The sequence below is a fragment of the Actinomadura rudentiformis genome (assembly GCF_008923185.1).
Lineage (GTDB): Bacteria > Actinomycetota > Actinomycetes > Streptosporangiales > Streptosporangiaceae > Spirillospora > Spirillospora rudentiformis.
The window spans coordinates 1-57,433 of record NZ_WBMT01000017.1 but is presented as its reverse complement, the minus strand read 5'-3'; the positions used below and the strand labels follow the sequence as shown (position 1 = coordinate 57,433).

Annotated in this window: 49 protein-coding genes and 1 pseudogene (1 of these 50 cut by a window edge); 31 read left to right on the top strand and 19 right to left on the bottom strand. The window is 69.0% G+C overall.

The genetic code is table 11. The features are described from left to right. From F8566_RS32015 to F8566_RS50235, 4 genes are all read left to right on the top strand, one after another. On the top strand, positions 1–922 hold the 3' portion of the coding sequence (locus F8566_RS32015) for a PhoH family protein (RefSeq protein ID WP_151565600.1). 428 nt of this gene lie to the left of the window's left edge; only the last 922 of its 1,350 coding nucleotides appear in the window; its start codon lies off the left edge, out of view; it ends in the stop codon at positions 920–922. 469 nt (positions 923–1,391) lie between these two features. Further along, on the top strand, positions 1,392–2,378 hold the full coding sequence (locus tag F8566_RS32010; protein ID WP_225993703.1) for an aggregation-promoting factor C-terminal-like domain-containing protein: 987 nt from the start codon (positions 1,392–1,394) through the stop codon (positions 2,376–2,378). A 373-nt stretch (positions 2,379–2,751) separates the two neighbouring features. Continuing rightward, positions 2,752–3,216 (top strand): aggregation-promoting factor C-terminal-like domain-containing protein, encoded by a 465-nt coding sequence (locus tag F8566_RS52705; RefSeq protein ID WP_192809962.1) that lies wholly within the window; start codon positions 2,752–2,754, stop codon positions 3,214–3,216. A 214-nt stretch (positions 3,217–3,430) separates the two neighbouring features. Beyond that, on the top strand, positions 3,431–3,907 hold the full coding sequence (locus tag F8566_RS50235; protein ID WP_192809961.1) for an aggregation-promoting factor C-terminal-like domain-containing protein: 477 nt from the start codon (positions 3,431–3,433) through the stop codon (positions 3,905–3,907). A 42-nt stretch (positions 3,908–3,949) separates the two neighbouring features. Here F8566_RS50235 and F8566_RS31995 read toward each other — a convergent pair whose 3' ends face one another. From F8566_RS31995 to F8566_RS31980, 4 genes are all read right to left on the bottom strand, one after another. Beyond that, positions 3,950–5,347, bottom strand: a complete 1,398-nt coding sequence (locus F8566_RS31995) for a class II fumarate hydratase (RefSeq protein ID WP_151565599.1) — start codon at positions 5,345–5,347, stop codon at positions 3,950–3,952. Positions 5,348–5,453: 106 nt separating this feature from the next. Then, positions 5,454–6,731 carry a serine/threonine-protein kinase gene (locus F8566_RS31990; RefSeq protein WP_151565598.1) on the bottom strand — a complete coding sequence of 426 codons (1,278 nt, stop codon included), beginning with the start codon at positions 6,729–6,731 and terminating at the stop codon, positions 5,454–5,456. A gap of 272 nt (positions 6,732–7,003) precedes the next feature. Next, positions 7,004–8,644 (bottom strand): fumarate hydratase, encoded by a 1,641-nt coding sequence (locus F8566_RS31985; protein WP_151565597.1) that lies wholly within the window; start codon positions 8,642–8,644, stop codon positions 7,004–7,006. 161 nt (positions 8,645–8,805) lie between these two features. Next, on the bottom strand, positions 8,806–9,762 hold the full coding sequence (locus F8566_RS31980) for a DMT family transporter (RefSeq protein ID WP_151565596.1): 957 nt from the start codon (positions 9,760–9,762) through the stop codon (positions 8,806–8,808). A gap of 115 nt (positions 9,763–9,877) precedes the next feature. Between F8566_RS31980 and pdxR the strand changes: the two genes are divergently transcribed. Together pdxR and F8566_RS31970 are read left to right on the top strand one after the other, a co-directional pair. Continuing rightward, complete coding sequence (gene pdxR / locus F8566_RS31975; RefSeq protein WP_151565595.1) at positions 9,878–11,314, top strand: MocR-like pyridoxine biosynthesis transcription factor PdxR; 1,437 nt, start codon at positions 9,878–9,880, stop codon at positions 11,312–11,314. A 29-nt stretch (positions 11,315–11,343) separates the two neighbouring features. Further along, a complete protein-coding gene (locus tag F8566_RS31970) occupies positions 11,344–11,574 on the top strand; it encodes a hypothetical protein (protein WP_151565594.1) in 231 nt (76 codons plus the stop codon). A gap of 64 nt (positions 11,575–11,638) precedes the next feature. Here F8566_RS31970 and F8566_RS31965 read toward each other — a convergent pair whose 3' ends face one another. The 3 genes from F8566_RS31965 to F8566_RS31955 all read right to left on the bottom strand — a co-directional run bounded on the left by F8566_RS31965 (position 11,639) and on the right by F8566_RS31955 (position 14,833). Then, complete coding sequence (locus F8566_RS31965) at positions 11,639–12,895, bottom strand: MFS transporter (protein WP_151565593.1); 1,257 nt, start codon at positions 12,893–12,895, stop codon at positions 11,639–11,641. A gap of 172 nt (positions 12,896–13,067) precedes the next feature. Continuing rightward, complete coding sequence (locus F8566_RS31960) at positions 13,068–13,880, bottom strand: ABC transporter permease (protein WP_151565592.1); 813 nt, start codon at positions 13,878–13,880, stop codon at positions 13,068–13,070. Then, positions 13,877–14,833 (bottom strand): ABC transporter ATP-binding protein, encoded by a 957-nt coding sequence (locus F8566_RS31955; protein WP_151565591.1) that lies wholly within the window; start codon positions 14,831–14,833, stop codon positions 13,877–13,879. Before F8566_RS31955 ends, F8566_RS31960 begins: the two co-directional genes overlap by 4 nt. Positions 14,834–14,931: 98 nt before the next feature. Between F8566_RS31955 and F8566_RS31950 the strand changes: the two genes are divergently transcribed. After that, on the top strand, positions 14,932–15,546 hold the full coding sequence (locus tag F8566_RS31950) for a DUF1707 SHOCT-like domain-containing protein (RefSeq protein WP_151565590.1): 615 nt from the start codon (positions 14,932–14,934) through the stop codon (positions 15,544–15,546). Between the two features lie 128 nt (positions 15,547–15,674). Here F8566_RS31950 and glpX read toward each other — a convergent pair whose 3' ends face one another. Further along, positions 15,675–16,709 (bottom strand): class II fructose-bisphosphatase, encoded by a 1,035-nt coding sequence (gene glpX / locus F8566_RS31940; protein WP_151565589.1) that lies wholly within the window; start codon positions 16,707–16,709, stop codon positions 15,675–15,677. Between the two features lie 172 nt (positions 16,710–16,881). On the opposite strand from glpX, the gene F8566_RS31935 reads away from it, so the two are divergent. The 4 genes from F8566_RS31935 (at position 16,882) to F8566_RS31920 (ending at position 20,415) form a co-directional block, all read left to right on the top strand. After that, positions 16,882–17,535, top strand: a complete 654-nt coding sequence (locus F8566_RS31935) for a TetR/AcrR family transcriptional regulator (RefSeq protein ID WP_151565588.1) — start codon at positions 16,882–16,884, stop codon at positions 17,533–17,535. Positions 17,536–17,555: 20 nt separating this feature from the next. Beyond that, on the top strand, positions 17,556–18,257 hold the full coding sequence (locus tag F8566_RS31930) for a DUF4245 domain-containing protein (protein WP_225993702.1): 702 nt from the start codon (positions 17,556–17,558) through the stop codon (positions 18,255–18,257). 175 nt (positions 18,258–18,432) lie between these two features. Beyond that, entirely contained in the window at positions 18,433–19,404 is a 972-nt protein-coding gene (locus F8566_RS31925; RefSeq protein ID WP_192809960.1) for a M23 family metallopeptidase, read from the top strand. A gap of 72 nt (positions 19,405–19,476) precedes the next feature. Continuing rightward, positions 19,477–20,415 (top strand): M23 family metallopeptidase, encoded by a 939-nt coding sequence (locus tag F8566_RS31920; protein ID WP_151565585.1) that lies wholly within the window; start codon positions 19,477–19,479, stop codon positions 20,413–20,415. 75 nt (positions 20,416–20,490) lie between these two features. Here the strand turns inward: F8566_RS31920 and F8566_RS31915 are convergent, their stop codons facing one another. Both F8566_RS31915 and xseA read right to left on the bottom strand, forming a co-directional pair. After that, positions 20,491–20,724 (bottom strand): exodeoxyribonuclease VII small subunit, encoded by a 234-nt coding sequence (locus F8566_RS31915; RefSeq protein ID WP_151565584.1) that lies wholly within the window; start codon positions 20,722–20,724, stop codon positions 20,491–20,493. 5 nt (positions 20,725–20,729) lie between these two features. Continuing rightward, positions 20,730–21,944, bottom strand: coding sequence for an exodeoxyribonuclease VII large subunit (gene xseA / locus F8566_RS31910; protein WP_192809959.1), 1,215 nt, complete (start codon positions 21,942–21,944; stop codon positions 20,730–20,732). A 152-nt stretch (positions 21,945–22,096) separates the two neighbouring features. Here xseA and F8566_RS31905 point away from each other — a divergent pair, with 152 nt between their 5' ends. From F8566_RS31905 to F8566_RS31880, 6 genes are read left to right on the top strand one after another with little or no spacing between them, the layout of a single operon-like run. Beyond that, positions 22,097–23,248: a branched-chain amino acid ABC transporter substrate-binding protein gene (locus F8566_RS31905; protein ID WP_151565583.1), complete on the top strand. Its 1,152-nt coding sequence runs from the start codon at positions 22,097–22,099 to the stop codon at positions 23,246–23,248. Further along, entirely contained in the window at positions 23,248–24,141 is an 894-nt protein-coding gene (locus F8566_RS31900; RefSeq protein WP_151565582.1) for a branched-chain amino acid ABC transporter permease, read from the top strand. Before F8566_RS31905 ends, F8566_RS31900 begins: the two co-directional genes overlap by 1 nt. Continuing rightward, positions 24,138–25,241 carry a branched-chain amino acid ABC transporter permease gene (locus F8566_RS31895; RefSeq protein WP_225993700.1) on the top strand — a complete coding sequence of 368 codons (1,104 nt, stop codon included), beginning with the start codon at positions 24,138–24,140 and terminating at the stop codon, positions 25,239–25,241. Before F8566_RS31900 ends, F8566_RS31895 begins: the two co-directional genes overlap by 4 nt. Before the next feature lie 59 nt (positions 25,242–25,300). Next, positions 25,301–26,134: an ABC transporter ATP-binding protein gene (locus F8566_RS31890; RefSeq protein WP_151565581.1), complete on the top strand. Its 834-nt coding sequence runs from the start codon at positions 25,301–25,303 to the stop codon at positions 26,132–26,134. Then, positions 26,121–26,894 carry an ABC transporter ATP-binding protein gene (locus F8566_RS31885; protein WP_264159477.1) on the top strand — a complete coding sequence of 258 codons (774 nt, stop codon included), beginning with the start codon at positions 26,121–26,123 and terminating at the stop codon, positions 26,892–26,894. Before F8566_RS31890 ends, F8566_RS31885 begins: the two co-directional genes overlap by 14 nt. Before the next feature lie 47 nt (positions 26,895–26,941). Beyond that, on the top strand, positions 26,942–27,628 hold the full coding sequence (locus tag F8566_RS31880) for a GntR family transcriptional regulator (protein WP_151565580.1): 687 nt from the start codon (positions 26,942–26,944) through the stop codon (positions 27,626–27,628). A 148-nt stretch (positions 27,629–27,776) separates the two neighbouring features. On the opposite strand, the gene F8566_RS31875 is transcribed toward F8566_RS31880, so the two are convergent. After that, positions 27,777–28,571 carry a hypothetical protein gene (locus F8566_RS31875; protein ID WP_151565579.1) on the bottom strand — a complete coding sequence of 265 codons (795 nt, stop codon included), beginning with the start codon at positions 28,569–28,571 and terminating at the stop codon, positions 27,777–27,779. A 244-nt stretch (positions 28,572–28,815) separates the two neighbouring features. Between F8566_RS31875 and F8566_RS31870 the strand changes: the two genes are divergently transcribed. Beyond that, positions 28,816–29,775 (top strand): 4-hydroxy-3-methylbut-2-enyl diphosphate reductase, encoded by a 960-nt coding sequence (locus F8566_RS31870; RefSeq protein ID WP_151565578.1) that lies wholly within the window; start codon positions 28,816–28,818, stop codon positions 29,773–29,775. A 102-nt stretch (positions 29,776–29,877) separates the two neighbouring features. On the opposite strand, the gene F8566_RS31865 is transcribed toward F8566_RS31870, so the two are convergent. Together F8566_RS31865 and F8566_RS31860 are read right to left on the bottom strand one after the other, a co-directional pair. Beyond that, on the bottom strand, positions 29,878–30,441 hold the full coding sequence (locus tag F8566_RS31865) for a DUF6542 domain-containing protein (RefSeq protein WP_192809958.1): 564 nt from the start codon (positions 30,439–30,441) through the stop codon (positions 29,878–29,880). A gap of 53 nt (positions 30,442–30,494) precedes the next feature. Then, entirely contained in the window at positions 30,495–31,919 is a 1,425-nt protein-coding gene (locus F8566_RS31860) for a DNA recombination protein RmuC (protein WP_225993699.1), read from the bottom strand. Between the two features lie 274 nt (positions 31,920–32,193). Between F8566_RS31860 and ychF the strand changes: the two genes are divergently transcribed. The 4 genes and pseudogenes from ychF to F8566_RS53100 all read left to right on the top strand — a co-directional run. Beyond that, a complete protein-coding gene (gene ychF / locus F8566_RS31855; RefSeq protein ID WP_151565577.1) occupies positions 32,194–33,279 on the top strand; it encodes a redox-regulated ATPase YchF in 1,086 nt (361 codons plus the stop codon). 1,583 nt (positions 33,280–34,862) lie between these two features. Further along, complete coding sequence (locus tag F8566_RS31850) at positions 34,863–35,843, top strand: conjugal transfer protein (protein WP_151565576.1); 981 nt, start codon at positions 34,863–34,865, stop codon at positions 35,841–35,843. Positions 35,844–35,917: 74 nt separating this feature from the next. Then, entirely contained in the window at positions 35,918–36,202 is a 285-nt protein-coding gene (locus tag F8566_RS31845) for a hypothetical protein (protein WP_151565575.1), read from the top strand. Positions 36,203–36,291: 89 nt separating this feature from the next. Then, positions 36,292–36,537: pseudogene (locus F8566_RS53100) on the top strand (conjugal transfer protein); the annotation flags it as partial. Here the strand turns inward: F8566_RS53100 and F8566_RS52420 are convergent. After that, positions 36,474–36,758: a hypothetical protein gene (locus tag F8566_RS52420; protein ID WP_264159476.1), complete on the bottom strand. Its 285-nt coding sequence runs from the start codon at positions 36,756–36,758 to the stop codon at positions 36,474–36,476. The pseudogene F8566_RS53100 and the gene F8566_RS52420 sit on opposite strands and share 64 nt — an antisense overlap. Before the next feature lie 1,486 nt (positions 36,759–38,244). After that, on the bottom strand, positions 38,245–38,709 hold the full coding sequence (locus F8566_RS51665; RefSeq protein WP_225993728.1) for a hypothetical protein: 465 nt from the start codon (positions 38,707–38,709) through the stop codon (positions 38,245–38,247). 519 nt (positions 38,710–39,228) lie between these two features. Here F8566_RS51665 and F8566_RS51660 point away from each other — a divergent pair. The 5 genes from F8566_RS51660 to F8566_RS31820 all read left to right on the top strand — a co-directional run bounded on the left by F8566_RS51660 (position 39,229) and on the right by F8566_RS31820 (position 46,918). Further along, positions 39,229–40,107 carry a MinD/ParA family ATP-binding protein gene (locus tag F8566_RS51660; RefSeq protein ID WP_225993727.1) on the top strand — a complete coding sequence of 293 codons (879 nt, stop codon included), beginning with the start codon at positions 39,229–39,231 and terminating at the stop codon, positions 40,105–40,107. 85 nt (positions 40,108–40,192) lie between these two features. Then, complete coding sequence (locus F8566_RS31835; protein ID WP_151565573.1) at positions 40,193–42,697, top strand: ATP-binding protein; 2,505 nt, start codon at positions 40,193–40,195, stop codon at positions 42,695–42,697. 176 nt (positions 42,698–42,873) lie between these two features. Beyond that, a complete protein-coding gene (locus tag F8566_RS52415) occupies positions 42,874–45,201 on the top strand; it encodes a type IV secretion system protein (protein ID WP_151565572.1) in 2,328 nt (775 codons plus the stop codon). Further along, a complete protein-coding gene (locus F8566_RS31825; RefSeq protein WP_151565571.1) occupies positions 45,201–45,848 on the top strand; it encodes a hypothetical protein in 648 nt (215 codons plus the stop codon). The genes F8566_RS52415 and F8566_RS31825 overlap by 1 nt, the downstream gene beginning before the upstream one ends. Continuing rightward, positions 45,845–46,918, top strand: coding sequence for a C40 family peptidase (locus tag F8566_RS31820; RefSeq protein ID WP_151565570.1), 1,074 nt, complete (start codon positions 45,845–45,847; stop codon positions 46,916–46,918). Before F8566_RS31825 ends, F8566_RS31820 begins: the two co-directional genes overlap by 4 nt. A 416-nt stretch (positions 46,919–47,334) precedes the next feature. On the opposite strand, the gene F8566_RS31815 is transcribed toward F8566_RS31820, so the two are convergent. From F8566_RS31815 to F8566_RS31800, 4 genes are all read right to left on the bottom strand, one after another. After that, entirely contained in the window at positions 47,335–47,859 is a 525-nt protein-coding gene (locus tag F8566_RS31815; protein ID WP_151565569.1) for a hypothetical protein, read from the bottom strand. A gap of 205 nt (positions 47,860–48,064) precedes the next feature. Next, a complete protein-coding gene (locus tag F8566_RS31810; RefSeq protein WP_151565568.1) occupies positions 48,065–48,655 on the bottom strand; it encodes a hypothetical protein in 591 nt (196 codons plus the stop codon). 89 nt (positions 48,656–48,744) lie between these two features. Further along, entirely contained in the window at positions 48,745–49,053 is a 309-nt protein-coding gene (locus F8566_RS31805) for a YrhB domain-containing protein (protein ID WP_151565567.1), read from the bottom strand. A 14-nt stretch (positions 49,054–49,067) separates the two neighbouring features. After that, a complete protein-coding gene (locus F8566_RS31800) occupies positions 49,068–50,726 on the bottom strand; it encodes a toxin glutamine deamidase domain-containing protein (protein WP_151565566.1) in 1,659 nt (552 codons plus the stop codon). Positions 50,727–51,198: 472 nt separating this feature from the next. Here F8566_RS31800 and F8566_RS31795 point away from each other — a divergent pair, with 472 nt between their 5' ends. From F8566_RS31795 to F8566_RS31780, 4 genes are all read left to right on the top strand, one after another. Beyond that, positions 51,199–51,501 carry a DUF4282 domain-containing protein gene (locus F8566_RS31795; RefSeq protein ID WP_151565565.1) on the top strand — a complete coding sequence of 101 codons (303 nt, stop codon included), beginning with the start codon at positions 51,199–51,201 and terminating at the stop codon, positions 51,499–51,501. 173 nt (positions 51,502–51,674) lie between these two features. Next, positions 51,675–53,948: a serine/threonine-protein kinase gene (locus tag F8566_RS31790; RefSeq protein ID WP_225993698.1), complete on the top strand. Its 2,274-nt coding sequence runs from the start codon at positions 51,675–51,677 to the stop codon at positions 53,946–53,948. Positions 53,949–54,018: 70 nt separating this feature from the next. Then, positions 54,019–55,335 carry a response regulator receiver protein gene (locus F8566_RS50230; protein WP_192809957.1) on the top strand — a complete coding sequence of 439 codons (1,317 nt, stop codon included), beginning with the start codon at positions 54,019–54,021 and terminating at the stop codon, positions 55,333–55,335. Beyond that, complete coding sequence (locus F8566_RS31780) at positions 55,335–57,248, top strand: AAA family ATPase (RefSeq protein WP_151565564.1); 1,914 nt, start codon at positions 55,335–55,337, stop codon at positions 57,246–57,248. Before F8566_RS50230 ends, F8566_RS31780 begins: the two co-directional genes overlap by 1 nt. The last annotated feature ends 185 nt before the right edge of the window (positions 57,249–57,433 follow it).

The following is a 57,433-nucleotide window of genomic DNA, read 5'->3' as shown; positions in this document are numbered from 1 at the left end:
GGACCTGCCGATGCGGGTCAAGGCCTCGGCCGTCGGCCTCACCGCGGAGGAATACCGCGCCGAGCTCGCCGTGGTGGAGTCCGGCTGGACCGGGATGCGCGAGCTGGAGGTGCCGGCGGGGCAGATAGAGGAGCTGTACGAGTCGGGACGGGCCGATCTGGACGAGACGCGCGATCTGCCCGCCCACACCGGCCTGCGGCTGTTGTCCGAGCGCGGCTCCGCGCTGGCCCGGGTGCAGGCCGACAAGTCCGTGCGGCTCGTCCGCGGCGACCGGGAGGTGTTCGGGCTGCGCGGCCGGTCCGCCGAGCAGCGGATCGCGCTGGACCTGCTCCTGGACGACGAGGTGGGCATCGTCTCGCTCGGTGGCCGGGCGGGCACCGGCAAGTCGGCGCTGGCTCTGTGCGCGGGGCTGGAGGCTGTCCTGGAACGCCGCCAGCACCGCAAGGTGGTGGTCTTCCGGCCGTTGTACGCGGTCGGCGGGCAGGATCTGGGCTACCTGCCCGGGTCGGAGAACGAGAAGATGTCGCCGTGGGCCCAGGCGGTCTACGACACGCTCTCGGCGGTGACCACCCCGGAGGTCATCGAGGAGGTTTTGGACCGTGGCATGTTGGAGGTCCTGCCGCTGACCCACATCCGCGGCCGGTCGCTGCACGACGCGTTCGTGATCGTGGACGAGGCGCAGTCGCTCGAACGCGGGGTGCTGCTGACCGTCCTGTCGCGGATCGGGGCGGGCTCGCGCGTGGTGCTCACCCACGACGTCGCCCAGCGCGACAACCTGCGGGTGGGGCGGCATGACGGCGTCGCGGCGGTGGTGGAGCGCCTCAAGGGGCATCCGCTGTTCGCGCACGTGACCCTGACGCGTTCGGAACGGTCCCCGATCGCGGCCCTGGTGACCGACATGCTCGGCGACGTCGGCGCCTGACCCGGCGCCTGGTCGGCGGGACCGGGACCCGGCTGACCAGCATGTTCGCAGAAGAGCGCCCCGGCGACGATCCGACGTCGCCGGGGCGCCTTCGCGTGGACGGATTTCCTCACCCTGGGTGATGATCGATCATCTCTCGGTCAGCTTGTGATGAAGGTCACACGAACTAACTGGAAGGTAAGGATGCCCAGGTCTACACGCTGTTTTGGGAATCTTTGCAGCGAGTTGACAAACGCCCCACTCAAAGCTTCTGTCTCGTTTTGGTTGCGGAGCACTCCTCGACCTCGGGCATTGTGTCTCCTCGTAAGCACCCCCCGAGCGGTGCAGGCGCGCGTGGCAACCCCCTGACAGGCCATGCGGGCGAAGCTCCGCTCCGGGTCCGGGCCGCCTTCACGGGCGAGAGGCCGGGCCGGGGGTGGACGCACCTCGTACGCGTGTCCATGCGCGTGCGACCGTCGGAAGGACCGCCTTGAACGGAGACCACCCCAGGTCCCCTAGGCGAGACGATCGACAGAGCTTTGACCCCCCGGGCCACGAGGACGACATCAAGGTCGCAGGTGGCTCGTCCGGCACCCCCGCTCCCGGTCACTCCCCGGCCTCCGCCGGCGACACCATGGGCATGATGGCGGTGCCCGGTGAGCAGGCGTACGACGAGCCCGCCGACCCGGCGTCGACGCGCGTCGACGCGTTCCCCGCCGCACCGCTGACCGTCAGCCCGAACGGCCCGCATGACCCGAACGGCCGTGACCAGGACGGCCGGGACCAGATCGGCAGCGACCGCTCGCCGCGCCGCGCGACCCTCCCGTCGGGTATCGGACTCAAGATCGTTGCGGTGGCGGCCGGCGTGGCCGTGCTGGTCGGCGGCGGCGCCGTCGCGGCGTTCGCGCTGACCGGGGACTCCGGAGACGGCAAGCCGGCAGACAAGGGCACGGTCTCCCCGGCGCCGTCCCAGCTCGCCGCGGATGCGCCCCAGGTGGACCCCAAGGCGCTGGAGGCCCAGCGCCGCAAGCAGGCCCTGGAGCGCGCCTCGCGCGCGGTCCGCACCAAGCCCAGCAAGGCCCCGGCCCTGCGCCCCAAGGGCTCCCCGCTCCCCACCAAGAAGCCGGGCGACGACGGCGGTGACCCGCCGATCGGTGGCGACCCGGTACCGGCGGGCAAGGCGCAGGCGATCGCCAAGTCGATGCTGCCCAGCTACGGCTTCACCGGGAAGGGCGAGTTCGGCTGCCTGGTCAAGCTGTGGAACAAGGAGAGCGGCTGGAACACCTACGCCCGCAACCCGAGTTCGGGCGCGTACGGCATCGCGCAGGCTCTGCCCGGCTCCAAGATGGCCAGCGCCGGGTCCGACTGGCGTACCAACCCCCGCACCCAGATCAAATGGGGCCTCGGCTACATCAAGAGCCGCTACAAGACCCCCTGCGGCGCCTGGGGCGCCTTCCTCAGCAAGGGCTGGTACTAGCGCCCAGCCCGCCACGAACCCCGGGCGGCCTTCATCGCGGCCGCCCGGCGAGGGCATGGGAGCCCTCTGAGCGCGGGACACCGATTCCGCGACGCACGATGCCGCGCTGATGCGGCCGGCCCTCGACGGGCCCACAACACGGCGGCGGCGTGAACGACGCGCCGTACGCCCACATCTCAGGCGGAGACGCACCCTGGCGTCCCGCTGTCACCTCGGAAACCGTGCACGGCCACCCGTTCGGCGGGTGCTGCCCGCACGTGCCCGCGTCCCCCCGGACGCTCCGGTGCCCGGTCGCCTCACTCCATGCGAGGCCGCACCAACGAGGTGAAGACCGCCGGGCCGACCGGTCGCCCGGCACGACGAAAGGTTCGTTTTGGTTCGCAGGTCTCTCCACCGTTCCGCGACTCTGGCGCTCGCCGCCACGCTGACGTTCGGCGTCGTAGCGGAAACGGTCCCCGCCCAGGCCTCCGCCCCCACTTCGGCCACCTCGGCCACTGTGGTCGCGGCCAAGGCCCAGGCGAAGAAGAAGACCCGTGCTCAGCGGAACAAGGCCATCGCCAAGGCCATGGTCAAGAAGCGCGGCTGGTCCAACCGGCAGTACAAGTGCCTGGTGAAGCTCTGGCATCGTGAGAGCGGCTGGAACCACAAGGCCCGCAACCCCTCCTCCGGCGCGTACGGCATCGCGCAGGCCCTGCCCGGACGGAAGATGCGCAGCGCCGGCAAGGACTGGCGGACCAACCCCAAGACCCAGATCAAGTGGGGTCTCCGCTACATCAAGGGACGCTACGGCACCCCCTGCCGCGCGCTGAGCCACTCCAACTCGCGTGGCTGGTACTGATCTGCCTGGTTCATACCTGATCGGCCGGGGGCGTCGAGCCCCGGCGGCACACTGAGGGGCGGGCTCCGGCCCGCCCCTTTTGTCCTACCCGACGGCCGAGGCCGGGCAATGGGTCGGCAAAGCCATGGCACAGATGACCGGATCTGCTGATTATCAGCGGCTGATCAGCAGCACGCTACGGGACGTGTCACCTCACATACGTAACCGCTTCCAAGTGATCGCTCTTGGGATGGCCGCCGCGGTGGTCGGTGGCCCCATGGTCATGGAACCCGCGCAGGGTGCCGTGACGAAGGCCCAGCGCACCGTCATGGTGGCCGCCCAGAAGAGGATCCACGAGAAGCGGGCATTGAAGCGGATCCATGTCAAGCAACGCAAGCACGGCCGGATGCAGGCGAACAAGCTGATCGCCAAGGCCATGATGGCCCGGCACGGCTGGCGCCAGTCGACGCAGTTCCGGTGCCTGGAGCAGCTGTGGACGCGGGAGAGCGGCTGGAACGAGCACTCTCACAACGCCTCGTCCGGCGCCCACGGCATCCCGCAGGCGCTGCCCGGCTCCAAGATGGCCAGTGCGGGCCCGAACTGGCGCTCGAACCCGCGCACGCAGATCAAGTGGGGCCTGCGGTACGTGAAGCACCGCTACGGGAGCCCGTGCGGCGCCTGGGGCCACTTCCAGGCGACCGGCTGGTATTAGGGCGTTTCTCGCCCTAGGGCCTCCGAAGCCCCCAGCCATGAATCAAGGCGTCGAGTTGGTCATGGTCAGGACGTCCAGCGTGGCATCGAGTTGTTCCAGGGTGAGCTTGCCCTGGTCGACGTAGCCGCGCTCCAGGACGACCTGCCGGATGGTCTTCCGCTCCTTGAGGGCCTGCTTGGCGACCTTCGCCGCCTCCTCGTAGCCGATGTAGCGGTTGAGGGGCGTCACGATCGAGGGCGACGACTCGGCGTACTCGCGGGCCCGTTCGACGTCGGCCTCGATGCCGTCGACGGCGCGGTCGGCCAGCAGCCGCGAGACGTTGGCCAGCAGCGTGACCGACTCCAGCACGTTGCGGGCCAGCATCGGCAGCATGACGTTGAGCTCGAAGTTGCCCGACGCGCCGCCGAACGTGATCGCCGCATCATTGCCGATGACCTGGGCGCCCACCTGGGCGACCGCCTCGGGGATCACCGGGTTGACCTTGCCCGGCATGATCGAGGAGCCCGGCTGCAGGTCGGGCAGCCGGATCTCGGCCAGCCCGGCCCGCGGCCCCGAGCCCATCCAGCGCAGATCGTTCGCGATCTTGATGAGGCTCACCGCGACGGTGCGGAGCGCGCCGCTGGTCTCCACGAGCCCGTCCTGGGCGCCCTGTGCCTCGAAGTGGTTGCGGGCCTCCCGCAACGGCAGGCCGGTCGCCCGTGCGATCTCCGCGATCACCCGCTGGGCGAAGCCCTCGGGGGTGTTGATGCCCGTGCCGACCGCCGTACCGCCCAGCGCCAGCTCGGCCAGCCGGGGGAGGACGGCCTGTACTCGCTCCACGCCCAGCTGGATCTGCGCCGCGTAACCGCCGAACTCCTGTCCCAGCGTCACCGGCGTGGCATCCATCAGGTGGGTCCGGCCGGACTTGACCACTGCGGCGAACTCGACGGCCTTGCGGTTCAGCACTCCTTCAAGATGTTGCAGCGCGGGGATCAGATCGTTCAGGACGGCTCCGGTGGCCGCGATGTGGATCGAGGACGGGAAGACGTCGTTCGACGACTGTGAGGCGTTCACATGGTCGTTGGGGTGGACGGGAGAACCGAGCCGTTCCTCGGCCAGCGTCGCGATCACCTCGTTGGCGTTCATGTTCGAGGAGGTCCCCGAGCCGGTCTGGAACACGTCGATCGGGAACTGGTCGTTCCATCTGCCCGCCGCCACCTCCAGCGCGGCCTCGTTGATCGCCGCCGCCAGATCCTTGTCGAGCACGCCGAGCTCGGCGTTGACCGTGGCCGCCGCCGCCTTGATGTGGCCGAGCGCCGCGATGTGGGGCGCCTCCAGCCCGCGGCCCGAGATCGGGAAGTTCTCGACGGCCCGTTGTGTCTGCGCCCGCCATTTGGCCGTCGCCGGTACCCGCACCTCGCCCATGGAGTCGTGCTCGATCCGGAATTCCTGCTCGGCCATGGCTCAGCCACCTCCGTCGACGAATCTAACCCTGCCTCCAGTGCCAGCTTCCGGGCCGTCTCGCGCATTCCCGCGAGGGGCGGCCCACCGGCCCTGGGAGACGAGGTCATCCCCCGGAGGCGGCCTTCTTAACGGGGAAACGATGGGTGGTGCCCGGCCGGCCCGGCGGCTGCTGAGCGCCGTTGATCCAGACCTCGCAGGCGCCCGCGTCATGCAGGACGACGTTGAGCTGGGGCTGGTCGTACTGGCGGGTGTCGCCCTTGACGAGGGTCTCGTTGGCCAGGACGTTGATCGACTGCCCGGGCACCGAGACGAAGATCCGGCATGTCTCGGTGAGTGCCCGGATCACCAGGGCGTTGGAGCCCACGCCCGGCGGGGCCGCCGCCGGGTCACCGGTCGACGACGACGAGGAGGAGGGGGCGGCAGGGGGTGGGCCGGGGCTCTCGCGGTCCATGCCGACGATGAGCGCGGTGGCGCCGATGCCGCACGAGGCGAGGATGGCGGCGATCATCGCGATGATGGAGGCCAGCCGGTAGCGCGGCGCGGGCGGCCGGCGGCCGGAGCGTGGCCCGCTCAGCGCGCGTTCGAGGCGGTCGGACGCGCGGGCGTGGCTGAGCCGGCGGGTGGGGTTCTTCTCCAGCAACCCGGTGATCACGGAGGTGAGCGCGCCGGCGTTCTGCGGGGTGGCGACGTTCTCGTTGGCCAGGGCGCTGAGCGTGGCCATGACGTTCTCGCGCTCGAACGGCGGGCGGCCCTCGACGGCGGCGTAGAGCGTGGCGCCGAGCGACCACAGGTCCGACTGCGGGGTGGCCTTCTCGCCGGCGGCGACCTCGGGCGCCACGTAGGCGGGGGAGCCCATGAAGTGACCGGTCTTGGTGAGGCTGACCGACCCCGAGGAGTAGGCCAGCCCGAAGTCGGTGAGCACGACCCGGTCACCGTCGAGCAGCACGTTGCTCGGTTTGAGGTCCCGGTGGACGATCCCGGCCTTGTGCGCGACGGCCAGGGCGCTGAGCAGCTGGCGGCCGATGTGCGCGGCCTGGGCGGCCGAGATGGGGCCCGACCGCTCGACGAGCTGCTCGAGGCTGGGCGCCTCGATGAGCTCCATCACGATCCAGGGGCGGCCTTGCTCTATGACGACGTCGTAGACCTCGACGATGGCGGGGGAGCGCAACTGCGCCGGGGCCCGTGCCTCGCGCAGCGTACGGCGGTAGAAGACGACCCGGTCGTCCTCGGAGAGGTCCTCGGGGAGCCGGAGCTCCTTGATCGCCACAGCGCGATCGAGGAGCTCGTCATGGCCTCTCCACACGGTGCCGTTGGCACCGGAACCCAGTTCCGATACCAGCCGGTAGCGCGTCGCGAGTACGAGGCCACCTGACTGAGACATGGCGGAAAAGATACCGGAGTGGCGATGCGGTCATATTGGAGACCTGGTCACCAACTTGGATTTGGGGCCAATAATCTGACTAACGCGTACGATCTTCGCGTTTGCCACCCGTCTGACATGCGTTCTGATCATGGATGGCGGCCGCGGCGGCCGTGTCACCCGCCGAATCGTTAGACCGTCGTGATCATGAAGATCGGCGCCCCCGGCCGGCTGCCGGCACGCTCGTGCGACGACCGGCCGGAAGTGGCCGGAAGCGGCCACGGGCCCAGGGCTCAGCGGCGGCCGATCGTCAGCACCGGGCCGGTGGTGTGCGCGAAGAAGTCGTTGCCCTTGTCGTCCACCACGATGAACGCCGGGAAGTCCTCGACCTCGATCTTCCAGACGGCCTCCATGCCGAGCTCGGCGTACTCCAGGACGTCGACCTTCTTGATGCAGTCCTGGGCGAGGCGCGCGGCGGGACCGCCGATGGAGCCGAGGTAGAAGCCGCCGTGCGCGTTGCAGGCGTCGGTGACCTGCTGCGAGCGGTTGCCCTTGGCCAGCATGACGAACGAGCCGCCGGCGGCCTGGAACTGCTCGACGTAGGAGTCCATCCGGCCTGCCGTGGTCGGGCCGAACGAGCCGGAGGCGTACCCCTCGGGCGTCTTGGCGGGGCCCGCGTAGTAGACGGCGTGGTCGCGCAGGTACTGCGGCATCGGCTCGCCCGCGTCCAGCCGTTCCTTGATCTTGGCGTGCGCGATGTCGCGGGCCACGACGAGCGGGCCGGTGAGCGACAGCCGGGTCTTGACGGGGTACTTGGAGAGCTCGGCGCGGATCTCGTCCATCGGCCGGTTGAGGTTGATCTGCACGACCTCATCGTCCAGATGCTCGTCCGTCGTGTCCGGCAGGTACCGCGCGGGGTCGGTCTCCAGCCGCTCCAGGAACACGCCCTCGGCCGTGATCTTGGCCAGAGCCTGCCGGTCGGCGCTGCACGACACCGCGATGGCCACCGGGCAGGACGCGCCGTGCCGGGGGAGCCGGATCACGCGCACGTCGTGGCAGAAGTACTTGCCGCCGAACTGCGCGCCGATGCCGAGCTTCTGGGTGAGCTCGAAGACCTGCTGCTCCAACTCGAGGTCACGGAAGCCGTGGCCCAGCGGCGAGCCCTCCGCGGGGAGCGTGTCCAGGTAGTGCGCCGAAGCGTACTTGGCCGTCTTCAGCGCGTACTCGGCGGAGGTGCCGCCGACGACGATCGCCAGGTGGTACGGCGGGCACGCGGCCGTGCCGAGGGAGCGGATCTTCTCTTCGAGGAAGGCGAGCATCCGCTTGGGGTTCAGGACGGCCTTGGTCTCCTGGTAGAGGAAGGACTTGTTGGCGCTGCCGCCGCCCTTGGCCATGAAGAGGAACTTGTAGGCGTCGCCGGGCGCCGCGTACAGCTCGATCTGGGCGGGCAGGTTGGTGCCGGTGTTCTTCTCGTCCCACATGGTGACCGGCGCCATCTGCGAGTAGCGCAGGTTGAGCTTGGTGTACGCGTCGTACACGCCGCGCGAGAGATGTTCCTCGTCCCGCCCGTCAGTCAGCACGTGCTGGCCGCGCTTGCCCATCACGATCGCGGTGCCGGTGTCCTGGCACATCGGCAGCACGCCGCCGGATGCGATCCCCGCGTTCTTGAGCAGGTCCAGCGCCACGAACCGGTCGTTCGGCGAGGCCTCGGGGTCGTCCAGGATCTTGCGGAGCTGCTGGAGGTGCGCGGGCCGCAGCAAGTGCGAGATGTCCTGCATGGCGGTCTCGGTGAGCAGCCGCAGCGCCTCCGGCTCGACCTGCAGGAACGTCCGCCCGCCCGCTTCGAACGTCGACACGCCGTCGGCGGTGAGCAGCCGGTACTCGGTGTCGTCGGAGCCGAGCGGCAGCAGATCGGTGTAGGAGAACTCAGGCATCGAAGATCCTCGCGCACGTTCTGATGGGGTGGGCGCCCTACAGATTACGGCCCCTGCCCGCGATCCAGCTGACAGGGCCCGGTTCGGCTGCCGGGCCTCGGTTCGGCTGCCGGGCCTCGGTTCGGCTGACGGGGCTCGGTTCGCGGCGGAGCTCGGTTCGGCTAGCAGCCCGCCGTGGCGGGTGCGGGCGCCGGCGTGGGTGCCGGGCGTCGCCGCCCGGGACGCAGCCCGATCACCACGCCCACGGCGACCAGGGCCGCGCCCGCCAAGTCGGCCGGGGCGGGACTGCCCAGCCCGAGCGCGACGGTGGTGATCACCGCGCTCACCGGGATCACCCCCGCGAAGAGCCCGGCCCTGTCGGCCCCCAGCCGCCCGAGCGCGTCGTACCAGAGCAGGAACGCCACGGTCGTCACGACCACCGACAGGTAGGTGAAACCGGCGGCCTCGCCCACCGTCGGCACGCGCAGGACGGCCCGGCCGTCGGCGATCAGCCCGATGACCAGCAGCATGGGCGCGGCCAGCGCCGCCGAGTAGGCCGACACCCGCAGCGGGCCGAGCTTGGGCAGCAGCGGCACGGCGAGCAGCGAGAAGCACACCTCGCCGCCCAGGGCGCCCAGCGACAGCAGGAGCCCGCGCAGGGTCCCGGTGCCCAGGCCGTTCGCGAGCGCCGCGCCCAGCGTCACCACGACGGCCGAGACGACGATCACTGGCGACGGCCGGCGCCGTTCGAGGATCGGCCCGACCAGGGCCAGGGCGATCGGCACGGTGGCGATCACCGTGCCGATGGTCGCCGGGCTGGTGTCGCGGGTCGCGGCCACGATGAACACGTTGAACGCGGCGAGGCCGGTGCCCGCGAGCGCCGTCAGCAACGTCAGATCCCGCAGTGTCAGACTCCGCAGGGTGAACCTGCGCCCTCCCCGGCGCCGGTCGACGAGCCGTACGGCGACGAGCAAGATCACTGCGGCGGCCGTGTAGCGGACGGCCTGGCCGCCGAAGACCGGATAGTCGGCGATGGTGGCCGACACCGCGGTGAGCGTGCCGACGCAGAACATGGCGCTCCCGGCGCCCAGGACGCCCCTGGTGCTTGTGCCTGTGCTGATGCTGGTCGTGGATGTCATGACATGGGACGCTAGGAGTTGCTTGGACCTCGATACAGGGCCAATGAGACCGCTGGACCATGGACCAAAAGCGCCGACGGTGACGCCCAGCCACTCTCCGAACGCTGAGCACTATGTGACCGACTTGCATCTCACCCTCGACCGGACCGCCGGACGTCTCGCGGCGCAGATCGCCGCCGGGTTCCGCGCGGGCGTCCGGACCGGGCGGCTGACCGCCGGCACCCGGCTTCCCTCGAGCCGCGACCTCGCCCGCGATCTCGACGTGTCCCGCGGGGTCGTGGTCACCGCCTACGAGCAGCTCATCGCGGAGGGCTTCCTCATCGCCCGCCGCGGCGACGGCACCAGGGTGGCGCCGCTGGCGCGCGCGGACGCTCCCACGCCCGCCGCGCGCCCGCCCCTCTGGCCCGGAGAGCCTGCGGCGGAGCCATCGCCGGAGACTCCGGAGGGCTCGCTCCCCTACGACATGTGGCCCAGCCAGCCCGACCTCGCCGCGTTCCCCCGGGAGCGCTGGCTCGCGGCGGTGCGCGCGTCGTTGCGCACGCTCCCCAAGGACGATCTGGGCTACCCCGATCCGGGCGGCGCGCCCCTGCTGCGCGCCGAACTGGCCGGATACCTCGGCCGGGTCCGCGCCGCGCACGCCGACGCCGACCAGATCGTGATCATGAACGGGGTCGCGCACGGGCTGTCGGCGATCGTCCGGATGCTGGTCGGGGACGGGCACCGTGAGCTCGCGGTGGAGGACCCCACCAGCAGCCGCCAGGCCCCGATGCTGGACGCCACCGGTGTCCGGCTCGCCCCCGTCCCGGTCGACGCCGAGGGCGTCGACGTGGCCGCGCTCGCCCGCACGCAGGCCCGCGCGATCCTCGTCACCCCCGCCCACCAGTACCCGACGGGCGTGGTCCTGTCCCCGGGCCGCCGAGCCCAGCTGATCGCCTGGGCACGGGACGTGAACGGCCTGATCATCGAGGACGACTACGACGCCGAGTTCCGCTACGACCGCGAGCCGGTGGGCTGCCTGCAGGGCGTCGACCCCGAGCGGGTGGTCCTGCTCGGCTCGGTGAGCAAGGCGCTCGCACCCGCACTGCGCCTGGGCTGGGCCGCCGCGTCGCCGAAGCTGGCCGACCGGCTCCGTACGTACCGCGCGCAGCACGATCTGGGCGCGCCGGTCCTCGACCAGTACGCCTTGGCGAACCTTCTCTCCACCGGCTCGTACGACCGGCATCTGCGCACGATGCGCCGGCAGTACCGGGCGCGGCGGGACGTGCTGGTCGAAGCGCTCGGCAAGTACGCGCCTTCGGTCAAGGTGCACGGCGTCTCGGCGGGCATCCACCTCTACGTCGAACTCCCGCCGGGCTCCGACGAGGGCGCGGTCGTCGCCGCCGCCGCGAGCCTCGGCGTCTCGGTGGCGGGAGCCGCCGCCATGTGGTCTCCGCCCCGTTCGGGGCAGGCCCCGCCCGCGCTGGTCCTCGGCTATGGCCGCCTCGGTGAAACCCGCCTGGTCCAGGCCGCCGAGCTGCTGGGGAAGGCGATTGCCCAGGAGGCTCGCGGGTAGGAAGCCCATCTCAGCGGAGGAGGCGACGGATGAGTCTGGAAGAAGCAGCACGGCAGCTCAGGATGGCCGCACACGATTCCCAGGTGGCTTTCGACTGCGTGGGCCTGGGGGATCTGGAACGGGCTCAAGAGCATGTGGTCACGGCCCGCGCGGCAGCGGATGCCGCAGCGACCGCGTTGGCGCGCGCGATAGAGGACATGTCTCCGGAGCAGGCACAGTCGGCGGGTGAACTCGCAGTGGCCGCTCTGGAAGAAGCCTGACCCCGAGATTTATTTGGGCGGAACGTGGGCCTGGTCTCCGAGCACGAGACCAGGCTCACGCCTGTCAGACGGTGGGGCGTTCCGCGACGGGCGTGTCAGGACGGGCGCCGGGGACGGGCTTGGGGTCGAAACCGCGCGCGGTCGCGAAGATGACCAGGATCAGGGCGGTCGGGACGATGAACGCGAGCCGGATGCCGTTCTCGCTGCTGACCGGGGCGATGGCGCCGACCACGGCGGCGCCGACGACGAAGCCCACGTAGTTGAAGACGTTCACGCGGGAGACCGCGATGCCCAGGCCGGTCGGGTCGACCCGGCCCGCCGCGGTGAAGGCGACCGGCGCGATGACGCTGAGGCCCAGGCCCGCGACGGCGAGCGCGGGGATGGCGACGTAGGCGTTCGGCGCGGCGACCACGCCGATCATGCCGATGAGCCCGACGAGGGCGCCGAGGCGCACGACCGGGACGGCGCCGGAGCGCCGGACGCCGAAGTCGGCGACGGCACGGCTGAAGACCATGGCGACCTGGTAGGCGACGTAGCCGAGCGGGCCGACCCAGTCGCTGCTGTCGAGCTCGTCCTCCAGGTACTTGGCGCCGTAGTTGGAGATCGCCGCATCCGCGAGGTAGAACACCCCCATCGCGGTGCCCACGATGAGGATCGGACGCCACGGCACGCTGCGGCCGGCGGCCTTGAGGTCCTCGGGTGCGGGCTGCCCGGCGGCCTCCTCGGTCTTGCCGTAGAGCCGGTGCCCGGTGGCGAGCGAGGCGGCGGCGCCGAGCGCGGCGGCGATCGCGAAGCCGGTGAGCAGCGAGAGGTCGATCTTGTTGGCCAGGGAGGACCACAGGCCGCCGAGGATGCCGGCCACGCTCCAGACGGCGTAGAAGCCGGTGATCAGGCTGACGCCGTAACGCCGTTCGACCGCGACGGCCTGGGCGTTCATGGAGGCGTCCACGCCGCCGACGAAGAGCCCGAACAGCGCCACCGCCGCGTACAGGACCACGTCGTTGCCGCCCGCCAGCCCGATCAGGACGATGGTCAGGCAGACGGCGGGCTGGCTGATCCGCAGGACCGGCCTGCTGCCGAGCCGGGCGAACAGGAAGCCGGAGAGCACGCTGCCGACGCCGGCGACCAGCGGGACCATCAGGAGCACCAGCGAGAGCGTCGCGTCGCTGAGGTCGTGGGCTTTCTGGATCTTCGGGACCTGGGTGACCAGCGAGGCGAAGCACAGTCCCTGGATCGCGAACGCGGCGTACGTGGCGAACCGCGCCTGGCGGTCCCGCTCCGTGACGTCACCGGTGATGCCTTGCCGGGCCGACGCTGACATGCGGCATCCACCTCTTTGAGCTGCGCGATCAATGTGAGAGATTTTCGCGTCAGCGTAGAGATGGGCGAGGTCACAGGTCAAACGTGACCCGGATCACGGACTCGGCCGGTGCCGGATCGGACGATCAGGAGACCCCGGCTCACGCGGACTCACGCGATCAGGCGGCGCCGGCTCAGGCGATCAGGCGCCGGCGCATGGCCCGGACCGCGATGATCCACATCAGCGCCGCGAACAGCCCGAGCGCTGCCAGATGCCCCAGGTCGGCCAGCGGTTTCAGCCCGAACACCGCGTGCCGCACCAGCTCCACGCAGTGGTACAGCGGGTTGATCCGCGCCACCACGTGCACCCAGCCGGGCAGCGAGTCGACCGGGAAGAACGTGCCCGCGATCAGGAAGAGCGGCGTCACCACCCCGGTGATCACGTAGTCGAATGAGTTGATCGACGGCACGATCGCCGACGCCCACATGCCGAAGAGCGCGAAGCCGAGCGCGGTGACGAACGTGACCAGCGGCACCAGCACCATTCCCGGGGCCGGATCGAGCCCGAAGAACATGGCCACCACCAGCGGCGAGCACGAGTACAGCGCCGACTTCGACGCGATCCACAGCGCCTCGCCCGTGACCAGCTCGTGCGTGTCCACCGGCGCGGCCAGCATCGCGTCGTAGGTGTGCTGGTAGACCCGCCGGATGTAGCCGTTGAACATCCCCGGGAAGACCGAGGTGAACAGCGCGGCCGTGCCGACCATGCCGGTGCCGACGAAGTCGAGGTAGCGGAAGTCGCCCACCACCGCCACCAGCGACCCGAAGCCGTAGCCGAAGGCCAGCATCATGAACGTCGGCTCGAACATCGAGGCGAACGACGCCGACCGCCAGTAGCGCTTGAAGAGCGCGATCTCGTGCCGCCAGACGCCCCTGACAGGGGCCAGCTCGAAGCGCCGCAGCCGCGGGGCCGCGTGCCTGGTGGTCCGGACGGTGGTGTCGGTCATTCGACTCGTTCTCCCGTGAGCACCACGAACACGTCCTCCAGGTTGGCCGCGCGCCGTACGCCGTCCGGCCCGAGGTCGTCGATCAGCGAGTGCGGCATGGTCTCGGCCTTGAGCACCGACACCGACGTGCCCGTCCGGCGGGTGGGCAGCCCGGCGGCGTGCGCCAGCCGTTCCACGGCCTCCAGGCGTTCGGGCGGGCCGTAGTGCTCGACGACGCGTTCACCCGCGTGCTCGGCGATGAGCTCTGCGGGAGCACCGCGCGCCGCCACCTTGCCGTGCGACATCAGCGCGCAGTCGTCGGCAAGCCGTTCGGCCTCCTCGATGTAGTGGGTGGACATCAGCACGGTGGTGCCGCGCGACCGCAGCCCGTCGATCAGCCCCCACAGCTCCGCCCGTACCTGCGGGTCGAGGCCCACGGTGGGCTCGTCCAGCAGCACCAGGGCGGGACGGTGCACCAGGCCGCGTGCGATCAGCAGCCGCCGGCGCATCCCGCCGGACAGATCGCCGGCCTTGGTCCGCTGCCGGTCGGTCAGATGGGCGAGCTCCAGCGCGTCCTCCACCGCCGCCTCACGGTCCTTGCGCGGTACGCGATAGAGGTGGGCGAAGACCTCCAGGTTCTCGCGGGCGGTGAGCTCCTCGTCGAGGTTGTCCTGCTGGGGCACGACCCCCATCGAGGCCCGCGCGCGCTTGGACTCGCGGGGGACGGCGAAGCCGAGGACCTCGATGGCGCCCTCGTCCGCGATGGCCTGCGCGGTGAGCAGCTTCATCGTGGTCGACTTGCCCGCGCCGTTCGGGCCCAGCAGCCCCAGGCATATCCCGTTGGGAACGTCCAGATCGAGTCCGTCGACGGCCGTGAGCTTGCCGAAGCGCTTGACGACCCCCCGCAGGCTGATCGCCGCCGCGCCCTCGGTCGCTCGCTGGATCGAGATGGTTTCGGTCCGTTGCACCGCCATGTCCGCCACGATAAGCACAGGACGGGACAAATCCCCACAGATTTTCCGTCCATTCACCGTCAGCCGATCACGGCCCTCGGTCCTCTACCCTTCATAACGTGGACTTCCCGAGCCGACGGCCCCCTGGCGACCAGGCGACCCCCGTACGGGATCTGCGCGCCTCCGACGCCGACCGGGAGCGCGTGGTCAACGTGCTCGGCGAGGCGCTCGCGGACGGGCGGCTCACCATGGAGGAGCACTCCGAGCGCACCTCGGCCGCCTACGCCGCGCGCACCCTGGGCGAGCTGACCGGCCTCACCACCGATCTCAGCCCCGAAGAGACCCAGCCGATCCTGGTCGACGACCGTCCCATCTCGATCCTGTTCGGCCGTACGCGCCGCGAGGGACGCTGGGTGGTCCCCGTCCGCCTGCCCCTGGTCGCGCTCTTCGGCACGGTCGAGCTGGACCTGCGCGAGGCGGTGCTCCAGCGGCGGCACGTGGTGCTCGACTCGATGGTCCTCGGCGGCCGGATCCGGATCCTCGTTCCCGAGGGGGTACGGGTGGACGTGACCGGCCGGACGTTCGTCAGCACCCGCGATCTGCGCACCCGCCCCGCCCACGAGGGTCCCACGGTCGAGATCAGCGGCACCATGATCTTCGGCTCGATCCGGGCGCGGGCTCCCAAACAGACCTTCCGCCAGCGCGTTCGCGGGCGCCTGGGCCGCAACAGGTAGAGCCGCAACAGGTAGAGCCGCAACAGGTAGAGCCGCAACAGGTAGAGCCGCAACAGGTAGAGCCGGAAGCGCAGGGCCGCAGCAGGCGAAGGGCCGCGAGACGGATCTCGCGGCCCCTCTGAGATGGCTCAGACCGCCGTGTCGAAGTTGATCGCGCTGTAGGCGCGGAGCTTGCTGAGATGGTGCTCGCTGGAGACCGTGCGGATCGTCCCGCTGCGGGAGCGCATCACCAGGGAGTGGGTGAACGCGGTGCCCTTGCGGTAGCGGACACCGTCGACGAGCTCGCCGTCGGTGATGCCGGTCGCGGCGAAGAACACGTCATCCGACGTGACCAGGTCGTCGGTGGTCAGGACCCGGCCCAGATCGTGGCCCGCGTCGATCGCCTTCTGGCGTTCGGCGTCGTCCTGTGGCCACAGCCGGCCCTGGATCACACCGCCCAGGGCCTTGATCGCACAGGCCGCGATGATGCCCTCGGGCGTACCGCCGATGCCCAGGAGCAGGTCGACGCCGGTGCCCTCGCGCGCGGCCATGATCGCCCCGGCCACGTCGCCGTCGGTGATCAGCTTGACCCGGGCGCCGGCCTCCCGGATCTCCTTGACCATGCCGTCATGGCGGGGCCGGTCCAGGATGACGACCGTCACGTCCTCGGGCGTGGAGTGCTTGGCCCGCGCGATCGCCCGGATGTTGTCGGCGATCGGCCGCTGGATGTCGACGGCGTCGGCCGCCTCGGGGCCGGTGACGAGCTTCTCCATGTAGAACACCGCGGACGGGTCGAACATCGAGCCGCGCGGGGCCACCGACAGCACCGCGATGGCGTTGTTCATGCCCAGTGCCGTGAGGCGGGTGCCGTCGATCGGGTCGACCGCCACGTCGCACTCCGCGCCGCTGCCGTCGCCGACCTCCTCCCCGTTGTAGAGCATGGGAGCGTTGTCCTTCTCGCCCTCGCCGATGACCACCACGCCCCGCATGGACACGGTGTTGATCAGCTGGCGCATGGCGTTGACCGCGGCGCCGTCGGCTCCGTTCTTGTCGCCCCTGCCCACCCAGCGCGCGGCGGCCATGGCGGCGGCCTCGGTCACCCTGACCAGTTCCATCGCCAGGTTCCGGTCCGGGGCCGCAGGCTCGGTGGCGAGCGGCGAGGAGACGGTGGATTCGTCGGACATGCGAAGCAGCCCCTTCGGTCGGCGGATGACTCGGATTCTCCGTGTGACCAGCCTTGGGATTCAAATTGGACCAGACCAGGCAGGCGGCGTCACTCACCGCGACGAGTGTTTTCCCGGCCACGGAGAAGAAGGGATCGTTCCAGCAGCGTGAGAGGGCGTAATCTCTCGGTTCATGAGCAGCGAGATCGATGTCCCGTCCGCCGGGCCGGCCACGGAAGCCGACACGCCCGCCCGGACGACCTCGGACCGCGGGGCGGCCACGCGCAACGCGCTCCTGGCCGCGGCGCGGGACGTGTTCTGCGAGGCGGGCTTCGCCCAGGCCGCCGTCACCGACATCGTCGCCAAGGCCGGCGCCAGCGTGGGCAGCCTTTACCACCACTTCAACGGCAAGGCCGACCTCTACCTGACGCTGTTCGAGGAGTTCCAGGCCCGCCAGCAGGAGCGCACCCGCGAGGCGATCAACGCCGTCCGGGAGGCGGGCGAGACCGACCCGATGCGGCAGTTCATCGCCGGCGCCGGGGCGTACCTCGACGGCTGCCTGGCCGAACGCGACGTGGCGCGCCTCTTCATCTCCGGCGACGGCCCGCCCGGGTTCGACCGCGTCATGCGCCAGCGCCTCAACAAGTGGGCCCGCCGCAACGCCGCCCTCTTCCACACCGCCGACGGCGGCGTGGACGAGGCTCTGGCCGTCGTCCTCACCGGCGCCATGGCCGGCGCGGTCTCCGAGGTCTCGCTGAGCGACGACGAGGAGGCCTCCCGCCACATGGCCGCCGAGATCATGGCCATCGTCGGCACGATCAGGAACCCCGGTGCGGAGCAGGCCTGACCGTGGTGGATCCTGAGAAGGTGACGGACAAGACCCCTTCCCCATCCCCGGAGGACACTCCGCCCCCCGCTGAGCAGGAGGGCAAGGCCGCCGGCGAGCCTCCGGCAGCAGCCGCGGGCGGCCGGCCGACGGTGGAGGTGGCGCCGGGCGTCTACAAGCGGCTGACCACCGGGCTGGGAGGCTTCACGCTCGCGATGGCGGCGTGCCTCGTCCTGGTGGGCGTGATCTACCTCATCACCCCGCGCAGCGACAAAGAGGTGCTGCCGACCGTCGACTACAGCGGCCAGCAGTGGGCGATGGCCACGGACGCCCCGTACACCGTGTGGGCGCCGGTCGGATTGCCCCCCACATGGCGGCCGACTAGTTCAAGAATCAACGGTTTGAACGGCAAGGGACCGGTCGCCTGGCATCTCGGCTTCATGACGCCGGGCAGACATTATGCCGCTTTGGAACAGAGCAACGAGAAGGCGTCCCAGTACGTCCACCGAATGACCAACAACAAGAAGCCGAACGGCTCGATGCAAGTCAATGGCATCACCTGGACGACGTACTACCGCAAGGACAAGAAGGCCAATTCCCTCGCGCGCACCCTGCCCGACGGCGTTTCGCTCGTGGTGACCGGCACGGCGCCGTACGAGGAGCTGGCCGTACTCGCCGCCGCGCTCAAGCCGCAGCCGAAGCAGGGGACCAAGCTCCCGGCAGGGTCGACTCCGGCGTCCTGACTGGTCACAGCAAATGTCCAAGCGCTGGCAATATTTGTCCAGACCAGGCGATTTGAACGAGATTTGTCACAAAGTTGCGGGTTCGCTTCCCACTGACCCCCGGTGTTTGTCATGATCTCATGCGCATCTGCATGATCACATGCGCGCATCCGGGTCAGAAACGAAGGACGATGCAGTGACACATATTCTGAGCAGCTGGAAGGGCAAGGTCATCGTCGCCACCGGCGGCGTGGCCGTGGCCTCCGGCCTCGTCATCGGCGGCATGGTCGCCACATCCGGCAACGCGGCACCCCCGAAGACCGCCACCCCGGTCTCCGCGGACAACGCCTCGGCCGCCGCGATGCCCCCGTTCCGCCTCCCGTTCCCCTGTGGGCAGAAGTGGCGTGGTGACACCACCGCCAGCAGCGCCCACACGAAGTACGAGATCGACTTCAACCAGGGCCGGGACCTGTCCAACGTGGACGAGGGCCGCACGGTCGTCGCCGCCGCGGCGGGCACCGTCATCCGCTCGACGCGCCACGTCAACCAGAGCGGCTACGGCAACCACGTCGTCGTCCAGCACTCGGGCGGCTACCAGTCCTGGTACGCCCACCTGAAGTACCGCTCGGTCAAGGTGGGCCAGAAGGTCAAGTCCGGCACCAAGATCGGTGCGGTCGGCCGCACCACCCGGCCGAGCAACAGCGGCATGACCGCCCACCTGCACTACGAGGTCCGCAAGAACGGCCAGTACCCGCCGGTCGCCGCGTACTTCTCGGGCAAGCGGTTCCCGTACCCGCAGCCCCGCCCGGGCGTCACCCTGACCGCCTGCAAGGGCGGCAGCACCCCGCCGCCCGCCAGCCCGGTCGCCAAGATCTGTGGCAAGGGCTTCAAGCAGATCGACTCGCGCGCCCTGGGCAAGGCGGGCCGTGTCTACCTGGGCTACAACAAGGCCAACAAGAACAACTGCGTGATCACGGTCAAGGGCAAGGGCAAGAAGGTCAAGATGTCGGCCTTCCTTCAGCCCAAGGGCGGCAAGGCCAAGACCGACACCGGCAACTTCACGCAGTACGCAGGCCCCGTGAAGGTCGCCGCGCCTGGCAAGTGTGTGAAGTGGGGCGGCTACATCGGCAGCACCAAGTGGTACAGCGGCTGGTCCCACTGCGGCTGACGACACGTCCATGAGATCTGAACGCGGCAACGCGTCGGTTTCGCCTGCTTCATACGAGAGGTACGAACACATATGAACATCAAGCGCAAGACCGCGATCCTCATCGGCGGCGGTGCGGCCGCCGCCGGGCTGGTCGCCACCGGCGTGGGCGTCGCGGCGAGCTCGAACGCCCCCGCGAGCAAGCCCGCCACCAAGGTCGCCGCGCAGGATGCCTCCGCCGCCGCGATGCCGCGGCTGCAGATGCCGTTCCCGTGTGGCCAGACCTGGCGCGGCAGCACCGGCAGCGGCGCGCACACCAAGTACGAGATCGACTGGAACTGGGGCTCGACCGGCGAGGCCGACAACGGCAAGACCGTGGTCTCCTCGGCGGCCGGCAAGGTGGTGCGCTCGTTCTACAGCACCACCAGCGGCTACGGGAACGTCATCTACGTCCAGCACGCGGGTGGTTACACCACCGTCTACGCGCACCTGAAGTACCGCTCGGTCAAGGTGGGCCAGACGGTCAGGAAGGGCCAGAAGATCGGCGCGGTCGGCCGCTCCAGCGCCAAGTACAAGATCATCTCGCACCTGCACTACGAGCTGCGCCGCAGCCCGAACTCCTACCCGCCCATCGCCGTGTCCTTCGAGGGCCGCCGCTTCCCGTACCCGGGCCCGGCGTACCTGAAGTCCTGCGGTGGCGGCGGCACCCCGCCGCCCGCCAGCCCGGTCGCCAAGATCTGTGGCAAGGGCTTCAAGCAGATCGACTCGCGTGCCCTGGGCAAGGCGGGCCGTGTCTACCTGGGCTACAACAAGGCCAACAAGAACAACTGCGTGATCACGGTCAAGGGCAAGGGCAAGAAGGTCAAGATGTCGGCCTTCCTTCAGCCCAAGGGCGGCAAGGCCAAGACCGACACCGGCAACTTCACGCAGTACGCAGGCCCCGTCAAGGTGGCTGCGGGCAAGAAGTGCGTGAAGTGGGGCGGCTCCATCGGCAACACCAAGTGGTACAGCGGCTGGTCCCACTGCGGCTGATAGCCACATAGCAAGACAGGCACAGTGAAATGGGCCGGTTCCCCAAGGGGAACCGGCCCGTTCGCCGTCCTGGCGTCAGAAAGGGGTGCCGTTAGTGGGAGGTTCTTCACCTTCGGCAGGACGGTTAAGGGCGGCGGCCAGGCGGGCCCTTGCGCCTTCCAGCCACTCTTCGCAAGTTGTGGCTAGTTTTTCGCCTCGTTCCCAGAGCGAGAGGGACTCCTCCAGGGTCAGGCCACCGGCTTCTAGGCGGCGGACGACGTCGGCTAGTTCGTCGCGTGCCTGCTCATAGGTCAGCTTCTCTTCGGCCACGTCGTTCACCCTATGGGCTCATCTGTGACGGTCACGTTCAGGTGGCCTTCGGCGAGGCGGATGTGGAGGGGCTCGGCGGGCTTGACGTCGGTGTTGCTTCGGACGACCGAGTCGTCGGCGCGCTGGACGATGGCGTAGCCGCGGTTGAGGGTGGCGGCGGGGGAGAGGGCCAGGAGGCGGGCTCTTGTATGGGTGAGCTCGTCAGATGAACGGTCCAGGGCTGAGGACAGGCAGCGGCGGGCTCGGTCTCGGAGAGAGGCGGCTTGCTCGGATTGGCGTTCTATCTCGCGGATGGGATCGGCCAGGGCGGGGCGGGAGCGGATTGAGCGAAGCCAGGCGGTTTCGCGGTCCAGGTTGCCGGAGAGGCAGCGGCGGCCTCGGTCGCGTAGTTGGCGGATCAGGTGGAGTTGCTCGCGTACGTCGGGCACGGCTCGTTTGGCGGCGTCGGTGGGGGTCGAGGCACGGACGTCGGCGACCAGGTCGAGGAGGGGGCTGTCCTGCTCGTGGCCGATGGCGCTGATGACGGGGGTCCGGGCGGAGCTGACGGCTCTGACCAGGGCTTCGTCTGAGAACGGGAGCAGGTCCTCCATGGAGCCGCCGCCGCGCGTGAGGATGATGACCTCGATGTCGGGGTCGGCGTCCAGCTTGCGGAGGGCCTCCATGACCTCGCCCACGGCGTAGTGGCCCTGGACAGCGGTGTTCTCCACCTGGAACGCGACGGCCGGCCAGCGGCGGCGGGCGTTCTTGAGGACGTCGTGCTCGGCGTCGGAGTCGCGGCCGCAGATCAGGCCGATTTTGTGAGGCAGGAAGGGGAGTGGTTTCTTGCGTTCGGGGCGGAAGAGGCCCTCGGAGGCCAGGAGCTGCTTGAGGCGCTCCAGGCGGGCCAGCAGCTCGCCTACGCCTACTGGTTTGACTTCGATGGCGCTCAGGGAGAACGTGCCGCGGTTGATCCAGAAGTCGGGCTTGGCGTGGATGACGACGCGGGCGCCATCGGTGACGGCGGGGCCTGCGGCTTCGAAGACCGGGCGTGGGCCCACGACGCGGACCGACATGTTGGCGACCGGGTCGCGAAGCGTGAGGTAGACCGTGCCGCCGCGGGCGTTGAGGTCGGTGATCTGGCCCTCGACCCAGATACGGCCCAGCTTGCCGATCCATCCTCCTACTGCCTGCAGGACGGTGCGTACGGGCACGGGTGATTCCGCCGAGGTCTCCATCGCCATGCCGGAAAGCCTACGGCCGATTGCGGCCGGGCCGAGCGGGCATTGTGGTGTTGACCACATTCCGGGACAGAGGTCTAATGGCCCCGTGTGCAATGTCACACAGCACAGCGCCGGGTCGGGGGAGCGGATCTCACCAAGGAGGCTGAATCCCCATGAAGCAGAGTCGGAGCGTTCTCGCGGTCGTGCTGGCCGGCGGGCTGGCGGTGTCGGGCTGCGGGCAGGGACTGCTGGGCGGCGGTGACGATGAGGAGAAGGGCAACATCCTCATCGGCATGGACATCCCGATGTCCGGTGACAGCGCTGAGATCGGGCCGTACATGAAGAACGGCGCGCAGCTGGCGGTCGACGAGATCAACGGCAAGGGCGGGGTGCTCGGCGGGCGGAAGCTGGAGCTGCGAGCCGAGGACGACGCGTGCGACCCCAAGACCGCGGTCGCGGCGGCCAACAAGCTGGTCTCGGCGGGCGTGAAGGTCTCGGTGAGCGGCTACTGCTCGGGCGCGACGCTGCCCACGTTGCCGGTGTTCGACCGGGCGAAGATCCCGATGATCATCCCCGTGGCCAACTCGGCCGAGCTCGCGGCGCAGAAGCTCAAGCACGTCTTCATGATCAACGGTACGGGTGACCAGCAGGCCGCCGCCGCGTTCAAGTGGCTCAGCAAGGACGGCGCCACCAAGGTCGCGGTGATGCACGACAACACGTCCTACTCCAAGGACATCGCCGACCGTACGGCCGCCGAGCTCGACAAGCCGGGTGCGCCGGACAAGACCGCGAACGAGGCGATCACGCCCAAGGAGACCGACTTCTCGGCGGCCGTCACCAGCGTGCTCAAGGGCAAGCCGGACTACATCTACTTCACCGGCTACTACTCCGAGGGCGGGCTGCTCGTCCGGCAGTTCAAGCAGGCGGGTTACAAGGGCAAGTTCCTGGTAGGGGACGGCGCGGTCGCCGACAAGTTCGCGCAGATCGCGGGCGGCAAGAACGCCGAGGGCGTGTACGCGACGATGACCCCGACGCCCACGACCCTCCAGGGCGCCGAGGGCTGGATCGCCTCGTACAAGAGCAAGTTCGGCGCCGATCCCGGCCCGTACTCGACCCAGGCCTACGACGGCGTCCGGCTGGCGGCCGAGGCCATCACCAAGGCCGACAGCACCGACAGCGACAAGATCGTCAAGGCGCTGGAGGGCATGGACGGCTTCAAGCTCTTCAGCGGGCCGCTGAAGTTCACGCCGCAGCACACCATCGTCGGCGGCTTCGAGATCCAGGTCGTCAAGGACGGCAAGTTCGTGCTGCAGGAGAAGCTGTAGTGGCGCAGCTCGTCTGGAACGGGTTGTTCGTCGGGTCGTTCTACGCACTGGTCGCGCTGGGCTACAGCATGGTCTACGGCGTGATCAAGCTGCTCAACTTCGCGCACGGCGACCTCTACATGCTCGGGGCGTTCTCCGGCTTCGCGATGCTCGGCGCGATGGGCGGGCTCGTCGAGTCGCAGTCGCTGCTGGCGCTGCTGCTGGTCCTGATCGCGACGATGGCGGTCACCGGGATGGGCGGTGTGGCGCTGGAACGGCTGGCGTACCGGCCGCTCCGGGGCGCGCCGCGGCTGTCGCTGCTCATCACGGCGGTCGGCGCCTCGTTCGCACTGGAGTACGGCACGCGGATCGTCGCCGGGCCCAATCCGCGGGTCTACCAGGTGCGGCTCGGCGGCACGACGATCCACGTGCTGGGCGCTCGGATCACCGTGCAGCAGCTCGTGCTCGTCGCGATCGCGATCGGGCTGATGTTCGCGCTCAACTGGCTGGTGATGCGCAGCCGCCAGGGGCGCGCGATGCGGGCGATCGCGCTGGACCCCAAGGCCGCGCAGCTCATGGGCATCGACGTGAACGCGGTCATCGCGCGCACGTTCTTCATCGGGTCGGCGCTGGCTGGCGCGGCCGGGGTGATGGCGGGCGGCTACTACGGGAAGATCGACTTCCTGATGGGCTTCATCATCGGGCTCAAGGCGTTCACCGCGGCCGTCATCGGCGGCATCGGCAACATGCAGGGCACGATGCTCGGCGGCCTGGTGCTGGGGCTGCTGGAGTCGTTCGGCACCGACCTGCTGGGCGGCGAGTGGCGCGACGTGTTCGCGTTCGGCTGCCTGATCCTCTTCCTGACCGTGCGGCCCACCGGCCTGCTCGGCGAACGTGTGACGGAACGCGTATGAGCGCCGGGGACGCATCGCAGGAAGGAACGCCGCACGTCGAGCCCGGCCCGCAGGCCGGGCAAGGTGCGCAGGCCGGGCAGGGTCCGCCGGTCAAGCACGGGCCGCCGGTCAAGCCGGTGCGCGGGCGCGGGCCGTCGGTCGTCACCCGGCTGATGGAGACGCGGTATCTGGGCTGGATCGGGCTGGCGATCGCGCTCGGCGCACCGCTGATCATCGCGACGCCGTACGCGCTGAACGTGATGACCAGCGCCGCGATCTTCGTGATGCTCGCGGTCGGGCTCAACATCGTGGTCGGGTACTGCGGGCTGCTCGACCTCGGGTACGCCGCGTTCTTCGCCGTCGGCGCCTACACCGGCGGCGTCATGGCTGCCGAGCTGGACATCCCGTTGATCGCCACTGTGCCGGCCGTGCTCGTCGTGACGGTCGTGGCGGGCATCGTGATCGGCGCGCCGACGCTGCGGCTGCGCAGCGACTACCTGGCGATCGTGACGCTCGGCTTCGGCGAGATCATCCGGATCTGCGCCACCAACCTGGAGATCACCGGCGGCCCGTCGGGGATCTACGGGATCCCCGGGCTCTTCGGCGACGACGTCCTCACCGAGCCCGCCGCGTTCTACTACCTGACCGTGCTCATCGTGGCCGTCGCCGTGCTGCTCGCGGCGCGCCTCGGACGGTCGCGGCTGGGCCGGGCGTGGCGGTTCGTCCGCGAGGACGAGGACGCGGCGGAGGCCATGGGCGTCCACACGTACAAGGTCAAGCTCGCGGCGTACATCGGCGGGGCCGTGTGGGGCGGGATGGCGGGCGTGCTGTTCGCCGCGCACCTGACCGCGATCTCGCCGCCGAGCTTCACGTTCCTGTGGTCGGCGCTGGTGCTGATGGCCGTGGTGCTCGGCGGGATGGGCTCCACGCCCGGCGTGGTCGTCGGCGCGGTGTTCATCAGCCTGGCGCCGGAACTGCTGCGCGACCTGGCCGACTACCGGTTCTTCGTGTTCGGCGTGCTGCTGATCCTGGTGATGATCGTTCGGCCGCAGGGGCTCTGGCCGCACCGTTCGCAGGAGACCGCGCGGACCGCCGCTCGTTCGAAGGAGCCTGTGGCATGAGTGAGCGAAGCGAGCGTTCCGGGGGGCGTGGGGGGTCGTCCCCCCACAAGGAGCACAGCATGACTCTGCTCCAGGTGACGGATCTGCGGCTGTCGTTCGGCGGTGTGCGGGCGATCGACGGGCTGTCGTTCGAGGTCGGCGAGGGTGAGATCGTCTCGGTGATCGGGCCGAACGGGGCGGGCAAGACCTCCGCGTTCAACTGCGTCACCGGCTTCTACAAGCCGATCGGCGGCAGCGTCCTGCTGGACGGAACGCCCGTGACGGGCCGCCGTCCGGCTTCGATCGCCGGCCTCGGCGTCTCCCGCACGTTCCAGAACCCGCGGCTCTTCGGCGAGCTGTCGGTGCTCGACAATGTGCGCGCCGGGACGCACCTGTGGCTCCGGCAGAGCGTTTTTGACGCGCTGCTGCACACGCCGCGCTATCGCCGCAGCGAGCAGGAGGCCACGGACGAGGCACACCGCTGGCTGGATTTCGTGGGGCTGCGCGGTGAACGGGCCGGGCTCGTCCGCAACCTGCCGTACGGGGAACAGCGGCGCGTCGAGATCGCCCGGGCACTGGCACGGAGGCCGAAGCTGCTGCTCCTGGACGAACCGGCCGCCGGGCTCAACCACACCGAGAAGGCCGAGCTGCTCGACCTCATCCGGCGCATCCGCGACCTGGGCACCGCGATCGCGCTCATCGAACACGACATGGGCCTGGTCATGGAGGTCTCCGAACGCGTCGTCGTGCTCAACTTCGGCCGCGAGATCGCCGTCGGCGCCCCGGCCGAGGTGCGCCGCGACCCGGCGGTCGTCGAGGCCTACCTGGGCCGCGACGCCGACGAGGAGGAACTCGCCGCCGCCCGCGAGCAGGTACGCGGTGGACGGGAGGAGGTACGCGGTGGAACCGACTGAGGCCGGCGACCGGTCTTCGACGTCAGACGACCAGCCCCTGAACAACCGGGTCCTCCTTGAGGTGGCCGACCTCGATGTCCGGTACGGCGGGGTGCAGGCGCTTCGAGGTCTCAGCATCACGGTCGGCAAGGGTGAGATCGTCGCGCTGCTGGGCAACAACGGTGCCGGCAAGACGACGACGCTTTCGGCGATCTCCGGTCTCGTCCGGGCCACCTCGGGGCGGATCATGCTCGGCGGTCGTGACCTGACGAAGGCCACGGCGCCGAAGGTGGTCGCGGCCGGGGTGGTCCACGTTCCGGAGGGCCGCCGGATCTTCAGCCTCCTCACCGTCCACGAGAACCTCCAGCTCGGAGGTCACCTCGTCCGGGACGGGCGGGAGCTGCGGCGGCGCATCGACCAGGTGTACGAGCTGCTGCCACGGCTGGCCGAGCGCCGCGGGCAACAGGGCGGGACGCTGTCGGGCGGCGAGCAGCAGATGCTGGCCATCGGCCGCGCACTGGTGGCGCGGCCCCGGCTGCTGATGCTGGACGAGCCGTCCATGGGCCTGGCGCCGCTGGTCGTGACCGCCGTGATGGACGTGATCCGCGACATCAACGCCGCCGGATCCGCAGTCCTTCTGGTCGAGCAGAACGCCAAGGCCGCCCTCAAGATCGCGCACCGGGGCTATGTGATCGAGAACGGCGCCACGGTCCTGCACGGCACGGCCGCCGAGCTGGCCGAAGACTCCCGCGTGGTGGAGGCCTATCTGGGCGGTGTCTGAACCGGGAACCCGGGAGGCGATGGGACTGGGAAGCGAGGGGAGCGGCCATGCCGGGACGGGACCAGCCGAACCTGCCCGATCTCGGAGCGCGCCGGAACGTACGCGAGCGGATAGCCGACGCCCTCCGCGCCGCGCTGGTGGCGGGGGAGATGCGGCCGGGCGTCGTCTACTCCGCGCCGGCGCTCGCCGAACGTTTCGGCGTCTCCGCCACTCCGGTGCGGGAGGCGATGCTCGATCTGGCCAAGGAAGGCCTGGTCACAGCGGTGCGCAACAAGGGCTTCCGGGTGACCGCGCTGTCCGAACGCGATCTGGATGAGATCACCGAAGTGCGCGCGCTCATCGAGGTGCCCACGGTAGGCCGGGTGGCCTCCGCCGTGCCTGCCGAAGTGCCGGTCGCGGCCGTCCGCGCGCTGCGTCCGCTCGCCGACGCCATCGTCGCCGCCGCCGAACGCCGGGACATCCTCGCCTACATCGAAGCCGACCAGGCCTTCCACCTGGAGCTCCTCGCCCTGGCCGGAAACTCCCACCTCATCGGCGTGGTCAGAGACCTGCGCCATCGCTCGCGCCTCTACGGTGTGCCTTCCCTGGCCGAACGCGGCGAGCTGGTGCCCTCCGCCGCCGAACACCTGGAACTCCTCGACCACATCGCCGCCGGCGACGCGGCCGCCGCCGAAGCACTGATGCGCCACCACCTCCGGCACGTGCGCGGCATATGGGCCGCCCGCCTACCGTGATCGCGTGAAGGGCGGCCCTGCCCGGCCCGCGCAAGGCCCCATCTTTCCGGTCTCGTGCACGGCATCTTTCCGATCTCAAGGCCGCGCTGGACAGCCGAACGGCCCCCGGATTCCCGGAGGCCGTCCGTCGTAGCTGAGAAGCAGCGGATCAGCTGGTGCCGTTGAGCTTGGCGATGCGGTTCTCGTACATCTTGAGAACGTCGGCACGGGCGGAGTGCTTGCGCTCGTACTCGCGCAGCAGTTTCACCTGGTCGACCGAGAGGCCGCGCAGGCGTGCGCGCAGCTGCGGCAGCGTGGCCTCGTCGTAGTTCGGCACTGGCAGCTCAGCCGCGATCTTCTCGGCCTCGGCCTGCGCGGCGGGCTTGGCCTCGGGCTTCGGCTCGAACTCGGGCTTGGCCTCGGCCTTCGACTCGGCCGCCTCGGTGGCGGCTTCCTCCGGCTCAGGCTTGGCCTCAGCCGCCGGCTTTGTCGCAGGCGCAGGCGCAGGCTTTGGCGCAGCCGCGGGCTTGGCTTCGGCGGCAGGCTTGGCCTCGGTAGCGGGCTTGGCCTGCGGCTTTGGCGTGGCCTGCGGCTTGCCGATCGCGATCTCGGAGCCGCCGGTGCCCGCCGTGGCCTTGGAACGCGCCGGGGGCTCGGCCACCGCGGTACGGGAAGACCTGGCCGGTGCGGGCTCGGGCTCTTCGGTGCCGCGTACCCGTTCCGCCACACGGCCCACCACCAGCACGGCGGTGTGCTGAACGTCGTCGCGAAGCCTGCCGAGCACGGGCTTGACGCCGCCGCCCTCGGTGATCTCCTTGTAGTCCTTGGTCACCCGGTCGCTCAGCAGCAGCGCCCGGCCGACGCCGAACATGGCCAGCCGGACCGCGTGCAGCGGGAGGTCACGGACCTGTTCGCCCACCGTGTCCTGAACCTGCTGCTTGAGGCGGCGCGGCGATTTCACCATCGTTCTCCATCTCCCTGCTGTCCTGATCACTGGACTGGGTCGATTCGGCACCGTCTGTCAAACCTCACTTTGCCGTATAGGTGCGAATCCGGTCACCCTGCCTTAATGGATTTCTGTCTAAAGAGTGCGTGGAGTGGGTCACATCGCGGGCTTCACCAGAGCATTGACCGCCGGGCCTCCGGGGCGCGGCAGGGTGATGCAGCACGCGGTGCGGGGCGCCTGGGACGCCTCGTACGATAGGGGCATGACCTCCACCAGCCAGCGCCGTGTCCTGCTCGCCAAGCCGCGTGGTTACTGCGCCGGTGTCGATCGAGCCGTCGAGTCGGTCGAGATCGCCCTGCAGAAGTACGGGGCGCCGATCTACGTGCGCAAGCAGATCGTGCACAACGTGCACGTGGTGAAGACGCTGGAGGAGAAGGGTGCGATCTTCGTCGACGAGACAGAGGAGGTGCCCGAGGGGTCGATCGTGGTCTTCTCGGCGCACGGCGTGGCCCCGGTCGTCCACGAGGAGGCCCGCGGGCTGAGCCTGAAGACGATCGACGCGACCTGCCCGCTGGTGACCAAGGTCCACAAGGAGGCCGTACGGTTCGCCAAGGACGACTACGACATCCTCCTGATCGGCCACGAGGGCCACGAGGAGGTCATCGGCACCAGCGGTGAGGCGCCCGACCACATCCACCTGGTGGACGGGCCCGACGACGTGGCCAACGTGCGGGTCCGCGACCCCGAGAAGGTCGCCTGGCTGTCGCAGACGACCCTGTCGGTGGATGAGACCCTGGCCACGGTCGCCAAGCTGCGTGAGCGGTTCCCCAAGCTGATGGACCCGCCGTCGGACGACATCTGCTACGCCACGCAAAACCGGCAGGTCGCCGTCAAGGAGATGGCCGCCCAGTCCCAGCTGGTCATCGTGGTCGGCTCGACCAACTCCTCCAACTCGGTGCGCCTGGTCGAGGTGGCCAAGGAGCACGGCGCCGACAACGCCTACCTGGTCGACTACGCCGAGCAGATCGACCCGGCCTGGCTGGAGGGCGTCAGCACGGTCGGCGTCACCAGCGGCGCCTCCGTCCCGGACGAGCTGGTGCAGGGCGTGCTGGCCTGGCTGGACGAACGTGGCTATGGCGGCGTCGAGGAGATCGAGTCCGTGAAGGAGAGCATGCGTTTCGCCCTCCCGCACGAGCTCCGCAAGGACCTCCGCACCGCCTGACCCCGAGGGACCTCGGTACCCGCCCGACCTCAAGGGATCTCCGTGCCCGCCTGACCTCAAGGCGACCTCCGCACCCACGTGAGCTCAGCGACCCGGGGTCGCCTAGTCGACCTCGCTGTGGGGGAGTTGGTCTTCCTTGCGCGCGTGGCGGGGGCGGGGGCCGCGGGTCGTGGGCGTCTCGTCCCAGCGGACCGGGTTCTCGTTCTCCTCTTCCTCGAAGAGGCGGATGCCGGCGAGCTTGGTGCGCAGGTCCTTGAACGCGGTGACGAGCCCGCGCGGGATCGAGATGACGATCACCAGGATCGTGCCCAGGAACAGCCAGGGGGCGGTGCCCGCCATGGTGGTCACCAGGCCCACGGTGACGCCGCGTACCAGCGAACCCTCGCCCATCGTGGTGATGACCTCGGCCAGGAGCGTGACGGCGAAGAAGATCAGCGGCGGGCTGACGGCGAGCGTGAGCAGGTCGGCCGCGCGGGTCATGAGGGCGGCGAGCGCGCAACCGACGGTGAACGCGAGGCCCGCCAGGATCGCCATGTCGAACCAGCGGGCGAACAGGGCTCCGAACAGCCCGGTCCCGAACACGACCACGATGCCGCCGCGTCCGGTCAGGGCGATCGGCCCGCCTCCGGAGGCCGCGGAGCGCGAGGCGCGGCTCTCACGTCGCACAGGTCCCCCCGGAGCCGGCGAGGCGCCACCCGACGCGTCGCGTACCGATGTACTCATTGCCACCTCTCCCTGCGATCAACCTGCTCGGGGATGGCCCGTCCGCCGAAACCTACCGTTTCCGAGCCGGAGCGGGGTCGGTGTGGCTCGCCCTCAGGGGCCTCGTCGTCGCTGGGAACGCCGTCGTCGAAGCGGTGGTGCCCGGTGGCGAGCGCGTCCAAATGCTCGTGTTCCTTGGCGGTGAGCTCGTCCAGGTGGGCCTGTTCTTCGGCGGTGAGGTCCGCTGAGAGTTCGGCGGCGGAGGGGGAACGAGGGCTCTCCTCGATCGGGCTCGGGCCGTCGAGGGTGGTCTCCACGACGCCGAGCTCGTTCAGCTTGCGTGCGCTGACGAGCACCCGCGTCTCCAGGGAGCCCACCGTGCGGTTGTACGACTTGACCGCGTTCGTGAGCGAGCGGCCGAGCTCGTCCACGTGCTGGCCCATCGTGCCGAGCCGCTCGTACAGCTCCTTGCCCAGTTCGAACACCGCCCGCGCGTTGCGCGAGAGCGCCTCCTGCTGCCAGGCGTACGAGGCGGTACGGAGCATCGTGATCAGCGTCGTGGGCGTTGCGATGTGCACGCGCCGGCTCATCGCGTACTCCAGCAGGCCGGGGTCGCGTTCGAGTGCGGGAGCCAGGAACGCCTCGCCGGGGATGAAGAGCACGACGAATTCAGGCGCGGGGGTGAACGCCTGCCAGTACGACTTGGCCGAGAGCCGTTCGACGTGGTCGCGGAGATGCCGGGCGTGGGCGTCCAGGCGCACCGGTTCACCGGTCTCGGCGGCCTGGAGGTAGGCGGCGAGCGAGACCTTCGAGTCGACGACGATGTTCTTGCCGCCGACCAGCCGTACGACCATGTCGGGCCGGACCGTCCCGTTCTCACCCGCCGCGCTCGCCTGCTCGTCGAAATCGCAGTGGTGGGTCATGCCCGCCAGCTCGACCACCCGGCGCAACTGCAGCTCACCCCAGCGGCCGCGCGCCTCGGGACGCTGCAACGCCCGGACGAGGGTCTGCGTCTCGGCGCGTAGCTGATCGGAGCTCTGCCGCACGAAGTCCACCTGGCGGGCGAGCATCGCATGGGATTCGCGGCGGCCGGTCTCGACCTCGCGGAGCTGCTCCTCGACCTTGGCCAGGGTCTCGCGAAGCGGGGCGACCAGGTGCTCGACGGCGAGCTTGCGACGTTCAAGCTCGCCCGCCGCCTCGACGCCGGCGGCCTTGAGCCGTGCGTCGGCGAGTTCGAGGAAACGCTGGTTGCTGGCGTCCAGGGCCTTGGACGAGAGGTTTTCGAAGTGCTCGGCCATGCGCTCCTCGGCATAGGCGAGCTTCTCCTCGGCCGCCTTCGCCCGCGCGATCAGTGCGCCCTGGCGCCCGGTGGCGAGCGCGAAGCCGACCACCACGCCGAAGGCCGCCCCGATGGCGAGGCCGACGAGCAGCGCGAGATCCATCCGTTCATCGTGACAGCGGACACGGGGAGTATCCGCGCGACGCGCCGAGGGTGGCGGCCGCGCCCGACAATTAGACTCACTGTTTACTAAGACCGTGAAACGGAAGTATCGCCGCCACCAAGAGTGAACGCGGTCCGCATCTGCCAAGGCGGTCCGTGTGGAGGCCGTCCACCACAAGCGGGACCACGTCTTTCCGGACCACATGCCCGAGGGCGAGGCGGCTCGCCGAGTCCGTGCGCGGAAGAGGTCCGGCGGGCCAATAAACTTGACCGCCGTGAGCCTCTCCATCGGAATCGTCGGGCTGCCCAACGTAGGCAAGTCCACCCTGTTCAACGCGCTGACCAAGAACGACGCGCTGGCCGCGAACTACCCGTTCGCGACCATCGAGCCCAACGTCGGCGTGGTCGGGGTGCCCGACCCGCGGCTGGAGGGACTGGCCGAGGTCTTCGGCTCCCAGAAGATCATCCCGGCCACCATCGAGTTCGTCGACATCGCCGGCATCGTCAAGGGCGCCTCGGAGGGCCAGGGGCTGGGCAACAAGTTCCTGGCCAACATCCGTGAGACCAGCGCGATCTGCCAGGTCATCCGGGCGTTCGACGACCCCGACGTGACCCACGTCGACGGCGACGTCGCCCCGTCCCGCGACATCGAGACGATCAACACCGAGCTGATCCTCGCCGACCTCCAGACGATCGAGAAGGCCCTCCCGCGCCTCGAAAAGGAGGCCCGTACCAAGAAGGACAAGGAACAGCTCGCCGTAGTCGACGCCGTCCAGACCGCGCAGCAGATCCTGAACGAGGGCACCACCCTCTTCGCCGCCGGCGACAAGGTCGACCTGAACCTCCTCCGCGAGCTGCACCTGCTCACCGCCAAGCCGTTCCTCTACGTCTTCAACCTGGACGAGGAGGAGCTCAACGACGAGTCCCTCCGCGCCAAGCTCCGCGACCTCGTGGCCCCGGCCGAGGCCATCTTCCTGGACGCCAAGATCGAGTCCGAGCTCATCGAGCTCCCCGACGACGAGGCACTGGAGCTCCTCCAGGGCCTAGGCCAAGAGGAATCGGGCCTGTCCCAACTGGTCCGCATCGGCTTCACCACCCTCGGGCTCCAGACGTACCTCACCGCCGGGCCCAAGGAATCCCGCGCCTGGACGATCCGCAAGGGCGCCACCGCCCCCGAGGCCGCCGGCGTCATCCACACCGACTTCCAGCGGGGATTCATCAAGGCCGAGATCGTCTCTTACGACGACCTCATGGCCGCCAAGTCCATGGCCGCCGCCCGCACCGCCGGCAAGGTCCGCATGGAAGGCAAGGACTACGTCATGCAAGACGGCGACGTAGTCGAATTCCGCTTCAACGTCTGACCCGCCCCTGTGCACCAACGATGAGCGCCCACCCCGACGGTGACCGTCAGCCCAGGCCGCCGACCAGCACCCGAGTCGTTCATGCTCTACCGCCGGCTGCGCCACAGCGCGTGAAACGGCGCCCATAACCCCACCAGCCCGTGACCGACGTCCCATACCGGGTTCTGCTCACGGCTGCCGCGAGACATCGGCGCGCCCCCACTCATAAGCAAGAGCGACTCCGCCGCGGCCGGTACCGCCAGGGTTCGTACGTCACCGCTGCGCGCTACTCCAGTGCCCGCCGGTCCCGCTCGTGTGACCGGGGTGCCTCGTTCGTCCGCGCGCCCCGGCGTATGGATCGCGGACGCGTGATTCTGTGCCGTACTCGACTGCCTGCAAAGCGCTGTCGAGGCACTGGAGGTCTCGCTTGGCCCATGCAAGCCACCGCCCGCCGTTCTGGTGCAAGCCTGGCGCATGCCGCATGCATCACTGCTGTATGCCGCTGTCACGCCTGATACGCAGCGTTCATATGCGTCCCTCCTGCACGTTTGCCGCGCGCCAGAGCCGCACCACCCCACTCACTCTCGTGCGCGGTCCTCTGCGTACGCGTCGCTCTCACGCATGTGAACTCCGCGTGCGTGCAGCCTTTCGCATGCGTGTGGCTGACGCTGGTGCGCGGTCTTCGATCGCGTTAGGCGATCCGCCCTCATGCGCGCATACTCCTGCCCGCCTGAGCGGCCCATTCCAGTCCGCGTGGCCTTGCGGCCGCGTGTGTACTCCTCGGGTGTGTCGTCGCTCGCACGCGCGATTCACCTCGTGCGCGTGTGCGACCACTCCCGTGCGATCCGGCCTTGTGCGCGCCTGCCTGGGCGTCCTATTTCTCTGTGTGGCTTGCGGTGTCCACCACTGTGACTTGCTTGCGTGCGTGGCTTCATCGGCCCTCTACGCGGGGCTGCGGTCTATGCGTTGGTCCTCCGCTCGTGGGTCTTCTGCCGCACGTCCTGTCGGCCTGCGGCTGAGGTGGCCGGGCGCGAGGGACTTCGCTTGTTCACTGCGGATGCGTGCGTCGTGTGTGTGGGGCGCTGATATACAACGTCTGTACGGGGATTCGCGTATGGCGCTCCTGCATGCGGCGCGCGTGTATGGGCCTCGTTCGGGCGTTGGTGGGGTGGTGTTCGACAAGGCGGTTTCTGTACGCGGGGTGTCGGGTGGCGTACGGGGTGTACCGAGAGGTTTGTCCCGAAAGCGACACAGTGACGGATTCGGTGGGAAAGATATGTCGTCCGGGTTGGACATCCGGTCGACAAGCAACTGGCGTGGCGGAGTACCTGTGCGGATAGGAGTGCGACGCGTCTTTCGCCGGGTGGACAGGGGATCGTCACCGTTTGGCAATCTTTCCGGGTCCGGCGGAGGTGGATTGCATTATCCACAACCGCGTGCCGGGGCTGTGCTTCGCCGCGATGCGCTGGAACAATTGACGCTCGTGGTTACTCTGGGCCTGTGGTGGGGTCCGGAATGACCCGCACCGGCACAGGATCAGGACAGGACGACGCGCCGACCGGGGGCGAGGCGCGAGCGGAGGCGTGATGGCTCGCAGGTCGGCCGTGAGACACGGTCGTGAGACTGCTGTTGTCGAGGAGGTCCCGGCGACCGGCCTCGGCCCGTCCGCCGACCCTTGGGACGTTCCAAAGCAGCGGCGCGGCGACGGCCGGGGCGGTGGTCGCTGGGGCGGCTCGGGCGGGCGCTGGTGGGTCTGGCTCGGACGTGCGGTCCTGTGGGCGGTCATTCTCGTCATCCTGTTCAACGGCATCAGGGCTCCGTTCGAGCGCTTCACCGCCAGCGAATCCGGATCCACCACAACGTCGAAGCCGAGCAAGGCCGCGCAGTTCCCGGCCAGTGCCGCGAGTGCGTTCGCGATGCAGTTCGCGACCGTCTACCTCAACTACGATCAGAGGACGGCGCCCGCGCGCGAGACCCAAATACGAACGTTCATCCCCGAGGGTGCGGACGGCCAATTCGGCTGGAACGGCGTCGGAACGCTACAGGTCAACTCGGTGCAGGTCGCCGGAGTGGACGCGCGGGACGCCAACAATGCGATCGTGACCGTTCTCGCCCGCAGTCAGGACAAGTGGCTCCGCCTGGCGGTGCCGGTCTATGCCAAGGACGGCGCGCTGGTGATCTCCGGCCGTCCGGCATTGCTCCCGCCGCCCACCCGGGCGACACTCCCGCAGGCCGGTGTACGCGACCGGGACCAGGCACTGGAGACCGAGTTGAAGGCGGTGCTGGGTCCGTTCTTCCAGGCCTACGCACAGGGAGACCCGGCGGCGCTGGCACGCTATGCCGACGGCAAGGCGCTCTCGGGTCTGGCGGGCGCGGTCACGTTCTTCCAGGTCAAGGAAGTAGTCGCCCCCAAGGGTCCGGCGGGCGAACGTACGGTCACGGCGACCGTGGCGTGGCAGATCCCCGGCACCGGGGGCGGTAACGGTGGCGAGCTTGAGCAGGCATACCAGCTCGAGATGGTGAAGAAGGGCGCGAACTGGTTCGTGAGAGACATCCGCGGCACGCCCGGACAGGGCGCATCATGAGAGGCCGCGACGTGAGACAACCCCGGGGTCTGGTCTTCCCCTCATATCCCGCCGACCTAGGAAGGTAGTGGTCGATGCTGCACCACATCATGGCGTCGATTCCCCACGAGGTCTTGGCGGCGCCGAACGACGAGCTCAAAACCGATGACCTCGCAGACTTTCTGCGGCAGTTCTTCGGTCCGTTGTTCTTGGTGATCGTGTCCATTGTGGCGATATTTTTTCTGTTCACCCGTGAGATCACGCGCTTCGTGCAATTCATTGTTCTGGCGATCGGGATTGGAGTGGTCTTTTACGTACCCAACATCATCGAAACCATGGCCAAGGCGATCGCCAAGGCTCTGGGAGTGGACGTGACCTGACCCCCGGATGGCGGACACCGAGGTCGGGGCGGCCCCGTACGGGGCTGCGGCAGGCGACACTGTGCTTGCACAGTTAGGGGAGTAGGGGCGTGGATCTACCCACGTACACGAACATATGGCGCATTGAGAAGAGGCTCTACAAGCTGTACGACCTGCGGCTTCCGATGCCTCTGCCGCTGGTCCAGATCGGCGTGTTCGCCGGTGTGTTCGTGCCGTGGATCCTGTTGCTCTTGTTCGTCGGGATCCCGTTCGAGACCCCCTGGCACGTGCTCTACATCGTGCCGCCTGGGGTCCTGACCTGGCTGTCGACGCGGCCGGTCATCGAGGGCAAGCGCCTGACCGAGCTGCTGATCTCGCAGGGGCGGTACGTGGCGGAGCCGCGCACCTGGTGCCGGCTCACGCCCATCCGCGAGCCACGCGAAGTCGTCATCGTCGCCCGCGTCTGGCGGCGCCCCGAGGCCCCCGCCCCGATGGCCGCGCCCGAACGCGCCGCCATCAAGTCGCGCCGGAAGGCACGCAAGGCGAAGAAGGCCCAGCCGGTCGTCCAAGAGGTCACCGTGCCGACCGCGGCCTCCCTTCTGCCCGGCCCGGCCCTTGTGGACGCGCCGCAGCCGCTCGCCGAGTACGCGGCGCAACATCCGAACGCCCAGCACGTTCCGCCGGCTCAGGCCGCGCTGCCAATGCCCGTTCAGCAGACTTCCGATGTGCACGCTCAGCGAGCCAGCGCCACAGAGGGCGTGGCGCAGCGGACCGGTGTGCAGCGGGTCGCTGCCGAAAACGGAGAGCGGACCGCTGCGCCGGAACCTGCCCTCGCGCCAGGCGCACTTGGCACGGAGAACGATGTGCGCGTGGCAGGCCCTGCCCCCGAGCGCGCGCCCGTACGTACAGCCAAGCCCTGGCGACGTACGACCCGTGAGATCGCGCATGAGGACGATGTCCAGGTCGTGGCGCAGGAGTCCGCGGACATCGACCATCCTCCGGCGACTCCTCAACTTGAAGTCCCCCCTGCGCGAGAGCAGGAGCCTGTCGGCTCGGGCAAGCGCGCGTTCGCCTCGGGTGTCCGTCGGCCGGGTGCCGCAGCGGAGTTCTGGACGGCCATCAACCAACCGGCGGAGGCGCAGTCCGGCGAGGCGTCGGCGACTCCGCCCGCTTCCGCCACCCGCCCGGACATCCAGCAGCAACGTCCGTCCGATACGCGTCCGGACATCCAGCAGCAGCATGCGTCCGCCACGCGTCCGGACATCCCTCAAACTCCAGCCACACCGCCCGCAACCAGGCCAGACATCCCCAAGGTCCCTGGCGCCTTCGGCACCGGGACGGCCGATGGCGATGCCGAATGGCGTCCTGCCAAGGAGCAGCCCGCCGCCGAAGGTTCAGTGGAAGAGCCCCAGGCCGATGCCATGCCTGCGGGTGACGAGAAGCCTCGGCACGAGGGTGAGCTTGCAGGTGAACGTTCGGCCGCGCCTGCCGATGCCGATGCGTCGGCCGACAGTGCCCCCGAGGCTGCGGAGAGCCAGACAAAGGCCGAAGATGGCGCTGGCAAGGAGCCCGAGGCGCCTTCCAGCGAATCCCCCAGAACGCCAAGCGCACGTGCCTCACGACGAGCCCGCAAGGGACAACCGGCTGAGGGATGGCCAGGAGCAGTTCCCTGGCCGCACCGTGCCCAGCCGCCGCAGAGCGGACAAGAGCCGCCCCACGACCAGGATGCGGCCCGCATCCATGAACCGCAGTCGGATCAGGCGCCCCTGAGCGCACGACTGGAAGGTCCGCCGGAGTCGCCGGTCGGCCAGGAGGCGCCGGTCGGCCAGGAGGCGCAGCGCGGCCAGGAGACGCAGGCGAGGGCCGAGTCGCAGGCTGGCCAGGAGCAGCGGCCTGAGCAGGCCGCGGAACGTGGTCGGCCGGAGAACTTGTCGGGACAGCAGGCTGGGGCCGAGGCGCAGGGTATGGCCAGGGCGCAGGCCGGCGAGGAGCCCGAACCGGATGCGGACGGGCGGCTTGGCCCTGAGTCGCAGGTCGGCCGGGAACAGCCGTCGGGTCCGGCATCACTGCGTGGCCGGCTGGAGGGCGCGGCCAGGGCGCAGTTTGGCCAAGGGACGCAGCGCGGCCAAGAGTCGCAGTCGGGCGAAGAGTCGCAGGCTGGTCGGGAGCCGCAGCCTGAGCAGGCTGCGCAACATGGTCGATTGGAAGGTGTGCCAGGAGCGCAGGCCGGGCAGCCGCCACAGCGTGGCGGCGACGAGGCGCGGTCGGGCGAGGAATCGCGGGCCGGTCAGGAGCAGCGGCCTGGTCAGGAGCAGTGGCCTGGACGGGCCCCGGAACGTGCTCGGCAGGAGAGCTCGTCGGGACTGCAGGCGGAGGCCGGGGCGCGGGCTGGTCGGGAACGGCAGCCTGAGCGAGAGCCACAGCGTGGTCAGGCGCGGGCCGGCCAGCGGCCTGGGGCGGATTCGGGTGCGGATCCACAGGCGGAGTCCGCGCAGGGCGGTCGGCAGGCTGGGCCGTGGCGCGCGCATCGGCAAGAGTCGGATGCCGCGCGGCAGTCGGGTCCGGGGGCGGAGCCCGGTGTGCCTGAGCGGGGACGTCAGCCGCAGTGGGGTCAGCAGCCTCGATGGGGGCAGGGAGCGCAAGCTGAGCCTGAGTCGCCCGCCGCCGCTTCGGCGGAGGGGCGGGCCGGTGAGGGGGCTCGGAGAGAGCCGCCCAAGCCTTGGTCCAAGGGACTGTCCAAGCCGGTGAGGGCGTCGACGACGGACGCCTTGGTGTGGCCGCCTGTGGCTTCTCCTCGGCGCGAGGGGCCAGAGGATTCGCCGCAGCGGTTCCCCACGGGCGGGCCGCCGCCTCGGCCGCCGCAGGGGACGCCGGTCAAGCCACCGGCACCGCAGCCGCGGCCGCCGGTCGTTCCGGCAGAGCAGACTCCACCGCCGCGTGAAGTGCGTTCGGGGCCGGCGTCACCGGTGCGGCCACGGCCGTTGCCGCCTCCTCCGGAGGCGCCCCCTTCGGAGCCGGCGATCACGCCGCCGGGGCCCGAGCACGAGGTGAGCACGGGCGGTCTGCGGCGGCTCATCCAGGCCGTCGGCGGCGGCCATGGCGAGGCGGACGCGGAGTACGAGGCGCGGCTGCAGCAGCCGTTCCATGGAACGCGGCACATCGTCGTGCTCGGTTGCACGGGCGGCGCGGGGCAGACGGTGACCGCGCTGATGCTCGGCCACACGTTCGCGCAGCACAACGGCGAGCCGGTCGTGGCGATCGACGTCAATCCCGGGCCCGGCGCGCTCGCGCGCAGGACGCGAAGTGAGACGAACGAGACGCTGACCGGGCTCATCACGCGGGCCGACCAGGTCAACAGCCTGACCGCGATGCGGCGCTACACCTCGCAGGCCAAGTCCGGGCTCGATGTGATCGCGGCCGGCCGCAATCCGCTGCAGGCGCTGGACGACCGGGACTACGCCCTGGCGATCCGTACGATCGACCGCTTCTACTCGGTGACGCTCCTCGACGCGGCGGCGGCCGTGGTGGCGCGCGTGCTGCCGTACGCGGACCAGATCGTGCTCGTCGCGCCGGCGAGCTCGGACGCGCCGCGGGCGGTGTCGATGACGTTCGAGTGGCTGGACGGCCATGGTTACGACGAGCTCAGATCCCGGGCCGTCACCGTGATCAACGGGGTGAGCCGGCGCAGCATGGACGACGTCGAGCAGGCCGAGGCCGTCGCCCGTGGCCGTTGCCGGGCACTGGTGCGGATCCCGTGGGACGATCACCTGAGCATGGATCGCGCGCCCCGTAACGAGCTGAAGTCGCTGCGGGCGCCGACGCGGCGTGCTTACCTCGCTCTAGCCGGTGTCGTCGCGGGTGGTTTCACCGTGATGCCGGAGCGTTATCAGGAGCTTCAGGAGCAGGAGCAGGAGGCCACTCGATGAGCCCCGCGAGCCGCCGGACGGCGGCTGGACCGAGGACCGCCGGGAGCTTGCGACCAGCGTGCGAGCCGCTGAGCGGAGCGAGGCGATGAGCAGAGCATCGAAGGCACGGTCCAGCCGGCTGGCCGTGCGGTACTTCGACGACCGGGTATTGCTCACCGACCACGCGGCCTGGGCGTACTTCCGGTTGCCGACGGTGTCGTACGAGTTCACGACGGGCGAGGAACGCGAGGCGCTCGCGACCAACATCACCATCGCGCTGGCCGGCATCCGGATGCAGGACGCCGAGGTCCACCTGCGGATCGCGCACCGCACCTACCCGGCGGCCGACTGGGCGCTCGCGCTCGACAAGACCTCCGACGGCGGCGCGGGGTGGCGCGACTATCTGGAGGAGACGTACGCGCACGTCTGGGCGAAGGACTTCTGGACCAAGGAGGTCTACCTGGGCGTACGGCTCGGCCCGCGCGGCATGGGCGCACAGCTCTCGGGCGGCGTGCTGCCGCAGTTGCTCGGCTTCTACAAGCGCAGCGAGCAGGCGCTGGGCATCGAGGACGACGCGATCGACAAGAAGGAGATCGCGCGTTGGACCGAGCAGGCTGAACGGGTCGGCCGGGCACTGGGCGGGTCCGCGCTGTACGCGAGGCATGCGGCTTCGACAGAAGTGGCCTGGCTGTTCCAGCACGCGGTGACGGCGTCGCTCGCCGATCCGCCGCCGTCTGCCGTCGCGCGGCGTACGTGGGGCAAGGGCGAGATCGAGGCGCTCGTCGAGGGCGCGATCCACAACGGCCGTTCGTACCTGAAGGTCGAGCAGCCCAACACCAGCGGCAACGGCGGCGGCCCGATCGCCCAGTCGTACGTGGCGTACCTGTCGTTCGCGCGCTTCCCGGACCTCATGCCGTTCCCGGACGGCGAGCCGTGGCTGCACTACGCCGACGCGCTGCCGTTCCCGGTCGAGATCAGCGCCCGCATGAAGCTGATCCCCCCGGCCAAGGCGTCGAAGGACGTGTCGCGCAAGCTGGCGCACGCACGCGACATGGACCAGCACATCCGGGAGGCGGGGGCCGAGGCGCCGATCGCGCTGGCCGAGCAGATCGACGCGGCGCGGATGCTGGAGCACGGCATCACCAAGGAGCGGCTGCCGTTCGTGTACGGATGGCACCGGATGATCGTGTCGGCGCCCACTGCGGAGCTGCTCGCGCAACGGGTGGACGCGGTCGTGGAGCACTACCGCGACATCGGCATCGACGTGGTCAACTCCACCGGCGACCAGTTCTCGCTGTTCCTGGAGTCGTTGCCTGGCGATCGCATCCGGTTGAACGCGTACGCCCAGCGCCAGCCGCTGCGGACGATCGCGGGCGGCATGCCCATCGCCACGGTGGACCTGGGCGACCGGCCGGACGAGAACTCCGAAGGCTGGGTCGGCCCGTACATCGGCGAGACCCTGGGCCGGGCACGCGCCATCGTGCATTTCGACCCGCTGGTCGCGGCCGCCCGCAACCGTCCCACCGCCGTTGCCATCACCGGCGAGCCCGGTGGCGGCAAGACGACCCTGGCGCTCCTGCTGCTCTACCAGATGGCGCTGCGCGGGGTCACCATCGCGGCGATCGACCCCAAGGGCGATGCCGAGTCGCTCGTGGAACTGCTCAAGGCACGTGGCCGGAAGGCCCGGATCCTCCCTTTGGGGTCGGCCGCGCCCGGGCTGCTGGATCCGTTCTCGTTCGGAGACGACCTCGCCGCCAAGAAGACGATGGCCACGGAGACGCTGCGGCTGCTTCTGCCGAGGATGTCGGAGGAACGCGAGTCCGCGATGATCCAGGCGGTCGGCGCCGTGGCCAATGCCGAACGGCCGTCACTGGGAAGGGTCGTCGACTACCTCGAAGGCTCCGACGACCCGGCGTCCAAGAACCTCGGCGCCGTCCTGCGGTCGATGTCCGAGATGCGGCTGGCGCGGCTGTGCTTCGACCCGTCCGGTGGCGAACGCATCGACACGGCGGGTTGGACGACCGTCTTCACGCTCGGCGGCCTGACCCTGCCCGACGTGGCGATCGGCCGCGAGGACTACTCCTACGAACAGCGCCTCTCGGTGGCGCTCATGTACCTGGTGTCGCAGTTCGCGCGGCGCCTCATGCACGGCCTCGACCGTCGCCTCCCAAAGGCGATCTTCCTGGACGAGGCCTGGGCCATCACATCGACGCCGGAAGGGGCCAAGCTGGTGCCGGAAGTGTCGCGAATGGGGCGTTCTCGCAACACTGCGTTGATCCTGGTCTCGCAGAACGCCGGAGACCTCTTGAATGAACAGGTGACCAACTGCCTGTCGTCGGTGTTCTCCTTCCGTTCCTCCGAACGGGTCGAGGTCGGGAACGTGATGTCGCTACTGGGGGTGGAGGCGTCCGACGAGCACAAGGCCGTACTGCGCAACCTGGGCAACGGAGAATGCATCTTCCGTGATCTCGACGGCCGAGCGGGGCGCATCGGCGTCGACCTGATCTCCGAGGAACTACAACGCTGGCTCGACACCAACCCGACCCGCACACGTCCGGGGTCATCCGAATTGACAGCCGCGGGGGCCGAGGCCGAGGAGGTCAATCGATGAGGCGCCCCCGACGTCGAGAGGTCCGCATCCAGCGCTCGCCCGAGGAGGGTCTCGATAGGGCTGCCCTCTTCGATCGCTCAGGCCGCCCTCGGCGACCTCGAGCCCGTGCAGCGGGACACCCGCGACGAAGGCGAAACCGCCGCACGGCGGTCCTGCTCTTCATCCTCGCCTTCTTCATGCTCAGCCCGTTCTCGCCGGCTGTCGCGGACATTCCGCTGCCGCCGGGGTCGAATCCGAACGATGTTTGTGCACCTGCTCCGAGTCCGGCGCCCGAGCAGTACGGGTCGGGTACGGACGGCCTGATCAAGCCGCCGGACTATCCGAGCCAGAAGCTGAAGACCACTCCGGTCCAGGACCTCACGTACTACGACCGGTACGGAACGGCTGGCCAGAGCTGGTACGCGGTCGACATGGGCTGCTCGGACGCCATGGCGATGATGGGCAACGCCCTCGCCAACACCACGTTCACCCTCGTCCGGGCGATCGACCGTACGACCATCAGCGTCTACCAGGCGGCGGCGTCGGAGTCGCTGCTCAGCTGGCTGAAGGACACCGTCGACGGTGTCATCACCGGGATCGGCAAGACCTTCAACGCCCGCTACTGGTCGTGGGTGGTCATCCTCGGCGCGATGTGGCTCGCCTGGTGGGGGCTGGTCCGGAAACGGGCCAGCAAGGTCACCGAAGGCGTCATCTGGATGGTCGCCGCCATGGTGGCCCTCATCTGGCTGATCGCACGACCGGCTGACTTCACCACGCTGGGTACGAAGGTCTCGGAGGCCACCAGCGCCGCGTTCAACGCAGCGCTGCCGCAAAGCGATACCAAGGGCGGCACCTGCATTCCCACACCGCAGGGCCAGCCGGATCCGCTGAAGTCGGCGGAAATCGACGCCACAACGCGCAACGCCAATGGCCTTTGGGTGGCGCTGGTCTGCAAGCCGTGGCTCATGGGTGAGTTCGGCACGACCGACCCCAACGCCAAGGTGGTCAAGGACAACGCCGACAAGCTGCTCTGGGCACAGGCGGTCGATTTGCCCGAGACGCACGGTGGCCAGAAGGTCGACCTGGCCAAGAAAGCCGACGCGTACAAGGCCGTCTCCAAGGACATCAAGGAGAACCACGCAGGCGTCTACCCGGTCTTCCAGGGCAAGAACTGGACCAGCCGGTTGGCAGTGGCCTTCGGCGGGCTCTTCGCCGCACTTGTCGCCGGCATGCTGATCATGGTGATCGCGATCGCGCTCATCGTGGTGAAGATCGCGTTCCTGCTGTTGCTGGTCGCTGGGCCGATCTTCCTGGGCATCGGCATCCATCCGGGCATCGGGCGGGTGATCGCCATACGATGGCTCGAACTGCTGTTGTCGATGCTCCTCAAACAGGCGGCGCTCATCGGCGTCCTGTCGTTGTTGCTCTGGGCGTACGGGCTGATCCTCGGCGAGACGTTGCCGTGGGGCCTGCAGATCCTGCTCATCGCACTCGTGACGTTCGCCGCGTTCATCTACCGCAAGCCGTTCCAGCATCTCTTCTCCGCTGTGGGCTATTCGGCGGTGGGCGCACGTGACAAGGGCGAGGCACAACTCGACAAGTCGATACTTGAGGCGCGCAAGAGCACCGCAGCGGTGGCGACAGCGGCCGTCCCTGGCGCCGCCGGGTATCGCCTTGCCCGCTGGGGCAAGCGCGACGCGGCAGCCGAATCCGGCGCCGTTGCCGACGCCTCGGCGGCTGGGACCGGCGCCGTCACCGACCGGCGGAGCGCGATCGGCGCGGCCGGTGCGGGGGAGGGCTCCTCGCCGGACGCCGCGCCCGTGTTGGCCGCCAAGCCTCGCAGTGGCGCGGCCGCCGCACAGGGCCGTTCGAGACGTGGCGCACCGCCGCTCAACCTGCCGACCCGAGCAGGTGTGGTCGGCGACTCCCGTCGGGAGGGCTCGAGTGTGCCGACGGCCCGAGGCTCGGACGGCCCGTCCGCCGGCGGGACGAGAGGCGGGGACGGCGGGAAGTCAGCCGGTTCCGGCATCGGAATCAGCCGCCCGACTTCATGGACCGGACGACCGTCGAGCGGAGGGGCGCCCAGCTCAGGCGGTACCGGTGGCTCAGCGGCAACCGGTGGTGGAGTCGGCGCAGGCACTGGCGCAGGGGGAGCTGGCGCAGGCGGTGCTGCGGCAGCCGGTGGAGGCTGGTTCAAGGGCAGCGGACGTTCGTCCGGCGGAGCTGTGAGCGGCGGCGGCCGGGGGCGTAGCCGAGCAGGCGGCGCAGGATCCTCCGGCAGCCAGGCTCGCGGCCGGAATGGTGGCGGCTCTGGCAACGGTGCTCCGGCGAGGGGCAAGGTCGATCCGGCATCTGGCGTCCCGAAGCCTCGTACCGGCGGCGGATCCGGCGGGTCGAGTGGATCTGCTGGCGCAGGCAGTAGGCAGGAGCCGCCGCCCCTGTGGGGCAAGCGTGGTGCCGAGGACGGCCCACCGATACCGTTCTGGCTGCGTCCGGTCGAACGTGAGTCAGAACGGGAAGAGTGATGAATCTGACGGACCGCCAACGCAAGCTCCTCTTTGTGGGACTCGTGGTGGCACTAGCCGTCGTCGGCGTCTACCTGACGATCGCGGCGCCCGACCGTGACTCGTCGGACAGCGCGACTCCTCGTACGACTCCGACGACGGCGGCGTCCTCCGGCCCGACGGGACCTGCCTCACCCCCGCCGGGAATCTCCGGCGCCGTCGCGCCGAGCAGCTTCGACATTTACCGTCTCCTGCCCTTCTCGCAGCGGGAGTTCACCACGGCGGCCGACCTGGCGCAGCGCTTCGTCGCGGCTCAGGGCACCTATCGCTTCGATGAGGACCCCAAGGTGTTCACGGCTCGATTGGCAGCCTTGGTCACCGAGCAGTTGCGAGGCGAGATTGAACGCGGTGCGACCGCACCCGGCATTCTTGACGAGCGCAGATCACAGCAGATTGTTGCGGAGGGCACCGCCACGCTCGACCGGGTCCGCGACATCGAAGACAACTCGATCATCTTCCTTGTCACGGGCAAGCAACAGATCACGAAATCGGGCAAGCAGAGCACCGACAGCAAGCAGTACGCGGTGACCGTGGCACGCGACGGTGGATCACTCAAGGTTTATGCCTTCGAGCCTGCCGACGCCGGGCAAGCGGGAGACACCGGATGAACCGTCGCAGGGTGGTGTTCGCCGTCGCGCTCGCCGGTGTCGGCATCTTGTTCAGCGCGTTGATGGTTCTTCCGGTCCTATTCGGTGCAAGCCAGTTCTTGTACGGCGGCGGTGTCGGCAGCGGCGGCTGTGTGGACGTCTCTCAGGCTGGAACCCAGCCCGCCGCAGCGGGGGACGCGCGTGCGATCCCCTCCAACTATCTCGCCCTCTACAAGAAGGCGGGCACGGACTACGGAATCCCCTGGAACGTCCTAGCCGGCATTGGAAAGGTCGAGACCAGCCATGGCACGTCCAAACTCCCCGGTGTCAGCAGCGGCGAGAACTACGCGGGTGCAGGCGGCCCCATGCAGTTCCTCGAGGCCACGTTCAAGGCCTTCGCAGTAGACGGCAACAAGGACAACAAGAAAGACCGCTACGACCCCGAAGATGCCATCCCCTCAGCCGCCCGCTACCTGAAGCACAACGGCGCCCCAGAACGTATGCGCACGGCGCTTTTCATGTACAACCACTCCTGGGACTACGTGAACCTCGTCCTCGACTGGGCCAAGAAGTACGGCGGCGGCGACTTCAGGGTCGTGCAGTCCAACGGTGTCGAGTGCCAAGACAACAACCTTCCCGCCAACGTCCAGGGCGTCGTGCAGCGCATCATCGCCTTCGCCATGGCGCAACGCGGCAAGCGCTATGTCTTCGGTGCCAATGGCCCCGATGCCTGGGACTGCTCCAGCCTCCTCGAAGCCGCCTACCGCCAGGTCGGCATCACGATCCCGCCCGCCACCTGGGGCCAATGGCCGTTTGGCGTACGAGTGGACAAGGGCACCGAACAACCCGGTGACCTGGTCTTCTTCAACTCGGGCCCCGGCACGTCCGCGAACCGCCCCGGCCACGTCGGCATGGTGATCGGCCCCAACAAGATGATCGTCGCCAGCTGCTCGACCTGCGTGCCGAACATCGGCGTGAAGCCCTACAAGCGCTCCGACTGGGTCGGCACGACCCGCCCCCTGGCCCGCCCTGACATCAAGAAGAAGCTGGCCGAACTCCAGGCCCAGGCTGGTGGCCCCACCGGAGGCTGACGGCCCAGACATACGCGCCCTTGAGAGGCCCTGACAGAACCAGCGAATGGCCTCGGCAGCAGAAGATCGCCGCCGATGAGCACCCACATGTGCAAGTGGTCTCGACCAGTCCAGTTAGCCGGCCCTGCGATTGCTCCAGCAGCAGCCGTTGCAAGGTGTCCCACACCCGGCATGGTGCCGTTCGGCCAGCCGCCGGTGGCACGTCAGCCCAGACCCAGATCCCAGCTCTTGGGGCAGGAACTCCTACCGGACTCTCTTACGGATTCCGGTTTGCAGCACGAATCGTGGCGGGCGTGCGACATGGAAGATAGCGCGGCGAGCGTTGTCGGCTGTGCACAATCCGCACGGTACGTTGTGGCCGCCCAGCCGCTTGCGCCGAATCGCGTTCGAGTCGGGTCGGCGGTGACCAGGCGCGTTCAGGCTCGCTCGAAGGTGAGGTCGAAGTCCTTCCGCCAGGTCTTGCCCTCGTCCTGGGAAGCCTCCCAGCGTCCGAGGATGCGATCCTTGTCGACGTCGGCGATGAAGCGCTGGTGCATGTCCGGGTCTTGGCGGGTCATGGTCCAGCGCCCGCCGTCGAAGGTCATGGCGTACTGGCGGCATACACCGCGGTCGTCATGGTAGAGCGCGACGTAGGCGTCGTTCGGGTCGCTGCGTCCGATGACAATGGTCATTTCGGAGTGGTCCGCGCCTCCGCCGAATTCCGTCCGCACGACCAGGAAGGATTCCCCAAGGAGCTCGACGATTGTCTTGCCCGGCGTTTTGAGGTCCGGCGGCTCGAGGAACCAGGCGTTCGACATCGTTGTCGTCCACTCGCCGATGAGCCCGTCGAGCTTCGCGAGTTCGGTGTTGCGCATCGTTTCTCCGATCGGTTTGATCCGGGCGGCGCCATCTGGGCCACAGTTTCCCATGATCGCCCAAGAAGACAATGCCTCGTATGCCATGCCTTCAGTTAGGACCTCTTACACAAAAGCCTGAACACGACCATTGAGCGGTCGCGGACTTGCCTGTGCCGTGGCGCAACGCCCGGCGGACGCTTGGATCAGCCAGGCCGAGCTGCTGATGTGCTGCACGCTCCAGCTATCGCGGGAGGCCACCTCCACCTAATGAGAAATGGTCCCCGTTACGCTCCGGCCGTCCCGTGGTTGCTCAGTCGTGACGCTGCTGGTGCGTCTCCGTTGACTGGACGGCTCGCGGGATCTCGGTTGCGTGGGACGTCCACGGATCGAGGAACAGCTCGTACCTGTCGTTGAGCTGGTCGAGGACGTCTTGTCCCGTTGTTGAGAACCAAGCCGTGTCGCCAAGGGACTGGGTGAATGTGATCAGGGAGCTGAACACGGCGATCGTCTCGGCGTGCGCGAGGAACCCTGGTTCGTCCCCTGCCTGGCAGTAGACGATCGAACGCCGGAAGACGTCGACCAGATCCTCGGCATCGATCTGCTTGTCGAGGTATTGCGTAGCGGCGTTGACCAAGGCCGTGGCGCGTTCGCGGGGCCCATCGAGATCCATGATGTGCCCGCCCGGCTCCAGAAGGAGCACCACGTCTTCGGGGAAGACCAGCGCCAGTTGTTCGACCGGCAGGTGTTGCCACTCGGCGCAGCCGGGCGGGAGCTCCGGCGGCAGGCTCTCCTCAGAGGTGAACGCGACGACGATCCGCCGATCGTCGGTCTGCAGGACCGGCACGGCGCCGGTGGCCGCGGCCGGCACCCACACGTGGCCGACCTCTACGGGGGAAGACATGACAGGGTGATCCCTATCCTCAGTCTCAGAGCGCGCTTGGGGGTCTTGAGGACTCAGATCTCAGGGAGCAACATCGATGCCGTTCGATATTACGCGCCGCCCTCATCTGAGATTCCATGTGATGCCGCGTAGGCACTCAATTGCTGCTCGGGAGGTGGGAAGCCGCTCATCATCCATGTTTCGCCACTCTTCTTGACGACAACAATTGGGCCGAAGCCTGGTCCGATGATGTCCGCCATGTTGCGCGTTTCGACATAGCGGGCAGTGTTCCATGGGAACACGAAGCACCAGCCATGGTCCTCGACGAGGTCATCCTCAAATAGCGCGGTCGGTCGCGAGGGAGGGGAGTTTTCCGTCAGGTATCTCTCGGCCAGGGTCCGAGCGTGTTTGATGTCCATGGCTGCCCATCTGTTTACTTTGTGCGATAGAACTCAAGGTGCCCAAATTTTTCCAATAGGGCCCACGTTCCTGTTTGGCCGTCGATGAAGTGTATCTTGCCGCCACGGTTCACGACGTTGAAAACGTGACCTGACATGTATATTCCGGTCTTGGGGTCCAGCCTGCCTCCGTGTACGACGCCGCGAGCCCCGTCTCCGGCCTTTAGTAGTTCGTTGATGATTTCATCATAGTCATTCACCTGTTGGAACGAGCCGCCGGGACCGGCGTTGTCAGTGACGCTCCGCGGCCAGTCAAAGGGATATTTCGGGTTCTGTGGAACGGCTGAGCTGGGTGATTCACCGGCAAGTCTGCGATCGACGTTCACCACGCAGCTCTGGCAATTGTTTTGGAACTCCCATTTGCCGGTTGAGAATTGCGGGTTGATATTCTTCAGTTCCGGGAACTTGTAGTCAAACTCCTTCTGGCCGGCAGTGCCGGAATGTCGCGTGACCTTTGGGTTCTGGTAGAGCGGTTTTGGGGCCGGTGCCGGCTGGGACGGCATGCCCGGGTCTTCCCGCTTTGGTGAGATCGGAGAGTCGGGTGTCGGGGTCCGGGTGTTCTGTTTCCCTAGAGGGTCGGTCTTTCCGGCCTGGTCCGCTGCCTCGTCAAGGGCGCGGACGGCCCCGCCGGTGGTGACTTCAGGGGTGTCCGGTTTGGTCTTTCCGGTCTGGCGGAGTGCTGTGGAGAGCCGACTGGCCGCGCCGCTGCTGGAGCCGGTGCCCAGCGTGAGGGCGCCGATGACGATGGATGGGACGACCTGGCCGTAGGCGCGGACGGGGTCCCTCTTCCAGAGGTCCCAGTTGATCATTGCCTTGGCGAAGGCGACGGGGTGCTGCGCGCCTTGGATCAGACCTTTGAATTGGCCGATCGGTCCGCGCTGCATCCAACTGCGAGGGTTGGCCATCGCATAGGCGGGTGCGGTGAACGGATTGCTGGCCAGCCCGGTCAATCCGATGTCTTTGGTGCCCTCCCATAGGCCTGGCAGGTAGCGATGGGCGTAGTCGTTCCAGGCTTTGTTGAGGGGATTCGAGTCGGATTGGCCGAGGGCTTGGCCTAGGCCACGCACGGTGTTGTAGGTGGCTTGGAGAAGCTGTTGCTGGTCAGCCCTGAGGAGTTCGTCGCGGCGACGGATGATGTCGTGCCTCTGTCCCGCTACCCAGCCTCCAGCGCGGACGATGTTCTGGGCTGGGGCGGTGCTGAGATCCAAGCCGCCGAGGATGTTGGACAGCGCCTGGCCTGCTTCCTGCCAGGTGCGGCCTGCTCGATCCAGCTCTACGCTCAGACGGTGTAGGGCGTCAGGTGAACCACTTCGCACGTCGCCGGTCCGCAGACCACCGCGGGGTGGGCCAGGGATGTACGGCTCTCCGATGCGCGGAGGGCCGCCCTCGGCTTCGGCCGCAAGGTTCTTGACTGCATCGAACGCGCCGTAGAAGTCCGAGCGTGCGTCGCGGTGCCGCTCGGCAAGGGCGTTGAGGAGCCGTTCACCAGCAGGGCCGATCAGAGCACCCTCCAGGAGCACTGCAAACGCTTGCCGCATGGCGGGGCCATGGTCTTCGGCCAGTTGCTTGACCCGTTGCAACTGCGCCGCCGCCTGCTCCGCCCGGCTCACCGTCCAGCCCCCGGCTTCCGGCACCGCCGCATGGCGACCATTTCCGCGTCCCTTCCGCCCGTACTGCCAGAGTTAGCGCACCAGACTCACAGCGTCAACGCCGTGCGTTTCCTCTGACGTCGTATTGCAATACCCGGTGGGGTCATAAATCTGATATCGGCGGTGTGACCCTTATCTGCCAGGGCTCCGTCTGTGGAGCACGCCCTCGGGGTGGGAATCGTTCTAGGGTCGGCTGTGCAAGGCTGCCCCCCAGATAAGCCCCCAGGAGACAGCGATGACTAACCCGTCCGACTCCGGACAGCCGCAGTACCCACCGCCCCCCGGTCCTTACGGGCAGCCAGGTCCGTCTGGTCCGGCCGGACCTCCCAGGCCACCACTCCAGGGGCCGCGTCCGGGGCACGTTCCGGGGCCGCGTGAGCATGGCCCCGGGGAGCGGCCACGGCCAGGTGTGGAGCCTCAGTACGGACCGCAGGAGGGGCCACGGCCTGGCGCAGTGGTGCCGGGGAACAAGGGGCTCTTCGCGACCTTGATCGACACCAACTTCGACCACATGGTCACCGTCAAGATGATCAAGCTGATCTATCGGCTCGAGCTCATGGTGATCACGCTGCTGGCGATCGTGATGGCGTGGTACGGCCTGGCTTTTCTCCAATGGAACACCACACTCGGGATCATGACGTTGATCGCGACGCCGATCGTCTGGCTCTTCCTGGTACTGATCTCACGCATGGCGTTGGAGTTCCTGGTCAACCAGTTCAAGATCAGTGAGTACCTCAGGGCGATCAAGGACAAGATCTAGGCGGCGGCGTTAGGCTCGCGGAGTCACGCGGGCGTATAGACGGGGCAGTGCAGGTGGCCGACTTCCAGGAGACACGGCGGGACCCGGGCGTGACGGGGCGGGATCCGGGGGTGCCGGGGCCGCGGCCAGGGGAGACGCGCCGGGATCAGCCGGGGCGGCCAGGTGGGCCGCTCATGCGGTTGCCGGCCGGGTTGGCAGAGCACTTCGAGCTGGTCGCCGAGCTGCCGGTTCAGGGGGCGGAGTCGGATCTTCTGCTGGTGCGGGACGCGCTGGGGGCCGAGCACGTCGTCAAGGTCTTCCGGCGGGGTTACAACGCCGACCGGGAGGTTTGGGCGAAGCTTCCCGGGCTGGAGTCGCCCAACGTCGTGCGGATTCTGGAGACCGGGCATGCGGACGGGCGGGACTATGAGGTCACCGCTTATGCCCCGGATGGGAATCTGCGGGGGCTGATGGCGGGGCCGCTGCCGGCGGAGGCGGTGACCAGGATCGTTGGCCAGCTCTCGGCGGGGCTTGCGGCGTTGCATCGGGTCGGGATCGTGCATCGCGACCTCAAGCCGGAGAACGTGCTGATCATGAGCGCCGATCCGTTGCAGGTGGCGATCACCGACTTCGGGCTGAGCAAGGTGCTCGACCAGAGCGTGGTGTTCGCGTCGTCGTCGCGGACGTTGGCCTATGCGGCGCCAGAGTCGTTGTCGGGGCAGGTGTCGCCGGCTCGCGACTGGTGGTCGCTGGGCATGATCGTGCGGGAGCTGCTGACCGGACGGCCGCCGTTCATGGGGTTGAGTGAGACGGCGGTCGTGGACCACTTGGCGACGCGGCCCGTGCCTGCGGATGAAGTGCCCGATCCCCGGTTTCGGTTGTTGTGCCAGGGGCTGCTTACGCGGGATCCGCGCCGGAGGTGGACGGACTCTGAGGTCACCGAGTGGCTGAACGGAGGCGCGCCCCCCGTCGCCCCTGAGGCGGCCCATCCGATGGCGCCGGAGGGTGCGGGGCTGCCGTTCAACGGGCAGCGCTACACGGAACGTGCGGAGCTGGCGCGGGCGCTCATTGAGAAGTGGGACTACGCGGCGCTGTATTTCTTTGGACGGGGCGAGTCCGGGGAGGCCTGGCGGACACTTCGCGAGTGGCTGTCAGAGTTCGATGACAGCCGCATCGGATTGATCGATGGCTATCTGACCACTGGGCTGGCGCCGGACGTGAAGCTCCTGCATCTGGTGCGGTGGCTTGATCCGACGCTGCCGCCGCATTTCCTGGGGCGGCGCGTCACCTCCGAGGACCTCCCGGGACTGGCGGCCTTGGCAAAGGATCCGTCGCATTCCGATCACCGAGCGGCGTGCCTCCTGGGAAGGGAACTCTGGGATCAGCATCTCCTGCAGGTGCTGTCCGGGTTCGAGGGCGGCCGGGATCTCACGCGGATCGACGAACAGTGGCGCTCGCATGTCGCGTCTTGGAACCGCCTCGCTGGGTGGCTGCGTGAACACGAGTCGACTCCGCCGCGTCTGGCCTCCCGGTTGCCCGATGCCGGGAGCGTGACTGACGAGCGCATCGCCGGACGGGCCGCGGCTGTTGCGGATGATCCGCCGGTCGTTCTGCTGACGCTGCTCGCCTTGGCCGCGTGGCCAGCCGAGACGCGGCGTTCGCTGGCGGATGCGGCGGAACGGGCGCGCGCAGCGGTGCCTGAGCAGGTGCCGTGGTTCACCTGGCTGGTGGAGGGAGCAGGGGACGATCCGTTGCGTCTGCTTGCTGTGGTACGCGCGGCGCCCGAGGCGGTCGTGGACGCGGAGGCGCGCGCTCGGGGTCGCCATGCCGCGCAGCAAGAGGCTCAGGCGCTGCGGGCACGTTGGGACGAGAAGGAACGGGCCCGGCTCGCAGGGCGTGGGGTCGCCGTGGCTCGTGCCGTGGCGTGGTCGTTGCCGTTGCTTGCGTTCTGGCTCCTGGGGAGCTGGATCGTCGGTGCGGTCTTCGGTGGCGACGGTGACGGTGGTACGAAGTCTGTCGGAGGCGTCCAGCAAAGCTCTGGTGTGCCGTTCGCTGTGTTGGCGGTGCTGTCGTTGATCGCCTGGGCGGTGCAATGCGGCAGCGAGGTTGTGCTGGCGCGCGCGCAGGGTCGTGACTATCTGCCGTACGGACCGTGGTCGTGGATGTCGCGGCTCCTCGGCGTGGGCGGACGCGGTCTCTCCAAGGCCTCGCAGACGCTGTCCGGCGCAGCGCAACGGACAGGGCGACGCGGCTGCGGGTTGTTGCTCCTCGCGGGGACAGTTCCCTTGCTGATCATTCTCCTTCTCCTCGCCGCGGTGACCCCGGTCGCGAGCCTGCTCTGGCTGATGGTGCTGCTCGCCGCGCCCGTCGCGCACGCGGTCGCCGCCGGTGTACGGCTGCACCGCTGGCGGCAGGCGCTCGAGGGGGAGCGGCAGAAGGCCCTTCAGGATGGTGTTGAGCGCCGGTGAGCCGGTGCGACGATCCGGTGAGCTGTGTGGCACGTTCGATGCGTACGACCTATGACCAAGGAGGCGGCACGTGAGCAGCGGCGTCGAGGCCGACATCGCACTGGACGCGGCGGTCGTCCTCAGCCTGGGGATGAACCGGGTGCTGGGACGCACCGCCGGTCTCGCGGGACGCGGCGCCGAGGCGCTCGCCGCCCTCGCCGCGGGCAAGGCGGAGGCGCGGGCCGCGGCGCTGGCCGAGATCGAGGCGTACGACCAGGCGTTGCGCGCCGTTCTGGAACGCAACGCGCGCATCTCCGCACTCGCCACGACGCGTGACCGGGTCGGGGCTGACGTGGCACTGCCCGCTCCGCTGGAACCGGACGAGGGGCGGCCTCTCGACGAGCTCACCGCCTGGTGCGCCGCCACCGACGCGGCCCTCGACGCGGCCGAGCACCAGATCTCCGAGCATCTCGCAGCCGACGTCACCGCCCAGCTCTTCGCCGTTCCCGCCGAAGGCCTCACGTCAGACACCTCCGCGTCCCCGGGGCCGGAACGCGCGGACGCGGCGGCCTACGACCGCGATTTGACGAAGATTCAGCAGACGCTTGAACGTGTGTTGGCACGGCTGCTGCCCGACGCCACCGATGATGACCGGCGTACGGTCGCGGAGGCGGCCCGGCTGATCGCTGAGGCGCCCAGCGAGGCCGAGGCGGAGGGCGTCCTCACGGAGGTACGGCTGCGCATCCAGGACGCCAACCGCCGCACGGAGGAGCACCGGGCCGCCGAACGCCGCCGCGCCGCCGAGCGCGAGGCGGCCGAGCAGGCGGAAGCCGAACGCCGGTACGTACTGGAGTCCGTCACCTCGGCCTTCGAGGAGATGGGGTACGAGGTGCAGACGGGCTTCGAGACGCTGACCGCCAAGGACGGCACGATCGTTCTCACCAAGGGCACCTGGCCCGATCACAGCGTCAAGATGCGCATCGACGAGACGGTCGAGGCGATCTCCGCGCCCGCCAGCGGAGGCCCCGGCAGCGCCGTGCCCGGCAGCAGCGGCGATCCAGGTAGGACGGTGCCCGGCAGCGGCGGCCCGGGCACTGGAGGTCCGGGCAGTGCCGATTCGGACAGCGGCGGCGGCGTACCCGGGCAACGGCTGATCCGGGCGGCGATGCGGCGTGAACGGCCCGCCGAGAGTGAGGACGACAGGCGGCTGGATGTTGAACGCGAGCGGGAGTGGTGCGAGGCGTTCGAGGCCGCCAGGGCCAAGCTGGCCGAAGCCGGTATCAGGTCAAACGTGACATGGCGGCTCGACCCGGGCGTCCAGGAACTGCCTGTCAACGCCGGCGCACGGCAGACTAGGACGCGAACCGAACAACGAGAACGCCGTCGGGAACGTGAGCGGAGTGAGTGATGACTGAATCCCCGACCCTCGGGGGGCGGTTGCCGGGCTGGCCGCCGTTCATCCGCGAACTGGACGCGACGTTGTCGGTGCACTCCCAGTATGTGTTGTCGGGCAACCTCTATGACAGCTTCCTGGCGCCGCCGCTGGAGGCCGGCGGGGCGGCCCGGCTGCTGCCGCTGCGTGACCTGCTGTGGGAGTCGCTGCGGTCCAGCGGGTTCTCCTGCATGATCGTGTACGACCCGGTGGACGGCCTGCAGGTGCTGCCCGACACCGACGACGAGGTCGGCGACGAGGCCGCGAAGGCAGCCGAGCAGTTGCTGGGCAAGCTCAAGGCCGACGAGAAGCCGTCCCTGGAGGGCCTGACCAAGCATCTGGCGTCGGTGGCGCGCCCGGAGGAGAACGTCCGCGCCGCGTTCGTGATCGACTCGGCGTCCCGGATCGCCCGGACGCCCACCGACCTGGAGCCGGCCGAGCGCGACTTCTTCCGCATCTGCACGAAGCTGTCGCGGTCCGCCCGTCCCGTACGCGTCGTGGGCGCGCGTCCCAAACCGCTCTACAACCCGATCGTGTGGCTGGTGGAGCGGCCCGGCGACCTCCCGCCCTGGATGACCGCCGACAACGAGAACATCCGCGAGATCACGATCCCGCGGCCGCACCTGGGGGACCGGCAGGAGACGGCCCGGCTGCTGGCGCGTGCCTTCGGGGTCTCGGACGTGGGTGCCGACCAGGCCGCGGCCGAGGCGTGCGACGCGTTCGCCGAGCAGGCCGACGGCCTCACCCTGCAGTCGATGATCGAGGTGACCCGGCTCGCCAAGGAACGCAACGTCTCTCTGGGCGACCTCCCGGACGCGGTGCGTACGTACAAGCTCGGGGTGCTCGACAACCCGTGGAGCCGCGGCCACCTGCGCCGCCGTGTCCTTGAAGGGGAGAAGCGTGTTCCGGAGCGGGTGATCGGCCAGCCGCAGGCCGTCACCAAGACCCTCGACATCCTGAAGCGCGCCGTTCTGGGCCTCTCCGGAGCCCAGGCGACCCGGTCCGGGAGCCGCCCCCGCGGCGTGCTGTTCTTCGCCGGGCCGACCGGCACCGGCAAGACCGAACTGGCCAAGGCCATCACCGAGCTCGTCTTCGGGGACGAGTCGGCGTATCTGCGCTTCGACATGAGCGAGTTCTCGGGGGAGGGGTCCGGGGACCGCCTGATCGGGTCGCCACCCGGGTACGTCGGCCATGAGGCGGGCGGCGAGCTCACCAACGCGGTCCGCGAGGACCCCTTCCGGGTGATCCTCTTCGACGAGATCGAGAAGGCTCATCCGCGGATCCTGGACAAGTTCCTGCAGATCCTGGAGGACGGCCGCCTCACCGACGGCCGCGGCAACACCGTGCACTTCTCCGAGTCGATCCTGATCTTCACGTCCAACCTGGGCATGTACACCCAGGCGCGCGACATCACGGTCCGTCCGGATCCCGCCCACCCCGCGCCCACCAGAGTGCAGAACATCACACCCGGCATGACGTACGACGAGGTCGAGGGACGGATCAAGGGCGCGGTGGCCGAGCACTTCACCGAAGTCCTCAACCGGCCGGAGCTGCTCAACCGTTTCGGCGACAACATCGTCGTCTTCAACTTCATCTCCGCCGCCGCCGCGGAAAAGATCTTCGATCTGCAGTTCGGCAACATCTGCAAGCGGGTCACCGAGGAGCACCGGCTCGTCCTGGCCGTGAAGGGTGAGGCCCTGGCCACGCTGCGCGAATGGTGCACCAGCGAGCTCGACAAGGGCGGCCGGGGCATCGGGATGGCCCTGGAGGCCTACTTCGTCAACCCGCTGGCCCGCGCCCTCTTCGACCGCGACCTGGTCCCCGACGAAAAGATCACCGTCTCCGGAATCCACCGCGAGGGCAGCATCGTGAGCCTGGATCTCCAGTGACCGCCCAACCCCCCGACCCCCCTGACAAAACCACCCCGCCGCCGGCCAGGCTGCCCGCTGAGCCGTCGACTGGGCCGTCAGCCAGGCTGCCTGCCGTACCGCCCGCCGCCCCGCCCGCTGGACCGCCCGCCGAGCCGCCTGCCGGGCCGCCCGCCGCCCCGTCCGCCGCGCTGCCTGCTGGGCCG

What these genes read in the sequence shown, in the direction of transcription:
- F8566_RS31995 (WP_151565599.1), bottom strand. Translation starts at nt 5,347, where the DNA reads ATGGCCGAGCAGGAATTCCGGATCGAGCACGACTCCATGGGCGAGGTG.
- F8566_RS31990 (WP_151565598.1), bottom strand. Translation starts at nt 6,731, where the DNA reads ATGTCTCAGTCAGGTGGCCTCGTACTCGCGACGCGCTACCGGCTGGTA.
- F8566_RS31985 (WP_151565597.1), bottom strand. Translation starts at nt 8,644, where the DNA reads ATGCCTGAGTTCTCCTACACCGATCTGCTGCCGCTCGGCTCCGACGAC.
- F8566_RS31980 (WP_151565596.1), bottom strand. Translation starts at nt 9,762, where the DNA reads ATGACATCCACGACCAGCATCAGCACAGGCACAAGCACCAGGGGCGTC.
- F8566_RS31970 (WP_151565594.1), top strand. Translation starts at nt 11,344, where the DNA reads ATGAGTCTGGAAGAAGCAGCACGGCAGCTCAGGATGGCCGCACACGAT.
- F8566_RS31965 (WP_151565593.1), bottom strand. Translation starts at nt 12,895, where the DNA reads ATGTCAGCGTCGGCCCGGCAAGGCATCACCGGTGACGTCACGGAGCGG.
- F8566_RS31960 (WP_151565592.1), bottom strand. Translation starts at nt 13,880, where the DNA reads ATGACCGACACCACCGTCCGGACCACCAGGCACGCGGCCCCGCGGCTG.
- F8566_RS31955 (WP_151565591.1), bottom strand. Translation starts at nt 14,833, where the DNA reads ATGGCGGTGCAACGGACCGAAACCATCTCGATCCAGCGAGCGACCGAG.
- glpX (WP_151565589.1), bottom strand. Translation starts at nt 16,709, where the DNA reads ATGTCCGACGAATCCACCGTCTCCTCGCCGCTCGCCACCGAGCCTGCG.
- F8566_RS31935 (WP_151565588.1), top strand. Translation starts at nt 16,882, where the DNA reads ATGAGCAGCGAGATCGATGTCCCGTCCGCCGGGCCGGCCACGGAAGCC.
- F8566_RS31920 (WP_151565585.1), top strand. Translation starts at nt 19,477, where the DNA reads ATGAACATCAAGCGCAAGACCGCGATCCTCATCGGCGGCGGTGCGGCC.
- xseA (WP_192809959.1), bottom strand. Translation starts at nt 21,944, where the DNA reads ATGGCGATGGAGACCTCGGCGGAATCACCCGTGCCCGTACGCACCGTC.
- F8566_RS31905 (WP_151565583.1), top strand. Translation starts at nt 22,097, where the DNA reads ATGAAGCAGAGTCGGAGCGTTCTCGCGGTCGTGCTGGCCGGCGGGCTG.
- F8566_RS31895 (WP_225993700.1), top strand. Translation starts at nt 24,138, where the DNA reads ATGAGCGCCGGGGACGCATCGCAGGAAGGAACGCCGCACGTCGAGCCC.
- F8566_RS31890 (WP_151565581.1), top strand. Translation starts at nt 25,301, where the DNA reads ATGACTCTGCTCCAGGTGACGGATCTGCGGCTGTCGTTCGGCGGTGTG.
- F8566_RS31880 (WP_151565580.1), top strand. Translation starts at nt 26,942, where the DNA reads ATGCCGGGACGGGACCAGCCGAACCTGCCCGATCTCGGAGCGCGCCGG.
- F8566_RS31875 (WP_151565579.1), bottom strand. Translation starts at nt 28,571, where the DNA reads ATGGTGAAATCGCCGCGCCGCCTCAAGCAGCAGGTTCAGGACACGGTG.
- F8566_RS31870 (WP_151565578.1), top strand. Translation starts at nt 28,816, where the DNA reads ATGACCTCCACCAGCCAGCGCCGTGTCCTGCTCGCCAAGCCGCGTGGT.
- F8566_RS31860 (WP_225993699.1), bottom strand. Translation starts at nt 31,919, where the DNA reads ATGGATCTCGCGCTGCTCGTCGGCCTCGCCATCGGGGCGGCCTTCGGC.
- F8566_RS31845 (WP_151565575.1), top strand. Translation starts at nt 35,918, where the DNA reads ATGCTGCACCACATCATGGCGTCGATTCCCCACGAGGTCTTGGCGGCG.
- F8566_RS51665 (WP_225993728.1), bottom strand. Translation starts at nt 38,709, where the DNA reads ATGCGCGCGCCACGGCCCAGCCTGCCGACCGCCCTGCGCGGACTCCGC.
- F8566_RS31835 (WP_151565573.1), top strand. Translation starts at nt 40,193, where the DNA reads ATGAGCAGAGCATCGAAGGCACGGTCCAGCCGGCTGGCCGTGCGGTAC.
- F8566_RS52415 (WP_151565572.1), top strand. Translation starts at nt 42,874, where the DNA reads ATGCTCAGCCCGTTCTCGCCGGCTGTCGCGGACATTCCGCTGCCGCCG.
- F8566_RS31825 (WP_151565571.1), top strand. Translation starts at nt 45,201, where the DNA reads ATGAATCTGACGGACCGCCAACGCAAGCTCCTCTTTGTGGGACTCGTG.
- F8566_RS31820 (WP_151565570.1), top strand. Translation starts at nt 45,845, where the DNA reads ATGAACCGTCGCAGGGTGGTGTTCGCCGTCGCGCTCGCCGGTGTCGGC.
- F8566_RS31815 (WP_151565569.1), bottom strand. Translation starts at nt 47,859, where the DNA reads ATGGCATACGAGGCATTGTCTTCTTGGGCGATCATGGGAAACTGTGGC.
- F8566_RS31810 (WP_151565568.1), bottom strand. Translation starts at nt 48,655, where the DNA reads ATGTCTTCCCCCGTAGAGGTCGGCCACGTGTGGGTGCCGGCCGCGGCC.
- F8566_RS31805 (WP_151565567.1), bottom strand. Translation starts at nt 49,053, where the DNA reads ATGGACATCAAACACGCTCGGACCCTGGCCGAGAGATACCTGACGGAA.
- F8566_RS31790 (WP_225993698.1), top strand. Translation starts at nt 51,675, where the DNA reads ATGCGGTTGCCGGCCGGGTTGGCAGAGCACTTCGAGCTGGTCGCCGAG.
- F8566_RS31780 (WP_151565564.1), top strand. Translation starts at nt 55,335, where the DNA reads ATGACTGAATCCCCGACCCTCGGGGGGCGGTTGCCGGGCTGGCCGCCG.